The sequence below is a fragment of the Methylobacterium sp. 88A genome, from assembly GCF_000376345.1.
In the GTDB taxonomy this organism is placed as follows: Bacteria; Pseudomonadota; Alphaproteobacteria; order Rhizobiales; family Beijerinckiaceae; genus Methylobacterium; species Methylobacterium bullatum.
In genome coordinates this window covers 3431061-3487297 of record NZ_AQVT01000001.1, presented here as the reverse complement: position 1 = coordinate 3487297, position 56237 = coordinate 3431061, and the positions used below count along the sequence as shown (strand labels likewise).

The window sequence follows — 56237 nt, the reverse complement described above, 5'->3', positions numbered from 1 at the left end:
CGGGCGCAGAATGCCGCCGAGAACGCACGCCCTTATGCCGAGAAGATGTCCCAGGTGCTCGGCAACCTCGCCGCGAACCTCGTCGGTGGCGTCCAGGGTCCGAAGCTTCTGTCCGGCACGGGAGCCGACAAGGTTCACCTGCTGGTCGTCTGCACGGCTGACCGCGGCCTCTGCGGCGGCTTCAACTCGTCGATCGTGCGTTTGGCCCGCGAGCACATCCGCACGCTGACGGCCGAGGGCAAGACGGTGAAGATCGTCACGGTCGGCAAGAAAGGCTACGACCTCCTGCGTCGCCAGTACCGCGACCAGATCATCGAAAGCCGTGACCTGCGCGGCAACAAGCCGGTGGATTATGAGTTCGCCGCCGAGATCGCGCAGAGCATCATCTCGCGTTTCGACGACGGCGAGTTCGACGTGGCGACGCTGTTCTATTCGCGCTTTCGCTCCGTCATCGCCCAGGTGCCGACCGCCCAGAAGCTCATCCCGGCCGAGCTGCCCGCAGCCGGCGGTACCGCTCCGGATGCCGCTCTGGAGTTCGAGCCGAGCGAGGAAGCGATCCTCGACACGCTGCTGCCGCGCAACCTCACCGTCCAGGTGTTCCGCGCTCTCCTGGAGAACGCGGCCTCCGAGCAGGGCGCACGCACGGGCGCCATGGATTCCGCCACGCGCAACGCGGGCGAGATGATCAAGAAGCAGACGCAGATCTACAACCGTACGCGTCAGGCCATGATCACCAAGGAACTCATCGAAATCATCTCGGGTGCCGAAGCGCTCTAAGCGCTCCCCGTCGCCCTGACCGCAACATATTCGAAGGACCCGTAACATGGCGAACACCGCTCTCCCCGGCGCTGGCTCCAACAAGGTCGGCAAGATCACCCAGGTCATCGGCCCCGTGGTCGACGTTCACTTCGACGGCCACCTGCCGGAGATCCTCAACGCCCTCGAGACCAAGAACAACGGCAACCGCCTCGTTCTCGAAGTGGCCATGCAACTCGGTGAGAGCACCGTGCGCTGCGTCGCCATGGACACGTCGGAAGGCCTCGTTCGTGGCCAGGAAGTCACCGACACCGGCGAAGCCATCAAGGTACCGGTCGGCTTCAACACCCTCGGCCGAATCATGAACGTCATCGGCGAGCCGATCGACGAGGCCGGCCCGATCCAGTCGGACACCCTGCGCGCCATCCACCAGCCCGCGCCGTCCTACGCAGAGCAGTCCACTGAGTCGCAGATCCTCGTCACCGGCATCAAGGTGGTCGATCTCCTCGCCCCTTACGCCAAGGGCGGCAAGATCGGCCTGTTCGGCGGCGCCGGCGTCGGCAAGACCGTGCTGATCATGGAGCTCATCAACAACATCGCCAAGGTGCACTCGGGCTACTCGGTGTTCGCCGGCGTCGGTGAGCGCACCCGCGAGGGTAACGATCTCTACCACGAGATGATCGAGTCCAAGGTCAACATGGACCCGAAGGAGAACAACGGCTCGGCCGAAGGCTCCAAGTGCGCGCTCGTCTACGGCCAGATGAACGAGTCTCCCGGCGCCCGCTCGCGCGTGGCTCTCACCGGCCTCACCATCGCCGAGGATTTCCGCGACCAGGGCCAGGATGTGCTGTTCTTCGTGGACAACATCTTCCGCTTCACCCAGGCCGGCTCGGAAGTGTCGGCTCTCCTCGGCCGCATCCCCTCCGCCGTGGGTTACCAGCCGACGCTGGCCACCGACATGGGCGCCCTGCAGGAGCGCATCACCACCACCACCAAGGGCTCGATCACATCGGTGCAGGCCATCTACGTGCCAGCCGACGATCTGACCGATCCGGCGCCCGCCGCGTCGTTCGCCCACTTGGACGCCACCACCGTGCTCTCGCGGTCCATCGCCGAGAAGGGCATCTACCCGGCCGTGGATCCGCTGGACTCGACCTCGCGCATGCTCAACCCCGCCGTTCTCGGTGAGGAGCATTACGACGTCGCCCGCCGCGTCCAGCAGACCCTGCAGCGCTACAAGGCCCTGCAGGACATCATCGCGATCCTGGGCATGGATGAGCTCTCGGAAGAGGACAAGCTCACCGTTGCCCGCGCCCGCAAGATCGAGCGCTTCTTCTCGCAGCCCTTCTCGGTGGCCGAGATCTTCACCGGCTCGCCCGGCATCCAGGTCCCGCTGGCCGACACGATCAAGGGCTTCAAGGGCTTGGTGAACGGCGATTACGACGATCTGCCGGAGGCGGCGTTCTACATGGTCGGCACGATCGAGGACGCCAAGGAGAAGGCGAAGAAGATAGCGGCTGCGGCCTGAGCGCATGAACGCTAAGATTGGCCTTCTCCTCGTCGGACTCGTGGTCGGCGCCTTGGCCGGGTATCTTACCCGGCCTCAGGCTGCCGAGATCAGGATCGGCGACTTCAGCCTTGAGGTTCAGGGCGACAAACCGGCAGGTACCAGCGGCGGCTCATTGACCACCGGCCAGATGCAGCACATCGGCATCTTCGCCGTGATCGGTGCGGCCCTTGGCCTCGGGGTTGGCTTCGTCGCCGGTCGGGCACGCGCCTGAAACACATTATGGCGCAGGGCTCAGGCCGCTGCGCCATCGGTTCTAAATGACAACCCGAATCGGGACTCGCGACGTCATGGCCACTTTCCAGTTCGATTTCGTCGGCCCCGAGCGGACGGTCTATTCCGGTCAGATCGAGGCCGTGCAGCTTCCCGGCGTCGAGGGCGAGATGACCGTGCTGCCGGGTCATGCTCCGGTTCTCACCGCCCTCAAGGTCGGCGTCATCGTCATCAACGAGGCGGGGCATGCCGGCGAGCGCGTGCTGGTGCGCGGTGGCTTCGCCGATATCGGTCCGACGATGGTCACCGTGATCGCCGAGCGAGCCAATCCGTTCGAGGAAATCACGCCTGATTCCCTCGACAAGGATATCGCCGCCCTCGAATTACAGCGCGATGCCACCGAAGATTTCGCCAAGAAGGACGAGATCAGCGGTCAGATCGTCCAGCTTCAGGATGCCAAGGTCGCTCTCAACTTCTGATTTCTTCGCCGCGCTCAGGCTTTCGAGCGGGCGGTGGCGACGGCATGATCGAGGAGGAGGGTGCGCTCCTCCTTCCCGGAGGGACATCCCCGTTCGAGCCAGAAAGCATGGCTGGCTGCGAGTCCCTTCCCGATCGAACGGCCCGGTGGGACGCCCGCCGCGATGAGGTCGCCCCCGCTCAGGGGAAAGACGGGTACGGGTTGGGTGCCGTCGAGGAACCGCTCGAAGGCCAAGCGAGCCTCCACGCTCATCTCACTCATTCGCTGGTCGCCCATCACGGCGACGACAAGGGCCAAGCCGCCCAGATCCTGTGTCGCGACGAGGCGCCGTACATCTGCCGCCGCAATGACGGGCAGACGCTCTATCGCCCCCCTCGCCGCCGCATACGCCTGAAGGCAGGCCTGTTCCTCGTTCGATAGGCGCAGCGTTTGTCTCAGTCGCTCGGCATCGGTGCCGGAATCGACGGCCAGGGCGGCGAGCCGTGCGACAGCGCTCTGCGGCAAGCCATGATTCGCACTCATCGAAACGGCCCGTTCCAGGCGGTCGAGATGACCTTCGGTGCCGACAATGCGTGCTAGCAGCCCGGCTCCCCTCATTTCCGCGGCGGCTTGGACGGCGCCAGGCGCTTCCAGGAGCTTCAGGAGTTCCGAACGAACCCGCTCGCGCGACAGGCCGTCGAGGGCCTCCGCCGCGTCGGCCGCTGCCCGTAACCCCTCCTCGTCGGGTGCTCCGATGCCGTAGCGGGCATGGAAGCGGAAGAAGCGCAGGATGCGCAGAGCGTCTTCGCGGATTCGGGTCGCCGCATCCCCGATGAAGCGGACGCGGCCCGCGTGAAGATCCGCTTCGCCTCCCGTCGTGTCGTGCAAGGCGCCGTCCCCGCTCAGGGACAGGGCGTTGATCGTGAAGTCGCGGCGCTCGGCATCGCGGGCGAAATCGCGCCCGAACCTCACCACCGCATGCCGCCCGTCGGTCTCGACATCCTCTCGGAGGGTCGTCACCTCGAAGGCCCGGCCGTCGAACAGGATCGTCACCGTTCCATGCTCGATCCCGGTGGGGATTGCCTTCAAGGAGGCGGCCGTTGCCCGCCGCATCACATCCTCGGGCAGTAGAGTGGTGGCGAGATCGATGTCGGACCCGACCCGCCCGAGCAGGGCATCGCGGACGACCCCTCCGACGATCCGGGTTTCCTCTCCTGGCGCCTTCAGCACGGAAAGCACGTGCGAGATGGCCTGATCCGCAAGAAGGGCGTTCAGCCCGTCCCGCTGAAGATCGCGGCTCGTCACTGGAAATGGCCGGGCACGACCTGGCCGTTCTCGATGCTCGGCGGGACATAGCCGCCGCGATGCTTCTCGCCGGTCAACCCCACGACGACGAGAGACAGGATCACCAGAACGAGCCCTCCCATGGTCAGGCGGAACACCGACCCTTCCCAATGGGTGCCATGACGCGGGTTGCGGCCCCTGATCGCGAGATAGAGGCCGAACAGCACGAAGGGCAGCAGGAAGATGAGGGCTTCTTCGAAAAGGCGACGGATCATGTGGCTTTCACGGGGTGGTGGAAGCCCGTCATGTCACGGAAACAAGCGTTCGTGGAGATTGTTCACGATCCCTGCCGTCACACCCCAGATCATGCGGTCCCCGAAAGGGATCGCGTAGTAGCGGCGCGGGCGATCCTGCCAGACCCCGACGCCGAGCCGGCGGCGAACCGGGTCCATCAGGCGAGCGAGAGGGACTTCGAAGACGTCCGCCACCTCGGCCGGATCGAGATCGAGCGGTGTCCCTCCCGCGCAGAGCCCCACCACCGGCACCACGAGGAAGCCCGTGGCCGACAGATAGGGGTCGAGATAGCCGAGGATCCGGATGTCGTCGGGGCGAAGGCCGATCTCCTCCCGGGCTTCGCGAAGGGCGGCATCGGCCGGGCTCCTGTCGGAGGGTTCGATCTTGCCGCCGGGAAAGGCGATCTGGCCGGAATGGTCCCGCAGGTGCGAGGCCCTGACGGTGAAGAGCACGAAGAGCTCCGCGTCCCTGACGATGACGGGGACCAGCACCGCGGCTGGCCGATGCGGTCTGCCCGGAGGGATCGCGATACCGATGGGATCGAGGTCGTGGTCTCCGCGTGGGTTCGATATCGGGTCACCGGCCTTGGGCGGAGTTGGCAAGAGGCCCCGCCCGGCCCTGTCGAGCAGGTCGGACAGCGCGTCGAAGCTCATGCGCCTTCGCTGCGCGCGACGGTGTGAAAGCTGCCGCCGCCGGCGATGCCGAACCACGAGACGCCATCGATCAGGCGTTCCTCTCCCAGCGCCAGGAGGTCGTAGGTCGTGGCGCGGGTGAGGAGCGCCCAGAGGTCGCGGCGGACATGGACATAGGGGCGCAAGCCTCCGTCGCCGCCTTCCTCGAAGCGAAGGGCATGGTTGGCGTCGACGGTGACGAGATCGTCGACATTGGTGCGGAACGCGATGCGCCGGGCCTCGCCTTCCCCCTCCGCCGCCATCTCCACGGCAGCGAAGGGCGCATCGTCCACGACGATGCCCACGCTCTCCACCGGCGTCACCAGGACGATGCGGCCATCGGGCTCCCGCCGCAGGATGGAGGAGAACAGCTTGACGAGGGCCGGGCGGCGGATCGGCGAGCCGTTGTGGAACCAGGTTCCGTCCGCGGCGATCCGCATGTCGATCTCGCCGCAATAGGGCGGATGCCAGCGCTCCACCGGCGGAAACCCGCGTTGGGGTATCCCGTCGAGCGCCAGGCTCAGCCTGGCGAGAGCCGGGTCCGGTGTCTGCTGTTCCGCCTGAGTCATGGTCTCAGGAGATACCGCGTTTCCGAGATTTTGAAACTGCCCTCGATTTGGGAATCGATGCCGAAGCGAGTGTTGGCACTCAAAGTTTCGCTGCGTTGCATCCTGCTCCAGGCCCAATGCGAGCACATGCGAATACGAACGAGTTCAATCAAACGCTTAGCGATTTGTGCAATGCAAAAATATTCGCTGCGAAAATAGCTAGACAGCATTTGCTCTTGTCTCGGAAGTTTGGCACTCAGAGCAGGCATCCCAGGGAGGGAATGCCTAAAACGCATCAAGCGCCTCGTCCCACGGCCAGCCAGCCGAGCTTCGTCATCACGATAACAACGCAAGGACGGTAGAATGACCGCATTGTTGCTTATCATCCTGGGCGGGCTGTGCGCCGTCGCCTACGGTATCGTCACGATCAACGACGTGATGAAACGCGACGCCGGCACCCAGCGGATGCAGGAGATCGCCGGGGCGATCGCGGAAGGGGCACAGGCCTATCTGCGCCGGCAATACGCCACCATCGGCATCGTCGGCGTGGTCCTGTTCGTGGCGCTCGCCTATTTCCTGGGGCTCAAGGTCGCCATCGGCTTCCTCATCGGTGCCGTACTCTCGGGAGCCGCCGGCTTCATCGGGATGAACGTGTCGGTTCGCGCCAATGTCCGCACGGCGCAGGCGGCCTCCACCTCCCTCGGAGCGGGGCTCGACGTCGCGTTCAAGTCCGGCGCCGTCACCGGCATGTTCGTGGCCGGTCTCGCGCTCCTCGGAGTCGCTCTGTACTACACCTTCCTCACCCGCGTTTCGGGCCTCGCGCCGGCCAGCCGCGAAGTCATCGATTCCCTGGTGGCGCTCGGCTTCGGCGCATCCTTGATCTCGATCTTCGCCCGCCTCGGCGGCGGCATCTTCACCAAGGGCGCGGATGTCGGCGGCGATCTCGTCGGCAAGGTCGAGGCCGGGATTCCGGAAGACGATCCGCGCAACCCCGCCACCATCGCCGACAATGTGGGTGACAATGTCGGCGACTGCGCCGGCATGGCGGCCGATCTGTTCGAAACTTACGCGGTGACCGTCGTCGCCACCATGGTACTCGCGGCGATCTTCTTCGCCGGTCAGACCGATGTCGGCGGCCGCAACGTGCTGGAGGCGATGCTGCTCTATCCGCTGGCCATCGGCTCGGCCTGCATCCTCACCTCCATCGCCGGCACCTATGCCGTGCGGCTCGGGGCCAACCAGTCGATCATGGGAGCGCTCTACAAGGGCCTCGTCACTGCAGGCGCGCTCTCCATCGTCGCCATCGCGCTGGTCAATTTTGCGCTGTTCGGCGGTTTCGCCACCGAGTTCACGACCAATGCCGGAGTCACCTTCACCTCCGGCGGCCTGTTCGGCTGCGCCGTGATCGGCCTCGTCATCACCGCGCTCATCGTGGTGATCACCGAATACTATACCGGCACCAACTTCCGCCCGGTGAAGTCCATCGCCGACGCCTCCGTCACCGGCCACGGCACCAACGTGATCCAGGGCCTGGCGATCTCGCTGGAATCGACGGCCCTGCCGGCGCTCGTCATCGTGGCGGGCATCATTGCCACCTACTCGCTGGCGGGCCTGTTCGGCATCGCCATCGCCGTTTCCGCCATGCTGGCGCTCGCCGGCTTCATCGTCGCCCTCGACGCGTTCGGGCCCGTCACCGACAATGCCGGGGGTATCGCGGAGATGGCTGGTTTGCCACCGGAAGTCCGCAAGTCCACCGACGCGCTCGATGCCGTCGGCAACACCACCAAGGCCGTCACCAAGGGCTACGCCATCGGCTCGGCCGGTCTCGGTGCCCTGGTCCTGTTTGCCGCCTATACCAGCGATCTGGACTACTTCATCGCCAATGCAAGCCCGACCCAGTACCGCTTCTTCCAGGGCGTCACCGTCGATTTCTCCCTGTCGAACCCCTACGTCGTCGTTGGCCTGCTTCTCGGCGGTCTGATCCCGTTCCTGTTCGGCGGCATGGCGATGACGGCGGTGGGCCGTGCTGCCGGTGCCGTGGTGGAGGAGGTGCGGCGGCAGTTCCGCGAGAAGCCCGGTATCATGGCGGGCACCGACCGTCCGGATTACGGGCGGGCCGTCGATATGCTCACGCGCGCGGCGATCAAGGAAATGATCCTGCCTTCGCTCCTGCCGGTCCTGTCGCCCATCGTGCTGTTCTTCGCGATCCAGGCGATCGCCGGGAAGAACCAGGCCTTCGCCACGGTTGGCGCGTCCCTGCTCGGCGTGATCCTCACCGGCCTCTACGTGGCGATCTCGATGACGTCCGGCGGCGGGGCGTGGGACAATGCGAAGAAGTACATCGAAGACGGTCACCACGGCGGCAAGGGCTCCGACGCTCACAAGGCGGCGGTGACCGGTGACACCGTCGGCGACCCCTACAAGGATACGGCCGGCCCGGCCGTGAATCCCGCGATCAAGATCACCAACATCATCGCTCTGCTTCTGCTGGCGGTGCTCGCGCATCTCTGAAGCTCGGCTCCGATGGACGGTCGCAGAGATGAAGCCTCGGCAGGTGCCGGAAAGGTGATTGCAGGGGCGATGTTGTGGGTACGCTGGCGTGCGGCGGCGCACAGGTGGCGCCGCCCGGCCCAGCCGTCCCCCTGACGGTCTCTCGTTAGCGCCATACCTACGGTCTCAGCGGGCGCACCCGAAACGGTCGCGCTCCCTATGCTGTACTCTGACGAGAGATCTTCATGCCTTCACTGAACGACCCGATCCGCATCGGCGCGATCGATGCGAAGAACCGCATCTTCATGGCGCCTCTCACCCGTGGCCGCGCCACCAGGGAGCATGTGCCGACCCCGATCATGATCGAGTATTACACCCAGCGTGCCGGCGCGGGCGTGATCCTCACCGAGGCGACGGGCATCAGCCAGGAAGGGCTCGGCTGGCCCTATGCGCCGGGTATCTGGTCGGACGAGCAGGTCGAAGCCTGGAAGCCCGTGGTGAAGGCGGTCCATGAGTCCGGGGGCAGGATCGTCTGCCAGCTCTGGCATATGGGGCGCGTGGTGCATCCGAGCTTCAATGACGGCAAGGCACCGATCTCGTCCTCCGCCACCACGGCCCCCGATGAGGCCCATACCTACGAGGGCAAGCAGCCCTATGCCGAGGCACGCGCCCTGCCGGTCGACGAGATTCCGCGCCTCCTGGCGGATTACGACCGCGCCGCGCGCAATGCGATCGCCGCCGGATTCGACGGCGTGCAGATCCACGCCGCGAATGGCTATCTCATCGACCAGTTCCTGCGTGACAACACCAACCACCGCGACGACCGCTACGGCGGCTCCATCGAAAATCGCATCCGCCTGCTGACGGAGGTCACGCAGACCGTGGCCGACGCCATCGGGAAGGACCGCACCGGCGTGCGCCTGTCGCCGAACGGCCAGATTCAGGGCGTGGACGATTCGAACCCGGACGCCCTGTTTGGTGCCGCCGCCGCCGCTCTCTCGAAGATCGGCATCGCCTTTCTCGAACTGCGCGAACCCGGTCCGAACGGTACCTTCGGCAAGCCGAACCACCCGCCGGTGGCGCCCGTGATCAGACAGGCTTTCGACGGGCCGCTGATCCTCAATTCGGATTACGATCCCGCCGCTGCCGAGGCCGCCCTCGCCGATGGTAAGGCCGACGCCATCGCCTTCGGCCGGCCCTTCATCGCCAATCCCGATCTCGTCGAGCGGATCGCGACGCATGCTCCGCTGCAAAAGGACGTGCAGGCGACGTGGTATAGCCAGGGACCTGAGGGCTATATCGACTACCCGACGCTCACCGAGTCGCAAGCGGCCTGACTTCCCAAGACCGCTTCGTTTGCGAGACAATCGGCTCGGAGGAGATAACCCATCCTTCGGGCCTATGCCGTTCGTCGGTTCTTCCTCGATGGAGTGGAATGACCGCATGGATCAAGTGACCCATCGCCGGTTTCGGTGTCGAGGCCGTGGCGCGGGCGCATCGGCAATTCCGACTGCCGGTGGGGTGAGGCGGTGCCGGCATGGCGATCGCCGACTTCGTCTGCGGGCGTGGCCAGGGCAATGGCTGCTTTCGCACGAAATGCCTGCGTGATGGGCAAACCCTACGGACTCGTCGTCTTCGATTTCGACGGAACGCTCGCCGATACCTTCCCGTGGTTCTGCAGCGTCATCAACGGTGTCGCCCGTCGCTACCGTTTCCGACACATCGACCCTGCCGAGACGGAGGCGCTTCGCGGCCTTTCCGCCCGTGCCCTCATTCGCGAACTCGGCGTGCCTGCATGGAAGCTGCCTTTCATCACCCGGCACATGCACGGCCTCGCGGCCCGCGATATCGAGGCGATCTCGCTGTTTCCCGGCATTCGCGACATGCTTCGCGATCTCGATGAGGCCGGCATCATCCTCGCGATCGTCAGCTCGAACAGCGAGGCCAATATCCGGCACGTCCTGGGGCCCTGTGCCGCTCGTTTCCGCCACTATGCCTGCGGCGCATCGATGTTCGGCAAGGCCAAACGCCTGACGGCGGTCATGCGAAAGGCCGGAGCGCGCGGAAGCGTCATCTACATCGGCGACGAATTGCGCGACCACGATGCGGCCAAGGCGGCCGGTTGCGATTTCGGAGCCGTATCATGGGGATATACGCGAAGCGATGCTTTGGCTGCCGGGCGGCCAAATGTTCTCTTCGAGCATCCCGGCCATGTCGCGGAGGCGATCTGCTCGACGGAGCTTCAAGGATCTCACCCGGCGGCATCGATATTGTATGTTGGTCCGTCATGAACAGGGAGGTCGGGCTCGATGCAGTGCCCAGGACCGGCGCGACGCGCGAACCTCCGATACCGTCTACGGCAACGGGTATACGCGATGTCAGTTCAGTGCTCCTCCGGCGGCTCGGATGAAAATGGTCGCGGTGCGGCCAGCCACATTGCGGCGCGGCGTCGCTCACCCGGAAAACGGACGGTGGAGAGCCTGATCGGCGGGCTGCGGTCAGCCTATCCACTCGACGACCAAGCCACGACCTCGGAGGTTTTCGCCGAAATCATCGGTCGCCTTCGCCGGGGCGATGACCAACCGCAGTAAGAGATCCGACGCCATCGGAACGATAGTTCCGTTCGACCGTGGGCCGTTCAATCTTCCATCATACGGAGAACACGTTCGCCAAAGAGGCGGATCATGCACAGCACGAGCACCGGAACCAGCGCGATGACCCCGATATTGGGTCCGAGAAGAAACGAAAGACCGACTCCGAGGCCGGCGGTGAAAGCGGCTGGCACCATGGCGAACTCACATATCGTTATCGTTGGCTGGCGAAACATCGCGACGGTATCTGCTTTATATTGCCCAACCAAGCAGAAAAATTCTGATTTTAATATGGATCAATAAGTTCCTTCGCCTCATAGGGTTTATTTTGCCACACCCTCAAGGGGGTGAATCATCGGCGCAATGATAAGTGAAATTTGCTTCATTAGAACACGAGAAATATAATTTTTACTATAACAATTTGTAATATTGTAGATTTATAGATATATGGATTAATTTTACTTTGCCGATATTCTATTGAATCATATTTTTAAAAATAAACGATCTATTGTTATTGTAATCTGCCGTAAAATTGCATCTGTATTGAATTAGAAATTTAATATGGGAATTTACCAAGGTTGTTTGAGAACAACCAGACTCTTCGATCTGTTCGAATTCCAAAAGATCAGTCAGCGGGGATTGTCGCGGCTGATATTCCGCACACAAGTGACGACAGACAATCTTGTGCGCCCGGCGAGCCGGCCCGTTTGCGTGGATGGCTGGGGCGGGAGGATTCCCAGCACCCCTCGGCTAAGCCGTTGTCCCGCCTGCAAATCACTGATTTTGTTGCTCTTTCCGGCATAACTGTTACGACTGACTGTTACGGCGACCCGTCACGGGGCCGTTCAGGATCGACCATGTGTCTTGCCTCGAATATCGCTCGCCGGAGCGGATCAGCGGCCTACTACGCCCGCCTTGGCGTGCCGAAGGATTTGCAGACGATCCTCGGAAAGCGGGAGCTATGGGAGAGCCTACGGACGAAGGATGCGCGAGAGGCGAGGGGGCGCGTTGCCGCCGTGCTGGCCCGCTGGCATGCTGAGTTCGCGGACCTTCGCCGCCGCCGCGAAGCCACCGAGGCCGACCTTCAGGCCGTGACCTGGGGCCACTATCAGAGCGAGATCGAAGGGCACACTGCCGCACGCCGGCAACTCCCAACCGCTGACGAGATCGCCGCGGCGAAGCAGGCTGCTCGCGACGAGATCGAAGGTAGTGGCTTGACCGCCGCTGATGGACCTCTAGCTCCGCTCAGCGTCGCGGCCAATGTGATGGTCCTCTCGGGGCAAGGCGAGTTAGAGCGAGAGTTTCGATCCCGCCGGAAGGCCGAGTTGCAAAAGCACGTTGCTCAGAACGAAACGGCCCTCGTGAACGACGCGGCACGCGATGTCATCCGGCAGAACGGCTTCTCGATTGCGGAGGGATCGCCGGCTTTCCGAGACCTCGCACAGCGGCTGCTCCGGGCGGAGTTAGAGGGCCTACGAAGGGCCGAAGAGCATGACAGGGGCGACTACACCGGAAAGCCTGCCGACCCCGCTGTGAGCCAACCTCGCGGACTCAAGGCGCCAGTCGCGGCGCCGGGGGAGGGCGTGCTCGACCTCTACACGGTGTTCGCTGCCGAAAACCCAAGCGGCATCAAGGCCGAGACGCTAAAAATGAACAGCGAAATCATCGTGTGGTTCTCGCAGCACGTCGGCGCGACCTTCCCGGCGTCAGCGATCGACAAGCGGGCCGTGCGTGAGTGGAAGGCTGCGTTGCAGCGCTTCCCGATCAAGGCGGCGGAAGTGCGGGATTTCCGGGGCCTGCCGTTCAAAAAGATCATTGCCGAGAATGAGCGCTTGGGGCGTAAGACCCTCTCCGACCGCACCGTGAACAAATACCTCTCTGCCCTCGGCGCGTTCTGCCAATGGCTTATGCAAAATGGTCACTTGGAGAACAACCCTGTGGACGGGATGCACCTGGGGGAGGGGAAGGGGCAATCGAAGGTCCGCCCCTACACGCCCGAGCAACTGACGAGCATCTTCGGCTCGCCCATTTTCACCGGCTACCTCTCCGACGATCAGCCGCACCGTGTCGGCGCGATGCAGACGCGCGACCATCGGTTCTGGCTACCGCTTCTCTCGCTCTTCACGGGCGCGCGGATGGGCGAGCTGGCGCAGCTTCTCACCACGGACGTTCGACAGGATCGAGGACGGTGGATCATCCACGTCACCCAAGAGGGCGACCCGACGAAGGTCGTCAAAACGAAGGGCTCGCAACGGGTCATCCCGGTCCATCCCGAGCTTGAGCGCTTGGGCTTCATCGTCTTTCATGCGGCTCGCCAGTTGGCCGGTGATTCACGGCTGTTCCCCGAGATCGAACCTGATGCACGGGGCAATCTTGCCGGTAGCTACAGCCGGTTTTTCGGACGCTACGTCGCGAGGATCGGCGTGAAGGAAGACGCAAGCGTCAACTTCCACAGCTTCCGGCACGGCATGGCGGATGCCCTACGGCGCGCGGGCTGGCGGGATGAAGAGTTCGGTTTCCTGCTAGGGCACACCAAGGCGACCACGACAGGCCGCTATGGCATCCTCACCGAGGGCGACCTTGCACAGCGCTGCAAGCTGATCGATGCCGTCGCCTTTCCCGAGCTGAGCCTGTCGCACCTCTACCCCTTGGTGTCGGTCTCGCGCTCATAGGCGTCCACTGCAAGTTCGATCAACTCCGCGAGCGTAAAGCGCGGTTGTCCCGCCTCTCGCTCGCGCTTCACGATTTGCAGCATCTTCTGGTGCGTCTCGGGCTTGATCCGGGTCGCGAACTGATGCGTGCGGCCAGTCGCCTGTAGTGATCGACCGTCTAGTTTCTCGGGCGCACCCATACTGATCTTTCCGGATTCTGTCGCACGCAACCGCAAAAGCGATTCGCCTGCCAATATACCTGCTATAATGCAGCTAGATACTGGCAAGCGAATGGAAAATGACCGTCCCTGCGAAAATTGACGTGCGCCTATGGAAGGGCGGATCGGAAGGGTTCTTCCGCTGGCTCGATGACGTGCGCCCGATGGTCCCGTCATCGAAAGGCGGTTTCGAGCCCTACGTCCCCGGTCCCCTTGAGCGGATCGAGCTGACGACGGCGCTCGACGGCGGCTATCGGACGATCGTGCTGTGCTGGCCCCGGCGCCACGGCAAGACGCTCGCGGCCGCACTCATCATCGCATGGCGTTTCATGTCGCGCCGCACGCAGAACGTTGCGATGGTCGCGAACTCCGAGCGTCAGTCTGTGGACGTGGCCTTCAAGCTTGTGCGCGATATCCTACGGGAAACGCCCTACGCCGCCGCCATGGTGAAGGCGGACAAGATCACGATCGCCGCCGACAAGATCGAATATCCCGCCCTCGGCAACGTCATCCAAGGCTTCCCGTCCAACCCGGCGGCACTGTTTGGCAAAAAGCTCTCGATCGCACAGGTGAGCGAGCTTCATGCCGCCACGTCTGACGCTGCGTATCAGGCCCTCGCGAGCGCCACGATCGATTCCGACGACGGCCTGGTGCTGGTGGACAGCACGGTTGGGTCGCGATCCTCGCCGCTCTACGGCCTCTACGGCTTGCATGAACGCGCCACGGACCCGTCGCTCTTCTTCAGTCATATCGCTTACCGCGACCTTGAGGATGCCTGCGCACGGGCGCCCCGTTGGATCAGCGTCGCCGGCCTCCGTAGCCGCGCGGCGCAGATGCTGCCGGGCGAGTTCGCGCAACAGCACCTGAACCTTTGGGGAAGCTCCACCACTAGCCTCTTCCCGCCCGCCGTCCTCGATCAGTGCCGGGGCACCTACAAGCTCGATATCGCGAGCATCACCGGCGGTGCGGCGCACGTCGTCGGCGCCGGCCTCGATCGCGCCTACGGCTTCAGCCTTCACGGCGATGCCACCGTGGCATCATGCGTCGTGAAGGTGCTCGTAGGGGAAGACCCCCACTACTACGTGCTAGCGTCCGACAAGATCGCCTTTAGCGCTGCCACCGGCATCCGGCGGGCGTTCACGCGCTACCGCACCGAACATGGCATGAGCCGGGCCGCGATCGAATCCTACAACTCGCAGGACATTGCGGCATGGTGCGGCGACCAGACGTTTGACCATGAGGTAATCAGCCCGACGCTTGAGCGGCAGGGGAACGCCTTCACGGCGCTCTACGCTGCCGCCGCAGAGGGCCGCTTGCACGTCGCGCCCGGCTTCAGCACCTTGCTAGCCGAGATGGGGATGCTGGAATATCAGCTTGGCGCGTCGAGCGCGCCGCGTTTCGAGGCGGCGAAGGGCTATCATGACGATCACGTCTACGCCCTGGCTTGGGCGGTCTACGCGCTTCGGGACGTGGAGCTGAATCCGTATGAGCTGAAGGGCGTCCACTGCTACGGACCCGGTCCCTCACCGAGCCTCTGCATTCTCAACGGCGGCGAGCTGGTGCCGCCGTGTGCCGGGTCGTGCCGGTCAATGCTCGCCGCTCGCGACCTGTATCGAGGCTACCTTGGGCGTGGGCCGCTGGTGCCTGTCGACTTCCCTGAGTTCGTCGCCGGCAAGGTCGTAAACGTCGGGGCACATACTATGCCGAGATAGTATCATTTCGAGCAGAAATCGTTTTTAGCAGACGTTCATTTTGCCATAAATCTAATTCGAGTCCAATATACATGTTGTCGGCTATGACTAAAGCTTTGGCGTCAGAGTCAGACGTAAATCGCCGAATATATAGTAGCTCATGATCTTTCCCGAAATAAAGCAACCGATAATTGAAAATATCTTTAATACCATCCGATAGATGATGCGCGTCTATAATGTCGGGAAGCATTGCAACCTCGCGATAGTCGCTCCTTCAATAAAACGACGCTCATCCAAAATATCAAGATTGTAAAGCGTATTCGCACCTTAATTCCAATTTTCGTCGTTCAAAATATTCGAAATATTTGGCGAACACTGGCTTCTAACAGCATGAAATGAATGTTACAATCTGTTATGTAGCAGCTAGCTAGCGAGTAGATGTGTTCGGACGGTTTTCTAGCAACGACCCGGTGATGAACCTCATCCATGCGTCAAACCCGCGTAAGCAACGGGCTGACAAATGGATGCGCTTCTATGCCGATCAGCAGTCGGATGCGACGCTCGCGCTGATCGCTCAGAAATGGTCGCGCCCTGAGACGTTCCGCGTGTTTCAGGTCAACATCGTCAAGAAGATCGTCAACAAGCGCGCCAACCTCTACCGCCTTCAGCCGCGACGCACCTTCGATGGTCTCGATCAGGAAGCCGGCGACGCCCTATATCGGGCGATCAATGCCGACGTGATTCTGAAGCGCGCATCGCGCCTCACGAAGCTGCTTAAGACTTGCGCCCTTCAGGTTGGATGGAACGGCACCCGCGCGACGCTGGCCGTCGCTACGCCGAATGTTCTCGACGTGATGGCACCCGACCCGGAGAACCCCGAGCGGGTCGTCGTTACACATCGTGCCGCCCGCGCGGCAGACACCACCTATTCCGACTGGACCCGCACCAGCTTCTTCCGCCGCGACTACCGGGGCGTCCCAGTCTACGTCGAGGGCAACCCCGGCAGCGTGAACCCCTACGGCATCGTGCCGTTCGTGCCGCTGTTCGATCGCTACCCGGACGATGCCTTTTGGCTCCCCGGCGGTGATGACCTGATCGAGGCACAGGAGGCGGTCAACGTCGCTCTGTCCAACCTCTGGCGTAGCGTTGAGATGCAGGCGCACGGTCAGCCTTGGGCGTCGGGTCTCGGCTCTACGGATGACATGCGCGTCGGCCCCGAACGCGTCATCGCTCTTCCCGAGAACGGCAAGTTTGGCTTCGCGGCCCCTAACTCCCCGATCGCGGACATCCTCGCCGCAATCGAATTCCTCATGCGCCAGACGGCCGGTGCCAACGACGTGTCGGCCGACGTGTTCGACCTCGATCGCTCATCTGAGAGCGGCGCGGCCAAGCATGTGGAACAGATCGACCTCAAGGAAGCGCGCCTAGACGACGTGGCACTCTGGCGCTCCTACGAGGCGCGGCTTTGGGACGTGCTCAAGGTGGTCGTGAACACCAACGCCCCCGGCACCATCCCGGCACACGCCACCATGAGCGTCGACTTTGCCGAGCTTCAAGACCCGATCAGCGAGACCGAACGCCTGACGAATGCCCGTGCCCGCGTGGACATGGGCGTGTGGTCGCCGGCCGACGTGCTGCGCTCTGAAAATCCCGATGGCTTCCCGACCCGCGAGGACGCGATGCGCGAACTGCGCAGCCGGAAGGCCGAGACCGCCGAACTCCTCCAGACCGTCTAGGACCCAACATGACCACGCCCACCGACCCGGCACCCGAGCCGACCCCTGTCGCAGCCGAGCCCACCCCGGCACCCGTAACGCCGCCGACCGCTGCCGACCCGATCGCCGCGATGGTGGCCGAGCTGGCGATCCTCCGCGCGGAATTCGCCGCGCTTAAGGCTACCGCGCCGGTCGCTCCGGTCGTTGTCCCGCCGACTGATCAGGGCAAGCCGACCATCACCCCCATCACCATCGACCCGTCATCTCTCTCGCCGCTCGCCCGCATGGCAGCCGGCTACCGCAAGTAAAGGACCACCATCATGCTTACGATCACCGAATGGGCCAAGCTCAACCCGACGCCTCTGGCGTCCGGCGTCGTCCAGATTTTCGCCGAGAACAATCCCGTCCTCGCGCTTCTGCCGTTCATGAACATCGCCGGCAATGCCTACACCTACAACCGCGAGGCAGCGCTTCCCGGCATCGCCTTCCGTGGCTTCAACGAAGGCTATGCCGAGTCCACGGGCATCGTGAACCCGCTCACCGAGAAGCTGACCATCATCGGCGGTGACAGCGACTATGACGTGGCGCAGATCGCCATGGGGACCGGCAACAACGATACCCGCGCCGTCCACGACAGCATGAAGGCCAAGGCCCTCACGCTCGAATGGCTCAAGACGTTCTTCCACGGCAACACTAACGACAACGCCAAGGCGTTCGATGGCCTCGATGTGCGCGTTACCGGCGATCAGGTCATCTCTGCCGGTGCCAACGGCGGCGTCCTCACGTTCGCCATGCTGGACGAACTGACGGACGCCGTGTCTGGCCCCACGTCGGCAATTTTCATGAACAAGCGCCTCATCCGTAGCTACCGCACCATGCTCCGCACGGCCGGCGGCAACACGGCTGAGACCATCATGGTCGAGAACTTCGGACGCCCGGCGATCACGCATAACGGGGTGCCGCTCCTCCCGATCGAGGAAGGCGCGGACGGCAACGATATCCTGCCCTTCACCGAGACGCAGGGCACCGCGTCCAACACCAGCTCACTCTATGCCGTCCGGTTCGGACCCGATGCCCTCCAGGGTATTCAGACGGCCCCCGTGAGCGTCCGTGACCTGGGCGAGATCGAGGCCAAGCCCGCCTATCGGACCCGCGTTGAGTGGTATTCTGGCCTCGCGATCAAGCACCCGCGCGCCGTCGCCCGCCTCAAGGGCGTGAAGGCAGCTTAAGCGCGATGAAGTCCTTTCCCGCCGGCCTCACGGTCAAGCTGACGCTGCCGTTCACCGACCAGAACGGCGACCCCGTGAGCCCGGCGGGGCTCTCCTACATCGTGTCGGACCTCGACGGCTTGCCGGTCGTGGCCCGCACGGTTCTGCCGGTCGCACCGACCGACACCGATACGGACATCACGATTCCCTCGCGCTCCAATATCCTCGCACCCGGCGAGATCAGCGGTGGCCGGGTCGTGACGCTCTCCATGGAGACGGCGAACGGTATCTATCAGCAGCGCGAGACCTACGTGCTCCGCGCCTATGAGCGCCTTGTGCCGCCCCGAAATTCCTTCATGACCGATGCTGCCGCCCAAGCTCTTGCCTTGGATATCCCCGGTCTGACGGGCCTTGCCGGTGCCAACGCCACGGATCGCGAAGCGGCGCTGATCGAGGCGCACACCCGCATCGCTCGCGTTCCAGTCACTCCTGTCCTCACGATCTACTACCGTCGAGCCAAGGTCTACGATCGCCACTCGTGGCCCGACGTGACGGCCGACGATTTCCGCACGATCCACCAGGGGCTCAAGCGTGCGCTCATGCGTGCGCAGCTACGGGAAGCGAACGACATCCTCGCGAGTGACCCGGTGCGTGATCGCCGGCGCGCCGGCATCCTCTCGCAGAGGACTGGGGAATCCTCGGTAATCCTGAGCCCGATCACGACCACCGAAACCCCGGCATCACCGGAAGCCATGATCGAGCTTGCCGGCTTCATCGTGCCCGGCTCGATCAATCCGCACTCCGTTGGCATCATTTTATGAGCGATCCTGTCCAAGACTTCTCCGATGAGATCGAGCCGGAGCTTTGCGCCGCCTTCCTCGATGCGATCGAGGCCATTCGCGAGAACGTAGACGTGGATTCCCTCATCGCTGCCGTAGAACGCGGTGATGAGGATACGGTCGTCGGCTACGTTGGCGACCATCTAAGGCCCTTCCGCGCGATCCTCGATGCCGGCTTTGCGCGCTCCGGCACGATCGCCGCCGGTCGCCTTGGCCTCACGTTCGACCCGGTGGAGCCTACCGCCATCGGTGCCCGCGCAGCCGCGCTGACGGGCTTCCTCCGCTCGATCATAGCCGACACGGCAAAGGCGATGATGCAGGCCGGGTTTCGCAGCACGTTGCTGCCGGCCGTCGCCGCCGGCATGGTGCTCTCCACGGCACCGCTGCCGGCAGGCGCTACCACCGACAAGGCAATCCTCATCCGCGAGGCTATCGGCCTTACGCCCCCGCAGGGCGCATCCTTAGCGGTGTTCCGTGCCGCGCTTGAGCGAGCGCTTGCACGTCAGAGCGTGACCAGCCCGCCCATCGGTTTCCGCCGCGAGCTGCCGCCCATTCCAGAGCTGCCGCCGCACGTCCTCCGGCACCTCAACGTCACGCAGCGCCGGGTGATCGAGAAGGCCACGACCCTCACCCTCGATCGCGAGAAGGTCGAGGCTCTGGTGGATCACCAGCGCGGCACGATGCTCAACGTTCGCGCCAACGCGATCGCCGCCACGGGTGCCACCACCATCACCAACGCGGGCGAGAACGCCTCGTGGCGGCAGGCCGTGGACCGCCGCGACCTCGGCCCGGAATGGCGTCGATACTGGATCGATCGAGACGATGAGCGTGTGCGCCACGACCATGCGCAGGTGAAGCATCTCAACGCTACGGGCGTCGGAATCGATGAGCCGTTCGAGACGCCGCTTGGCCCGTGCCTGCACCCTCCGCTCGAGATCAATTGCCGGTGCCGGGTCGAGCTAAGGCAGGCAGCATGACCAACGACCGCCAAGCCTACATCACCCTCTGGCGCGCCAAGATCATCCAGATGCTGACGGACGCCACCAGCCTCACCATCGCAGGTGAGGCCCCCTCAAGGTGGCTTGCCATCCGATCGCGCGGGCAACGCTGGTTCACCGATGCCGGCGCAGAATTCTACGCAACGTGCGCAAGCGCCGACCTCGATCCGTCTCAGGTCCGCGCCTACGCATTGTCCGCGATCCAAGCCTTCAACGCCAAAGTCGCTGACGGCACCGCCGGCCTGGACGAACGTCGAGGCCGCAACCGCCTTCCCACCCCGCAGCAGGCCGCATGACCGAACTTGAACGCCGTCGCCTCGTAGTCCTTACGTTCGTCACGTCCGCCCTCGAGGATGACGTGCCGGCATTTGTGTCCAACCTCGCCGGCATCGACTGGCCCGGCGCATGGTTGGAAATCTTCACCGAGCTTGCCCCGTTCCCGCGTGAGCTTGTCAGCGATCGCATCCGCCATGCATTTTTTTGGTCGTGGCGCGGCACCGACGGTTTGTCTGCGAATGATGCATTGAAAGGACAGAACTGGGAATTGAGCAAAGACCTAGAGGATCGTGTCGATCTTCAAGTTTCATTCATGAAGACATTTGCACCTGCGTATGAAGAATTGGAATTGACTTATGTTTTGTATCGAGGGCAATGGCTTTCAAAGCATAACGCTAAGTTGTATGGCATGTGGTGGACGATTGACCCCGTGTATGCCAGCTATTTCGCCACGAATCACTTTGAGAAATATTCTGGGCAAGGCGCTGTTCTGGCAACTGTGATCCCTAGTGGCGCAATCATCTCAAAGCTTAACGAGCTAGAATTTCTTATCGACCCGAGTTTGCTTGGCGAGGTTCACTGTATCGATGTTCCTCCCCGATACTCCATAGAGGAATGCAGTCTCACGTCGGATCAAAAAGACGATCGTTCTCGGATGATTGGCATCCCGAATGGATACGACCGCGCATCCCTCAAAGTGTGGATCGATCAGGGGATGAAGCGTGAGGGGCTAGATTGGTGCCGAGACTATCGATTGCGTCACCTGAGACCGGAGATCGCTGCGTAGAGCGCATAAGCCGGAGCCAAGCCAAAGACGGCGGGAAAAGGACTACGCGCCGCAATCTTTCTCGCTCCCATCAATGTGATGTTATAACGTTACAATTTTCCCATCCGGGACAAGGACTTAGGCTGAAATCGATGTGGTATTATGGCAACTAAAAACCGGATCTCGAAAAAGGATATCGCTGAGATCGTCGGCGCTTCTGACCTTGTCCTAGACGGTGAGCGCGTGGATCAACGCAGCATCACGGCGCGGCGCTGGCGATCAAATCTGGCTGACCTCGCGATGCAGCTTGGCGATCACGTCACCCCGTCCGAGGCAATGCTTCTCCGGCGCGCCGCGACCCTGGCGTTCCTCTGTGAGCGTGACGAAGCACGGGTGATGCAGGGCGATGATATCGAGGAGGAGGGTTATCGCCGGAATGGTGCCGCCCTCGGTGCGATGCTCATTAAGCTAGGTCTCGCCGCCAAGTCGCGCGACGTGACGAAGCGCGACGCACGGATGATTGACGCGCACGCTGCATCCGTCCTCGCGAACTACGAGTGAGCACTTTACAATTCTAAACGGTCGTATAGGATTGTCTTTGTGGCGCAGGTGCCGCCGCGAGGGCTAGGACAATGGTCTCATACGTCGAATATCGCCGGGTCTCGACGGGTGAGCAGGGCAAGTCAGGCTTGGGGCTCGACGCTCAAGCCACCACGATCCGCGCCTTCGTCCAGGCGCAGGGCGGCGAGGTCATCGCCACCTACACGGATGTGCTCTCCGGCGGTGACGACACCAGACAGGAGCTAGCCAAGGCGCAGGCGTTCGCGCGCAAGCATGGTGCGTGGATCGTCGTCTCCAAGCTCGATCGCCTGTCGCGGCGCGTCGAGTTCATTTCTGCGCTGATGAACCGGAAGGGTGCGCGCTTCGTCGTGGCAGAGCTTGGACACGACGTGGACCCGTTCATGCTCCACATTTATGCCGCCGTCGCTGAGAAGGAACGTGCGCTGATCGCCTCGCGCACTAAGGCTGCGCTGGCAGAGCGCAGGGCGCAGGGTGTGAAGCTCGGCAATCGCACCAACCTCCGCGAGGCGCAGAGCGCAGGCAACGCGGCGTGGAGTGCGGCAGCGCAGGTGCGCCGCGCCAACGTCCTGCCTATCATTGAGCAGGTGCGAGCTGCCGGGGTGACGACGCTGGCGGGGATCGCGAGCGCCTTGAACGCACGCGGCGTGACGACGGCGCGCGGTGGAGCATGGAGCGCGACGCAGGTTGGGAGGGTGACAGCCGCCATGGATTGAACGACAAGAAACGCGCCAACTGGCGGCTGACTAGCTACAATCTCGCCGCTATTGCGGATGGGTGACACTTCACCCCCTCGTGGCGTTTCGGGCGCGGCCGGCGGGGAGACCCTTCGGAAAATTTGACGCCGCTCCCTTAAGGGCACCGCTACGGGGCTGCAGGCTTCAGCGGAGTAGCCAAACCCCTACGAGCGAAAGAGTCGCCGAATAGACCGGATGGTGATCCTCGTCGCTCACGACCACGGTGTAGGCCTGCCGGTCGCCATCATGAAGAGCTTTGTCTCGCGCAATGTCAGGGAGCAGTCGTATCGCTTGCTTGCGCACCTCGTTCAAGGTGGCGAACTCGCTGCCTTGGTCATCGAACTGATGCACGCCGCCGTCGTGAACGTCGAAAAAGTAGCGGGCCATAGGTGCACTCCAAGTGCCAGGCGGGAGCAAACGCATTTCTCGGGCACTGGCTGTCAAGGAATCGAAGCCAGCGATCGCTCACCGTGCGCCTTTCATTGACAGTGCGCAAATACAGAAGCGACCCGGGGACTAAAAGTCTCACTTTTCCCAATGGAGCACCAAGGCGATCAATCCTCGCGTGGTCGCGATCCTAGAGGCTTGATGTCGGGTCCAGGGGTCGTGTGCGGCTTGAGATGCAGGAACGTCCGGTCCCCCGTCGCGACCTCCACCACCTCATCGATCGCGTCCATCAGCTCCGAGACCTTGACGTATATGCCGCTTCCGATAGGTGCCCCGGCTAGGGTCGAGATACATAGGCGCCGGGTTGCTGTGAGGCCCTGAATGAGCTGCGCCTCGGTCAGAGCGTCGAACGTGCGAGCATGCCGACGCGTCATGTTTGTTCCTGTTTTGTTCGGGCGGCTTCACCATGACACCGCCGCCGGACGGCGGCAAGGCACGAGAGGCGCAAGCCTTCGCCAAAATATTGAGGGGTGCGACCGCCTGCCGCACGCGCTGCCTCTCCCAAATCGCTATAATACAAATCGAGAAGTGCTTGCTATAGGGGCGGCACTTCTTGTCCACTCGACGGTGACTTAACATCGAGTGCCGGCAGTTCCTCTCCGGGAACGTGGCCGGCATTTTCATTTTTACTGTGCCGACCTGGAAACTATAGGCGCACACTCGCCGCTTCTGTGTTATAATGGCTATAGCCTTAACGCAGGAAGCTCACTGATGACCTCGAAACGTCCCCCTCGGCCCGCTGGCACGATCATGCTGCCGGCAGCGCGCCTCGCCCAGCTTCACAACCTCGCCGCCCTTCGTGACCCGCCCATCTCAACGACGGAGCTCATCGAAGAGCTCATCGGCCGTGAGGTCGAAGCGGGCGCGATCCGCGATGAGCTTCCGGGCTTCTCCATCTGCGTGGTCGACCACGGGAAGGGTTACGTCCCGAGCTTCATCATCGACGATGATCTCGATTTCGGGTTCGAGCGGATGCGTCCGGCCGATGCCCTCGCGATTGCAGATGTGCTCGACGCCGTGAGCCGCCCCGGCCCCGCCGCCGGCAAGTCGATCGGCGTCGCGCCCCGCCTGCTCAAGATCGCCCGTGTCGGGCGTGGCGTCGTTCTAGCCGGCTCTCTGCCCGGCCAGCGCCGCACCGTGACGTCTCGGATGGCGCGCGACCTTGCCCGCCAGCTCCGCGCTGCCGTGGAGCGTGCCAAGATGCTGACGACTGCATTGTCGTGAAGCACATCGCGATCGAGGACAGCGACGACCCTGGAAATGAAAAAAGCCACCGGGACAATGATCCCAGTGGCCTTCCTATCGTGTGCTCGCCAAAGCAAAGCTTATGTGGTGATGACGCCCTCGTTCCGCCAGAGGACGGGGTAAGCGTTCCCGCGAATATTTCACCAGATGCCGTGAGTGCCTCTGCGAAATTCGCAGCACGGCAGGCGAAGGCGAGGCTGAGTATCAAGGCGCAAGATGCGGAGAACGATGCTGCCCGCTACGCCGCGAAGACCGGGGGGCTTCCCTGGGTTCATGGTGGCCGTGAGTTTTGCGCCGAGATACGGCGGCAGGCGCGCTTGCCGGCATCGAGGCCCCGCAATCTCATAGCGGCGCGGGAATACCGCGCGAGGCAGCGCGCCCTAAAGCGTGACATCGCGATCGCCGCCGCAACGATGATGGCTGATCTCGAAATGCCCGACGCAGAGTTGAGCGCGGCCGAGCTTGCGGCCGTTGAAGCCAGCCTGGATGCATGGCTTGCGCTGAAGGGGCCGAGGCAGCGTCAGCTTTCTCAATTTCGAGAGAGCCTAATCGCCAGTCGTGTCTTGCTGCTCGCGATGCGCGCGGAACGGGGAGCCGGGTTCGACATTGGCCCGACCGAGTTCGCTGCCCGCCTCACCGCGAAGGGAATGCCTTTCAACCGATACCGCGCGCACACCCGACTGAAGCTGTTAGCGTCGCTTGAGGCACCCGCCGGCCCCTGGTGCGACAAAGGGCAGGGGTAGAGGCCCACACATCGCCGCGTCATCGATTTTGCGAGGGGCACACATCACCGCGTCATCGTTGACGGTGATGTGTGCCCCTCTCTCGTTTCGGACCCAAACTGTGAGGCGGACGCGCCTCCATTCCGAGAGGGGCACACAAAACCGCGTCATCGATTCCATGTAAGAGAAGAGAAGTAAAAAAGGAAAAGTAAGAAAATAAGATACGGAAAATCGATGACGCGGTTCTGTGTGCCCCTCTCAGATCGAACGCACCGGAAACCCGCCGGAGGCCTCGCCTCTCAAAATACCCGCTCCGGGGAAACCCGTGGTCGCTGTTTGTGCTGATACCCTCCGGGGTTCCGTATGGCCTCGCCTCTATCCGGCCCAACCTTCCTGCCTAGCTGTGCCCTCTAAATCGCCTCAGAGGCACCGCCAGAGGCCGCGACGCCCTTCGACCTAGATCGTCACTCCGAAGCCTGTCGCGGCCGCTGGCGGTGCCTCTGAGTCCAACTCAGTTTGCGTTGCGGCGTTCAAGCTTAGATAAGTAAATCAATATTGATTTATCTTTTGTTCATAAATATATCATTGACTATATCGAAAATCTGCTTCAGTTTTGAGGTGCGGCCAGGAACTAAGCAAGGCTGCAAAGGTCAAGACTATGCACATCATCAAAACGACGACGTTCCGCGCTGCCGCTGAAGCCATCGCCTGCCTTCAGCCGGACCCGATCACCGGGACGGTCACGGTCGATCAAATTAAGATCGCGATCGGCGAGCATTTGGACGTGTGGCCCGCCTCGATCTTCGATGACGTGGCAGGTGATGATGAGGACGGCGAGCAGTGAACGCTAGGGGAACGCATGGTTTCACCATGGGGAACCCAAAAATTTCCTTCGAAATTCCTTGGATCATGTTTTTGGCTTCTGCCATCTGATTGCGGGCAAACCTCATAAGGGACCGCCCGTCATGACCTTCTACCACTACACCGCCTCGAGACACCTTCGACCCATAGCCCAGCATGGACTGACGATCGGGGATGTCCCGACTGATCTCCGCCGGGACAAGGGCCGAGTTGGCGTCTGGCTTACAACCTCTCCCGAGAACACCGGACACGGCCTCGCGGTCCAAGGCCCCGAGCAGAAACGCTACCGCCTCACGCTCGACCTGGAACCGAATGCTCAGGTCGTGCGCTGGAGCGATTGGGCGCCGCGCAACTCCACCATCGAGACGATCAACAACCTCAAGATATGCGCCGGCCGAGATGGCGCATCTCAATGGAGGACTTGGTTCCTTTGCTTCGGGATCATCCCGCCGTCCGCGATTGCCGTCTGCCACGATATGCACACCGGAGAGGAAGTGCCGGATTGGCAAGACGCCTTCCCGGTTCGCGACGACTTTCCCGGCATCGCCATGCACCGTCGAGCGGAATGGCACTGGCAGGTGCTGAGAGACTTCAAGGCAGCGAAGCGGCGCGACGAGGCCAACGGGCACGTGTTCGCCTACTAGGTCGCCGGCTTGGTCAGCGTCGCACCGTGACACCCCGTATGGCCCGCGACCTAGCTCATCAGCTCCGCTTCGCAATTGAGCGGGCTGAGATGCTGACGCGACAGCCAGCATCGAATATGACCCACAACCCTGGCGATGCCTCGGAGGCCGAATTAGCTCACCCTCTTCTGGCTGTCCGCTTGGGCTTTGCCCTGGCTTCCTCAGCCGCAGTCAAACGCGCGTCGGCTTCGGACATTTCGATATACAGATAGCCACGTTCGGCCATACATCCCTTGGCTACTTCCTTGAGAGCTTCGCCGCGCTGGTTCTCAACGATCGCTGCGCCGATAGCACCACCTAATCCGCGATAATAGATTGGAGCCATACCAACAGCGGACTTAGATGTTTCGCCAATACATACTTGCTTGTCGAGCGCGACCTGGGTTTCGAGTTCGGGATTGCCAGTAATCCTTCTCAGATCAGCGCGCATCCAACCAAATACTGGTTGGTTTTGAGCAGTAGTCTGGCATCCGGCCATCAGCGAAGTAAGCGCGATTACGCTGGCGATTTTCTTGATCATTTATCTGCCCCCAAGCCGTCGATGACGATTGGCAATAAAATGCGACAAACGCAAACGAGCAGGGCCAAATTTTCCTAAGCAATTGAGGGTTGTGTTATTTTTGCAACTACACGGTGGCGGCGATTCTTCTCAGAAGTCGATCCGGTCGCCGTCAGCAAATTCGTCTCAAGCTCAAGCTGGGCGAATCCTCGCGGAGGCTTATCCATGTCCAGCCGTAGCACCCGACAGACTGTTACGACTGGGGCCAATTCCGATACGTTGAAATCGGGCTAAGTGCTTGCAATCATTGCCCGTTTGCGTGGATGGCTGGGGCGGGAGGATTCGAACCTCCGAATGGCGGTACCAAAAACCGCTGCCTTACCACTTGGCGACGCCCCATCGACGCAAGGCCGCGCGTTGTCTAGACGCCGCGTCGGCCCGTTGCAACAGCCTGTTCGCTCCGGCCGGCCAGGAAATGGAAAGCGCGCATGTCGAAGCGGATCGCGATCGTCACCGGGGCGGGGTCCGGGATCGGCCGGGCGGTGTCGCTCGGGCTCGCGCGAGCTGGTTTCGATCTGGCTCTGGCCGGGCGTCGACGGGGGCCGCTCGATGAGGTCGCGGATGCCGTGCGTGCGATCGGGGTCGAGGCCTTGCCGGTGGAGACCGATGTCGGCGATGCCGCCTCTGTCGAGCATCTCTTCGCGGAGGTGAAGGCCCGGTTCGGTCGCCTCGACCTCCTTTTCAATAATGCCGGCCTGTTCGCCCCGTCCGTGCCCATCGACGAACTCACCCTGGCGCAATGGCAGGCCGTGGTGGATGCCAACCTCACCGGCGCGTTCCTGTGCACGCAGGGCGCCTTCCGGATGATGAAGGCGCAGAGCCCGCGCGGCGGCCGTATCATCAACAACGGGTCGATCTCGGCCCAGGTACCGCGTCCGAATTCGGCGCCCTATACGGCGACGAAACACGCGATCACCGGCCTGACCCGGTCGACCTCCCTCGACGGACGCGATCACGACATCGCCTGCGGGCAGATCGATATCGGCAATGCCGAGACCGACATGACCAAGCCGATGGCGGCCGGCATCCGCCAGCCGGACGGATCGCTGAAGGTCGAGCCGGTGATGGATGCCCGTCACGTGGCGGATGCGGTGGTCTACATGGCCGGATTGCCCCTCGACGCCAACGTGCAGTTCATGACCGTGATGGCGACGAAGATGCCCTATATCGGGAGGGGCTGAGGCCCCGCGCTTTCGCCCGGTCCCCGTTCGCACTACAGACGGGGCACGCACCCGACCTTGTACAGACAAAGCCCGCCCCGGCGGACGAGAGAAGCAACCGCCCGCGATGTTGATGCAGACAGAACCCAAGGACGCGACCGGCAAGGATGCCGACAGGGCCAAGGATCCCGTCGCCCGCCGCCGCACCTTCGCGATCATCTCCCACCCGGATGCGGGCAAGACCACGCTCACCGAGAAGCTGCTCCTGTTCGGCGGCGCGATCCAGCTCGCCGGCGAGGTCAAGGCCAAGCGCAACCGCGTCTCGACCCGGTCCGATTGGATGGGCATCGAGAAGGAGCGCGGCATCTCGGTCGTCACCTCCGTGATGACTTTCGAGTACGGCGACTGCGTCTTCAATCTCCTCGACACTCCGGGCCACGAGGACTTCTCGGAGGATACCTACCGCACCCTGACGGCCGTCGATTCTGCGGTCATGGTGATCGACGCCGCCAAGGGCATCGAGGCGCGGACGCGCAAGCTGTTCGAAGTCTGCCGCCTGCGCGACATTCCCATCGTCACCTTCATCAACAAGCTCGACCGTGAGGCGCGCGACCCGTTCGAACTGCTCGACGAGATCGAGAAGACCCTGGCGCTGGATGTGGCGCCGGTCACCTGGCCTATCGGCCGGGGGCGGAGTTTTGCCGGCACTTACGATCTCGGCAATGGTCGTGTGCGCCGGCTCGATGCGGCGGACGACGCCGGCACCGTAGCGGTGTCCGGTGTGGACGATCCGCTCTTCGACCAGTTGCTCACCGAGGAGGGCGAGGTGGCCACGTGGCGGGAGGAGGCGGAGCTCGCCGAATCCGGCCTGAAGCGGTTCGATCTCGAGGCGTTTCGCGAGGGGCATCTCACGCCGGTCTTCTTCGGCTCGGCCCTGCGCAATTTCGGCGTGCGCGATCTCATCGACGGGCTCGCCCGTTTCGCACCGCCCCCGCGCGGGCAGGATTGCGACAAGCGCCTGGTGGAGCCCACCGAGCCGAAGATGACGGGCTTCGTGTTCAAGATCCAGGCGAACATGGATCCCAACCACCGCGACCGCATCGCCTTCATGCGGGTCTGCTCGGGCAGGCTCAGCCGCGGGATGAAGGCGAAGCTCGTGCGCACCGGCAAGCCGATGTCGCTCTCCGCGCCGCAATTCTTCTTCGCGCAGGACCGCGCCATCGCCGACGAGGCCTTTGCCGGCGACGTGGTCGGCATCCCCAACCACGGCACCCTGCGCATCGGCGACACGCTCACCGAGGGCGAGGAGATCGTGTTCCGCGGCGTGCCGAGCTTTGCCCCGGAAATCCTGCGCCGCATCAAGCTCACCGACGCGATGAAGGCCAAGAAGCTGCGGGAAGCGCTCCAGCAGATGGGCGAGGAGGGCGTCGTCCAGGTGTTCCGCCCGCATGACGGCTCGCAGGCGATCGTCGGTGTCGTCGGCGCGCTGCAGCTCGACGTGCTGAAGGAACGGCTCCAGGCCGAGTATGGCCTGCCCATCGATTACGAGCCGACGCGCTTCTCGATCTGCCGCTGGATCGAATCGGATGTGGAAACCGACCTCGATTCCTTCATCGGCACCCATGGCTCGGCCATGGCGAGCGATCTCGACGGCGCGCCCGTCTTCATGGCGACCACCGCCTTCTCCCTCCGCTACGAGGAGGAGCGCGCGCCGAAGGTACGGTTCACCGACATCAAGGATTACCAGAAGCGCGCCGTCTGAATCTCGGCGGTGCCTGAATGGAAAAGGGCCGCGCGGTTTGCACCGCGCGGCCATTTCCTGGTTTCAACCGATGCCGTTGAGGCGGTCAGCGGCCCTGCTGGATCGCCGAGAGGATCCAGCGCCCGCCGCGCTCGCGCACGAAGGTCCAGAGCTCCAGTGCCTCCGGCTCGCCGGTCTCGACGGTCTGGTTGGTCCGAAGGTCGATCGTCACGTCGGTGATGGCGTAGCGCATCGCCACCGTGGCGTATTCCATCCGGCCTTCGCTCCAGGCTTCCGACAGGTCGCCCTGCAGCAGCTTCACGTTCGAGATCCGGTTGACGACCCCACGGGATTCGTTGCCGCGGAGTTCTTCGGCGAAGTAGCCCGCCATTTCGGGCGTCGCGAGGTTGCGCAGAGCGGCGACGTCGCCACGGCCATAAGCCGCCTGCACGTCGTTGAGGGCGATCTCGAAGCTCTGGAAATCGCCGGGGCCGATATCGATCTTGCCCACGGTCGGCTGAGGCGCGCCGCGCGGGGTCGCCCCCATCGCCGGCCCAGGACCGGTGGCCGAGCCCGGAGCGGAGCGGTAGTTGCCCGGGGTGGAGTCGCCCTGGAGAGCGGACCGGGACATGCCGGCGGGAGCCGGATTGCCCTGGCGACGGCGAAACCAGCGCACGGCGAAGGCGACGACCATCACGATGAGGCCGACCTGCAGGAGGAGGCCGATCATCGAGGCGATGCCGCCGAGTCCACCGAAGAAGCCGCCGCCGAGGAGCGCGCCGAGCAGGCCCGCACCGAGCAGGCCTGCCATGAAGCCGCCGCCGAAGCGGGGACGCTGCGTGGCGGCGCTGGTCATGCCGGGATTGCCCATGGTCGAGCCGGGCTGCGTCTGCGAACGCTGGATCGGCGCCGCGCCCGGTGCCGTGGCCGTGGAGGAGGGGGCGTTGTACGTCTTCGAGCCGCGCGAGCCCATGCCGCCGCCGCCGCCCGGACGGGCCTCGGCAACGGGCGCTGCGACGGCCAGCACCGCGGCGAGCGCGAAGATGGTCGCGGCGCGGGTGCGACGCGTGGAGGAGATGAACATGAATACGCCTCTGAACGAAGTCTGAGAGAGTCCCGGCGGGAATGCCGGACCTTATATGGTGACGTCCGGCGACAAGTTTTAGTCCGTCTTCGGCGCCGCTTTTGTTCCGTGGACGACGATGGGAAGAGCCGTGACGCCTCAGCCGGCGGCGGGGAAGATCATCCGCACCGTCGTTCCCTCGCCGGGCTTGCTGTCGAGGGAGACGGTGCCGTTCTGGCGCTTCACCAGGCCGTGGACGATGGCGAGCCCGGTGCCGCGCCCGGCCTCGCGCGTGGTGATGAAGGGAGCCAGCGCTCTCGCTGCCATCTCCGGCGACATCCCATGCCCGGTATCCCGCACCGAGATGCCGATGGCGCCGTCTCCCTGCCGGCGGATCGCCGGGTCGCTCGACGGCACCAGGAAGCTCGTGATTTCGATACTGCCGCCGGCCGGCATCGCCTCGCAGGCATTGGCGACGATGTGAAAGAGGGCGAGATCCACCTGGGTCGGGTTGGTGAGGCCGTTGGGTAGATCCGGCGCGGTGTGGACCGTCAATGTCACTCCGGGCGGAAGCGTCCCGCGCATGCGCGTGCCGAAAGCGGTGATGAGGGCGTTCATGTCGACGGGGCGGACATCCGGCGCGATCCGGCGCGAGAAAGTCAGCAAATGCCGCGTCAGAATCGTGGCTCGCTCCACGGCATCGGTGGACCGGGTCACGGCCCGCTGGATGAAGGGTTCTTCCCGGTCGCCGAGACGCCGCTTCAGCCCGTCGATATAGCCGATGAGGATCTGCAGGAAGTTGTTGAACTCGTGGGCGACGCTGTTGGTGAGCAACCCGAGGGCCTCGCGTTGCCGGGACAAGGCAAGCGCCCCTTCCGCGTCCCTGCGCCGGGTCACGTCGACCAGTTGCGCGAGGAGAAGACCGGTATCCGGCAGGGGCACAGCGAAGATCTCGGCCCAGAAGGTCGAGCCGTTTCGGCGCCAGGCCAGTACCTCGATCCCTTCCGGCCGCGTACCCGCCAAGGCCGCGGCGAAAGCGCTTCGGGCGTCCTTATCGGTATTGGCGCCCAGTAGGAGATGGACGTCGCGTCCGGCGAGATCGCCGGTCTCATGGCCGGTGAGTTGCGCGAAGGCGGGATTGGCCGAGACGATCCTCGCCGTCGCCGGGTCGATCAACAGGGCCGGTACGGCGCTGGCCTCGAGGCCCGAGCGAAAATCGATGCGCGAGTCCGGAGGATCGCCTGGTTCGCCGTCCTGATCATGCAACGCCATGCTCTATCCAGGCCTGTCGGAGCGAAACGGGCTCCAGTGTGAGTCGCATCGGGTGCGGGTGCCAGAATCGATCGGCACGGCGGCTCCCGGCGATGGCTATTGCCGCACCCACATCACCCGGGCGATCCAGGCGATCTCGGCCACCTGGACGATGCGTTCGGGGTGGTTCGGGTTGAGAGAGAGCAGCTCGATGGTCCGGGCGGTCTTGCGGCGCAGTTCCTTGGCCAGCACTTCGCCGCTCGCCAGACGCACCACCACGCGGTCGCCCTTGCGGACACTGGCGGTGGGAGAGACGATCAGCACGTCACCGTCGCGATAGAGCGGCTCCATGGAATCGCCCTGCACTTCGAGGGCGAAGGCGCGATCCTCGCCGAGATCGGGAAACTCGATCTCCTCCCAGCCCGGGCCGCCCGTGGGCATGCCTTCCTCGGTGAAGAGCCGGCCGGCGCCGGCCTGCGTCATGCCGATCAGCGGCACCATGGCGCGCGGCATGCCTTCCCGTGGCTCGATGAGGCGAAGGAAATCGTCGAGCGTCGCGTTGGTCGCCGCGAGCACCTTCGACACGGATTCGGTGGAGGGCCAGCGCTTGCGCCCATCCGGCCCGATCCGCTTCGAGCGATTGAAGCTCGTGGCGTCGAGGCCCGCACGGCGTGCGAGACCGGAGGCCGAGAAGCCGTGGCGTTCCGCGAGGAGGTCGATCGCGGTCCAGATCTGCTCGTGGGACAGCATGGCGAGACTCGATCAGAATGGCTAAGACATCCAGCCTAGCTTTAGGAAAGTAGAACTAAACTACGCCGGAAGCAACGGCACGCCGCCATTATCCAGAAGGTGTAGGAACTCGGAAAGGACGACTTGAGGTGGCGACCGATCGTGGTTGCGACGGATGCCGACCCGTTCTATCGCGTGGACCGTCGAACCGGAAGGCAACGCGCGATGCCCGTGATCTACAAGATTTGCCCGCGCGCCCTCTGGCGCGAGGCGGAGGAAGCGGGGCGGTTCGCGGGTGCGCCTGTCGACAAGGCCGACGGGTTCATCCATTTCTCCACCGCCGACCAGGTGGCTGAAACGGCCGCCCGGCACTTCGCGGGTGTCCCCGATCTCCTCCTCATCGGCATCGAGGCCGAGGCGCTGGGCGAGGCCCTACGCTACGAGCCCTCCCGTGGCGGGGCGCTGTTCCCCCATCTCTACGGCGATCTGCCCCTCGACGCCGTCATATCCGTGACCGAGCTTCCGATCGGGCCGGACGGACGGCATGTGTTTCAAGCCGATCTTATCTCGTCCGCCAGCCCCGCAACCGGAGCATCGGTATGATCGGCGCTCTCTTTCCCCTCGCAAAGCCGATCCTGCACGGTCTAGACGCCGAGACGGCGCACAACCTCACCTTGCGCGGGCTGGGGCTTCTGCCTCCGCGAAAGCCCACCCCGGATGATCCGAAGCTCGCGGTCACCGCCTTCGGCCGCCGGTTCCCCAATCCGGTCGGCCTGGCGGCGGGGTTCGACAAGGGCGCGCAGGTGCCCGATGCCCTGCTCGGCCTGGGCTTCGGCTTCGTGGAAGTCGGCGGCGTGGTGCCGAAGCCGCAGGGCGGTAATCCTCGCCCGCGCGTGTTCCGCCTGAGCGCCGACGGTGCCGTCATCAACCGCTTCGGTCTCAACAGCGAAGGGCTCGACGTCGTGCGTGGCCGCCTCGCGGCCAGAAGTGGCCGGACCGGTCTGGTGGGCATCAACATCGGGGCCAACAAGGATTCCACCGACAGGATCGCCGATTACGTGGCCTGCACCACGGCGCTGGCGCCCCATGTCGCCTTCGTCACGGTCAATGTTTCTTCGCCGAACACCCCCGGACTGCGCGACCTCCAGGGCGAAGCCTTCCTCGACGATCTGTTGGGACGCGTGGTCGAGGCCCGCGACAAGGCCTCGCCCGAGACCGCGATCCTGCTCAAGATCGCCCCCGACATCTCGCTCGAAGCCCTCGATTCCATCGTCGCCACCGCCTTGCGCCGCAAGGTGCAGGGCCTCGTCGTCTCCAACACCACCATCGCGCGGCCGACCAGTCTCACCGAAGCCTCCCTGGCGACGGAGACCGGGGGCCTGTCCGGCCGCCCGCTTTTCGAACCGGCGACCCGCCTTCTGGCGGAGGCCTACCTGCGTGTCGGCGGTACCATCCCGCTCATCGGCGTCGGCGGGATCGACTCCGCCGAGGCGGCTTGGACCAAGATCCGTGCCGGAGCGAGCCTGCTGCAGCTCTACTCGGCCCTGGTCTATGCCGGCCCCGGCCTCGTGAGCACGATCAAATCCGGCCTGCTGCGCAAGCTCGGCACCGAGGGTGCGCGCGACCTGTCCGCCATCGTCGGCCGCGATGCCGCGGCTCTGTCCAGGCTCGGCCTCGACGCCAGGTAAGCGAGGGGCGGGCCGAGGGACATGGCGTGACCTGCTCCCGCATCGCGGTGGAAGTCTCGGCAAGGCCGGTTTCGGATCGGGCCGGCAGGTCCGATCCCGGCGCCATTCGCATGCGTCTTCTGCGCTGGGATCGGGGGTGAGTTTAGAACTCCGTAAGACTGCTCGGTTTCATGCCATGACATGTCCACAGGCGCATGACTGGCCCGCGTTTGCCCCTGATTGAGTGACCCTTGTGCGGTGCGATATCGCTGGTGGAATCGACGGTGGCCTCGCCCTGCGACGGCACTGTCCCATCCCTCATTTGCCGAACCAGGATCGTTCATGGATCACCCGGTCGCGTCCCCCAAGCGTTCCTCCGCCGCCGGCGGGTGGGGCGCGCTGAAGAGCTGCGGCAAGCACCTGCTGAGCAGCCGCGCCCCGCTCTCCGGGGCCCGCGCCATGCTCAAGGCCAACCAGCCCGACGGGTTCGATTGTCCCGGCTGCGCCTGGGGTGATCCGGCGCACGGCTCGTCGTTCGAGTTCTGCGAGAATGGCGTGAAGGCCGTCTCCTGGGAGGCGACCGACAAGCGCACGCCGCCGAAGTTCTTCGCCAAGCATACCGTGTCGGAGCTGCGTGGCTGGACCGACTACGCGCTGGAAGGCGAGGGACGCCTGACGCACCCCATGCGCTACGACGCAGGCAGCGACCGCTACCTGCCCGTCAGCTGGGACGACGCCTTCGCCGAGATCGGCGCCACCCTGCGCGGCCTCGACAGCCCGGACCGTGCCGAGTTCTACACCTCCGGTCGCGCCTCCAACGAGGCGGCTTACATCTACCAGCTGTTCGCCCGGCTCTACGGCACCAACAACTTCCCCGACTGCTCCAACATGTGCCACGAGGCCAGCGGCATCGCCCTCCAGGCGGCCATCGGCATCGGCAAGGGCACCGTGCTGCTCGAGGATTTCGAGAAGGCGGACGCGATCTTCGTGGTTGGCCAGAACCCCGGCACCAACCATCCCCGCATGCTCGGCGATCTGCGCAAGGCGGCGACCCGCGGCGCCCGCGTTGTGGTGTTCAACCCCGTGCGCGAGCGCGGGCTCGAACGCTTCGCCGACCCGCAGAACACGGTGGAGATGCTGCGCGGTGCCAGCGCCCCGGTGGCGAGCCACTATTACCAGCCCCGTCCGGGCGGCGACATGGCGGCGTTCCGCGGCATCGCCAAGGCGGTCTTCGCGGCGGACGACGCGGCTCGCGCCGCCGGCCGTCCATCCGTCCTGGATCGCGCCTTCCTCAGCCACCACGCCGAGGGCCACGAGGCCTATCGCGCCGTCGTGGAGGCGACGAGCTGGGAGGCGATCGAGGACCAGTCCGGCCTCTCTCGCGCCGATATCGAGGTGGCTGCCGACGTCTATCTCGGCGCCGACAAGGTGATCTGCACCTGGGCCATGGGCGTCACCCAGCACAAGCACTCGGTGGCCACCATCCGCGAGATGACGAACGTCATGCTCCTGCGCGGCAATATCGGCCGTCCCGGTGCCGGCCTCTGCCCCGTGCGCGGCCATTCCAACGTGCAGGGCGACCGTACGGTGGGCATCAACGAGAAGCCGCCCGCCGCGCTGCTCGACGCCCTCGAGCGCGAGATCGGCTTCGTCGCCCCGCGCAAACACGGTCACAACGTCATCGGCGCCATCGGCGCCATGCTCGACGGTTCGTCGAAGGCCTTCATCGGGCTCGGCGGCAACTTCGCCCGCGCCACGCCCGATACCGCGCTGGTGGCCAAGGCGCTCGCCTCCTGCGAACTCACCGTCCACATCGCGACGAAGCTCAATCACTCGCATCTCGTGCCCGGCCGCGTCGCCTACCTGCTGCCCTGTATCGGCCGCACCGAGATCGACCGGAATTCGAAGGGCAAGATCCAGATCGTCACGGTCGAGGACTCCATGAGCATGGTCCACGGCTCGGGCGGCATCAACAAGCCCGCCTCGCCGGAGCTGCGCTCCGAGATCGCGATCATCGCCGGCATGGCGGCTGCCACCGTCGGCTCGGACAAGGTCGATTGGGCGGCCCTCGCCGACGATTACGACGGCATCCGTGCGTTGATCGAGCGGACCATTCCGGGGTTCGCCGGTTACAACGCCCGCGTCCGCCGTCCGCGCGGCTTCATGCTGCGCAACCTCGCCGCCGAGCGCAACTTCGAGACGGTGAACGGAAAAGCGAACTTCTCCGCCGATGCCCTGCCAGAGGCGACCGAGCATCAGCAGGCGAGGGCGATGGGCGACACCTTCGTGCTCCAGACCTTCCGCAGCCACGATCAGTACAACACCACCGTATACGGCCTCGACGACCGCTATCGCGGTGTCTACGGCGAGCGTCAGGTGTTGTTCGCCCATCCCGACGACCTGGCCGAAATCCGTGCCGTCGCCGGCGACCGGGTCGACATCGTCGGCACCCACGACGACGGCGTGGTGCGGGTGGCCGAAGGCTTCCGCCTCGTGCCCTTCGACATGCCGCGCGGCAGTCTCGCCGGTTACTACCCGGAGCTCAACGTCCTCGTTCCCCTGTCGTCCTTCGGCAAGGAGAGCGACACGCCGACCTCGAAATCGGTGATGGTCTCGATCCGCCGCCCGGCTGAAGCCGCGTGAGCGAGCCGCCCGCCGACGCCGAGACCTTCCTCGCCGTCACCGATTCCATCGCCGACCTCCAGCCCGGCCTCTCCACCTTGGAGGCCGGGCTGCTGGCGGGGCTGCACCTGAAGCTCGCCGCCGACAGCCGAAGCTTCGCGCGTGTCTTCGGCGTCGAGCATGCCCTCGTCCTGCGCGCCGTGGAGACCCTGTCGGGGGAAGCGGAGCTTCTGGCGATCACCGAGCGCAACCAGCGCACCCAGCGGACCCGCTACGAGGCGACGCCGGCGGGGCTCGCCATCCTGGACCACCTGCACGGCTGATCCCGCATTCAGCTTCCGTAGCTCTGGATCAGCGAGCCCGCGACCAGGGTCCAGCCGTCCACCAGCACGAAGAAGATCAGCTTGAACGGCAGTGCCACCGTCGCCGGCGGCACCATCATCATGCCCACCGCCATCAGGATCGAGGCGACGACGAGGTCGATGATGAGGAAGGGGATGAAGAGGAGGAAGCCGATCTCGAAGGCCCGCCTGAGTTCCGAGATCATGAAGGCCGGCGTGACGATCTCGAGGCCGATGGCTTCCGGCCCGGCAGGGGCGGGGGCCTTCGCCATGTCGAGAAACAGCTTCAGATCCTTCTCGCGCACGTTGCGCAGCATGAAGGTCTTGAACGGGGCCGAGGCCCGCTCGAACGCCACGCCCTGCGTGATCTGCCCGGCGATCAGCGGTTCGATGCCGGTCCGGTAAGCCTCCCGCGCCGTCGGCGCCATGACGAAGGCGGTGAGGAACAGGGCGAGGCTGGTGATCACGGCATTCGGGGGCGCGCTCTGCGTGCCGAGGGCCGAGCGCAGGATCGAGAGGACCACCACGATCCGCGTGAACGAAGTCGCCATCACGAGCACGGACGGCGCCAGCGCGAGGACGGTGATGAGGGCGACGAGTTGGAGCGCCCGCTCCGTCACCCCGCCCTGGCCGAGATCGACCGAGAGGCTCTGAGCCATGGCCGAACCGATGCCGGCGGCCAGGAAACCGCTCGCCGCCAGGACGAGGCGGGCGGTGCGGATCGGGACGGGGACGGATCGGAGGGAGGGTGTCATGGCGGCGGCAACCTGCGTCGAGCCGTGCGCGGGCGCAAGCGATGATGTCCCGCAGATGCCGTCCACAGGCGCACGCATGTCACCGCAAAACCACGCGGGGGCTTTGCGCTCGTTCCCTCCGATGGCTACGTTCCGGCCGAGCCAGCGGCGCACGATTTCGAAGGACGACCATGACGAGCACCACCATCCGGGACATCGGACCGTTCGCTGAGCCTGTATGGGACACGCCGTTCGGCCTGCCGCCCTTCGACAGGATCCGGCCGGAGCATTTCCTGCCCGCCTTCGAGACGGCCCTGGATTCGCACGATGCCGAGATCGCGGCCATCGCCGAGTCTTCGGAGCCGGCGACCTTCGCCAACACGGTGGAGGCGATGGAGCGCGCGGGCCTCGATCTCGACCGCGTCGCTTCCGTCTTCTTCAACCTGAGCGGCAGCAACACCAGCCCGGACCTCCAGGCCGTCGAGCGGGCGATCACGCCGCGTCTCGCCCGCCACGGCAGCGCCATCTACCTCAATCCCCGGCTCTGGGCGCGCATCGCCGCCGTCAACGCGGATGCGGAGACGCTCGGCTCGGAAGAGCGGCGCGTCCTCGACCGCTACCGCACACGCTTTCGCCGCGCCGGTGCCGATCTCGCTCCCGAGGCGAAGACGCGGATGGCCGAGATCGCCGGGCGGATGGCCGAGCTCGGGACGACGTTCAGCCAGAACCTGCTGGCCGATGAGAGCGCCTTCATCCTCCCCCTCGAGGGTGAGGCGGACCTCGCCGGCCTGCCCGAGTTCCTGAGGGCGGCCGCCGCCAGCGCGGCCAAGGACCGGGGCGGCGAGCACGGTCACGTCATCACCCTGTCGCGCTCGCTGATCGAGCCGTTCCTGGTCTTCTCCGCCCGGCGTGACCTGCGCGAGAAGGCCTACGAGGCCTGGACCCGCCGTGGCGAGAGCGGGGGCGCCACGGACAACAAGGGGATCATCGCCGAGATCGTCGCCCTCCGCGCGGAGCGGGCCCGGCTCCTCGGCTTCGACAGCTTCGCTCATTTCAAGCTCTCCGACACCATGGCCGGCTCGCCGGACGCGGCGATGGAACTCCTGCGCAACGTCTGGACACCGGCCCATGCCCGTGCGGGCGCGGAACGCGACCGGCTCCAGGCGCTGGCGACGTCGGAAGGGGCCGACTTCGCCATCCGCGCCCACGATTGGCGCCACTATGCGGAGAAGCTCCGGCGGTCCGAGCACGATCTCGACGAGGGCGAGATCAAGCCCTACCTGCCCCTGGACGGCGTCATCGCGGCCTCCTTCGACACGGCCTCGCGCCTGTTCCACCTGCGCTTCGAGGAACTCACCGACTTCCCCCGCTACCATCCCGACGTGCGGGCCTGGACGGTACGCAATGCCGACGGATCGGAGATCGGGATCTTCCTCGGCGATTACTTCGCCCGGTCGTCGAAGCGCAGCGGCGCCTGGATGAGTGCCTTCCGCTCACAGGAGCGGCTCAACGGCCCGATCACGCCGATCATCGTCAACGTGATGAACTTCGCCAAGGCGCCGGCGGGCGAGACGCCGCTTCTGTCCTTCGACGACGCGCGCACCCTGTTTCACGAGTTCGGCCATGCCCTGCACGGCCTCCTCTCCGACGTGACCTACCCGCTTCTCGCGGGCACGGCGGTGGCGGGCGATTTCGTCGAACTGCCCTCACAGCTCTACGAGCACTGGCTCGAACAGCCGGAAGTGCTGCGCGCCCATGCACGCCATTACCGCACCGGCGAGCCGATGCCGGAAGACCTGCTCACCCGCATGCTCGCGGCGCGTGCCTTCAATCAGGGCTTCGCCACCATCGAGTACACCGCCTCGGCGATCGTCGACATGACGCTGCATCTATCGAGCGGCGGCGAGGACGGGCTCGACGTCCTGGCCTTCGAGGCCGACGCCCTGCAGCGCATCGGCATGCCGGCGGAGATCTCCATGCGGCACCGCTCGCCGCATTTCGCGCATATCTTCTCCGGCGATAGCTATGCGGCCGGCTATTACAGCTACCTCTGGTCCGAGGTGCTGGATGCCGATGCGTTCGACGCGTTCCGCGAGGCCGGCGACATCTTCCACCCCGAGACGGCCGCGCGCCTGCGCAAATTCGTCTACGGGGCCGGAAACCTGCGCGACCCCGGCGAGGCCTACACCGCCTTCCGCGGCCGCCTGCCGAGCATCGATCCGCTGCTGCGCCAGCGCGGCCTGGCGGCGGCCTGATTCAGGAGAGGTAGTTCGTCAGCGTCAGCTTCGAGAGCATCGAGGTCACCTGGTAGCTCGCCTGAAGCTGGTTCTGGAGCGCCAGGAGCTTCGCTGTCACTTCCTCGAGGGAGACCGTATCGACGCCGTCGAGACTGTCCTGAAGCGTGGCCCTGGCGGCGCGGTTGTCGGCCTTCGTCTCCGTCATGGTCTTGGCCGCGAGGCCGAGATCGCTGGCGATGGCCTGTAATCCCTCGCGCCCGTTGGTGGAGGTGAGAACCGAGCGTGAGCGTTCCGCGACGGCGAGGTAGCGTGCGGCCTCCGACGTTCCGGTCTGCGTGGTGGTGAAACTCTGCACCGCGACCTGCGCGATCCCGGCGAGGACCGCGCGGATCGGCGCCTCGTTGGCCTGGGCTCCGATGCCGATCTTTCGGTCCGAGCCGATCTGCACCGATGCCGTCGCCCGTGGATCGGTGGAGGTATCGTCGCCGGTGTACCAGATGACGGTCGTGGCGCTGGCCCCTTCCGCGTAGCCGTTCCCGTCCGCCGATACGCGGCGCGGCGCAAGACCCTCGGTCTTCGACCCGGCGAAGAAATCCTGGGTGGCGCGCGACGCCGAACTCGCCGAGAGGGTCGTCCCCGCCGTCTCCTTCAGCGCGTTCGACAGGGCGGTGGAGATGTTGGCGGCGACGTCACCGGTCAGCGAGAACTCGGTGGTGGACTTCGCATCCGCATTCGCCTTCGCGGTCAGCGTGATCGTCTGCGTGGTGCCGTCGCGAAGCGCGAGCTTGAAGGTCAGCGTGTCCCCCGCCGCCGGAGGGGTCTTCACGTTGAGCTCCACCGAAGCCGGCGTGCCGGCGCCGAAATTCGCCGCGAGCCCGAGGGAGGCCTTGCCCTGGATGCTGGCAACGGGCTGGCCCTGGAACTTCTTGGTGAGGGCGGCGGCGGTCTCGGCGGCCGTACCGAGCGGGATCGTGTTGGTGGAATCCGCCGGAGGATTGGCGGTGACGATCAGGTCGGTGAAACTCTGGGTTCCGTCGGGCTGATTGATCGCCACGCGGATGCGGTCGCCTTCCGCCGGCGCATTGGCCACGGAGAAGGTGACGTCCGGGTTCGTGCGCGCCGTCATCGGCCCCGCCGTGATGGCCGCCGGGTTCGAACTCGCCGCAGAGACGAGGCTGAAGCCGAAATTCGCACGCGCCTCCGTGCCTCCGGCTCCGGTACCCTCTTCGCTGACCGTCACGGTGGAGCCCGACACGCTCGTGGCGATGCGGCCATTGCCGTTCGGGCCGAGATCGGCGGCGATCTGCTCGCTCACCACGGTCTTGAGGCCGTCGAGGTTGCGGCTGGGCACGCCGTTGAGGATCGCATCCGACGAGGCGACGGGCGGGGCGTCGGAATCGCGACCGCCGAAGATGTAATTACCGGCGACGTCCTGGTTCAAGGCGTCCACGGCGGCGTCCAGGCTGTTCCTGGCTACCTGCACGGCGTTCGAACCGGACGCGATCGACCCGCTATTCAACGAACCCTGGACGATGCCGCTGAGGTTGGAGAGCTGTGTCACCGCCGAACTGGCGACCGTCACCCGCGTGGTGTTTGCGTTGATCGCGGCATCGTAGCCATCGAGCGCGCTGAGCGAGGCGTGGGCAGAGAGGCTGGTGGTTCGCGCAGAGCCGATGCCGCCATACGTCTCCGCATTGCGTCCGGTGCTGAGCTGGGTCGTCAACGCATCGAGGCGCGCCTTTTGGCTGACCAGATTCGCTGTGTTGCGATCCTGAAAATAGGTGCCTGCCGTGAAGGCGCTGATCGTCATCGTGACCTCGGCGAAAGGGTCTTCACGGGTTTGACCGTTGGAAGACGCCTGAGAAATGGCCCGAACTGTGGAGCCCACGTTTCGGAAGAACGAAATGCGGAAAGAAGACCTGGAGCAACCTCACGGACAGGAAGTCCGTGAGGAATCTCTAGATCCGGAGAAGCGTGTCCAGCATGTCGCGCGCGGCCGTCAGGACGCGGGCATTGGCGGTATAAGCCGTCTGCAACCCGACGAGCTTCGACATCTCCTCGTCGATCTTGACGCCGGATGTGTCCGCGAACCGACTCTGCGCCGTCGCCAGAGCGATGCTCTGCCCTTCGTCGAGAAACTGTGCGGTCGCGGTGGCGGCGCCCTGGGCGTCGATGATCTTCTGGGTGAAGTCCTGAACCGAGGTCGTGAAAGGGGCGCTGATGCCGCCGATTCCGCTCGCCGCCGAGAAGGTCCGGTTGGCGGTCGTGAGGGCGTTGTGGAGGTATTGCGGCCGCGATACGTCGTTGGCCGGAGTGGATGACGACATCTTCACCAGCGATTCGGTCTTCGCCGCCACCGCCGGGTTCACGGCGATGCGTTGAGCAAAGCCCGTCAGCTGCGAGCCGCCATCGAACGAGCCGGTGAAGAGACGGGCCTGGCCGCCGCCATCGACGAAGAGCGGGATCTGCGGCTTGCCGTTCGTCACGTCGTCGGCCGTTTTCGACTGGGTGACGCTGGCGCTGATCCCTTGGATCGTCGTGGTCCCGTTCGCCGGGGTCAGGATTCTGACCGCGCCTTCTTTGCCGACAGTGCCGTTGGACGTCACGGTGAATGACGAGCCGAGGGCAGCGGCGATCGAGGCGCCGAGCTTGGCCGGGTCGCTCTCCAGCGTGAACGGCACGATGGTCGCCAGCGGGTCGGCGACATCGGTCCGGTTCACGGCGGCGGGCGGATTCAGTTTGGACGGAACCAGGATCAGGTTGCGCTGGGCGCCCTTGTCATCCTTGAGGCTGATCGTGATGGCGTTGCCGGCGCTCAGGCCAGTGAGGTCGATGTCGAAACCCGCGCCCGCCGCTGTGGACGCGGGCGTGCCCACCGCCGAGCTATCGGACAGCGACCGCGACAGGCCCGCCGCGAGATCGTCGAGCTGGCGCTGGGCCTGGGGCAGAACCGTGTCGCGCAGCTCGATTCCGGCGGCCAGCGAGCCCGAGCGGATCGCGTTCGAGGCCACCAGATCGATCGTTCCGCCGCCCGGCGTGGTCGCCGTGATGGTTCCGACGCCGCGCTGGGCCGGGTCCGCGGAGTAGCTGTCCTCTGGACCGAGCGTGCCGCGGCCGTCGAAGCTCAAACTCGCCGCGCTGGCCCGGTCCACCAGGGTCATGCCGGAATTGGTCATGACCGTGACGGTCCCGTCTCGCTGCACCGAGGCCTGCACGTCGAGATAGCCGGAGAGGGAATTGAGGGCCTGGTCGCGCTGGTCGAGCAGGGCGACCTTGGACCCATCGTCGCTGGTGGCCGCGATCTTGACGTTGAGTTGGGCGATGGACGAGAGCAGGCCGCTCGCCGCCGACGTATCGTTGGCGAGCTGGCTCTCGGTCGCGGTGCGCAGGGATTGGACCCCCTCCGCGATGCTTCCGATCTTCGTCGCGAGGTTCGATGCCGCCGCGACCACGGCGGAGCGGGCGGGCGCGGAGTCCGGAGCAGCGCCGAGGGTCTGGAGCGCCAGGGTGAAGCTGTTCATCACCCCGTCGAGGGCGCTCGTCGTGCCGGGCGTGCCGTAGAGCTTGTCGAGCTGGGTCCGGACGTCCGCCATCATGCCCGTATAGGACGCGCCGGACGTCTCCAGCCGCAGCTGCTTCAACGAATTCTCGTCGAAGACCCGGTCGATCGTGCCGAGGGCAACGCCGGAATTGCCGGGCCCCTGCGCGACGGTGTCGAGCGAGCGCTTGACATAGCCTGTGGTGCCGACATTCGCGATGTTCTGCGAGACGATGCCGATGGCGGCCTGAGTGGTCTTCAGGCCGGCCATGGCCGTGTTCAGGGCTGATAACGACACGCTTGCCCTCCCTTTACGTCACCGGAAACCTCGGAACTCAGCGGATGATATTGATCAACGAGGACATCATGTCCTGCGCGGTCGAGATGACCTTCGTGTTCGCAGAATAGGCCTGTTGGGTTACGATCATCTTAGAAAATTCGCTCGCAATGTCCGTATTCGACTGCTCGATGTTCTGGCCTTCGATCGTCGTGCCATTGAGGCCCGTGACTGGGACTCCGGAATCAAGCGTCTGACGATAATTGCCTGACGAATCCGCCTTCAGTCCATCGGGGTTTGTGAATTGCACCACCTTGATATTTGCAACGGTAATAGTATTGCCATTACTATAACTGGCAACAACCTCACCACTCTCGGTAATGTAGCTGTCTTTGAATGTACCTGATGTAAATCCATCCTGTTTTAGCTCTGACATTGCTATGTTTTTGTCGCCGAAGGATGACAAACCTTTTCCATAACTGATAGCAATAGATTCGAGCTTCACACCATCAATCGTCGGCTCTGCGAGCGTAATGGAACCCGTATCTGGCTCAACAAGCGTACCACCCGCATCGAATTCGAACGCTGTTCCTGCATTCGTCCATGACGACTTTCCTCTGTCAACTGTAGTGTCGTTGGCATAGAATAGATTCCAGACGGCATTCTTAGCAGGAAATTCAGTCTTAGTGCCATCGGCGTTAGTAGTCGTTTTCGCTGGAACTGCGTCTTGTACTTTCGACCATACTGTATTGAGTTGTACAGGTGCCCCACTGGCTGAATATATCTGCAATATTGGTCCTGTGATGCTGCCATTCATGAGATTATTTGCATCCGTGCCCGCAGGAACAGTTCCATTCCCGGTGCCAGTCAGGATAATCGGGCTAGCTGTGCCAGAAAATGTTGTTCCAACCAAAGTGTTGGCGGGATTTTTTGGAAGATCCGCTGCATAGCTGATCATGCCCGTTGCCTTGCCAGGGATTGGCCGTTGCGAAATCTGGATAGGGCCTTCGCTCCCGGCGTTGCCTGTGATGGGATCGATATTGCTTCCGGTCAGATAAGCTCCTCCGCCATTGCGCAGATAGCCTTCCGAGTCTGTCTTGAAATCGCCTCGGCGCGTATAGAGATTTTCCGGCGAGAACGAAGTCTGACCATTGACGTCGCTGGCCTTCGTTTGCACGGCGAAGAATCCCGGCCCGTTCAGGGCCATGTTGGTCGGTGTCTCGGTCGCGATGATGTTGCCCTGGATCGAGTTGGTGAGGACGGAATTCGCCCTGACGCTGCCGGAGACCTGACGGCTGGGCGCCTGCTCGGCGACGAGGTCGACGAAGCTGGTATCGACCCGCTTGAAGCCGGTGGTCTGCGAGTTGGCGATGTTGCCGGAGATGTTCTCGAGGGAGAAGCCCTGGGCCTTCATGCCCGAGACCGCCGTCTGTAACGCGGAAAACACATCCATGACCGGCAACCTTTGTTGAAAATGATGTGGACCGAAATCGGTTCAAGCCATCATCCGCAAGCGAGATGCCAAATCTAACTCATTGAAAATACAAGATTAGTTCTTTAGATGGTCGGCAAGAACCGACATTTGCCTGGAATGCCCCGGCAGCTTTTGCCGGTTTCGTGATAGAGTGCCGGCGTCGTTTACCCAGCGTTATGCCCAGGTCGGTTATCGTCGGGCCGTTGGCGCAACGGAGAGGGATCATGAAGAGCAAGCGGACGACCCTCGTCCATCTCATCTATTTCTCGCGCCTCAATCTCGCCGCCGATGCGGCGGGCCGGACTCGCCAACTCGGCGAGATCACGCGGCAGGCGCAGAAGAAGAACGAATTCTCCGTCATCACGAGCTTCCTGCTGGTGGAGCAGAATTTCGCCGCGCAGATCATCGAGGGCGAGCGCACCTCCGTGAACGACACGTTCGGACGGATCAGCAACGATACCCGGCATCGCGACGTGCAGATCGTCGAGTGGCGCGAGATCGTGAAGCGGGAATTCGTCAATTCGTTCGTGACCGTCATCCGCAACCCCGCGAACGACGCGATCTTCCAGAAGGCCGGCCTGCTGCCGATGTTTCAGCGCGGCACTCCGAAAGGCGGGGTGATCCATTCCCTCGCCGTTGCCCTGCAGGCCGAATCGCTGGCCAAACAGGGCATCGACCATCTCTTCGTCTGATGCTTCGTCCCAGCCTTCCTGATGTCGGATATCCGACTTTGAGCTTCGAAAGCCCATGAGTGAGACCCCACCGATCCTGATCGTCGACGATCAGGAGAAACTGCTGAAGCTGGTCATCCTGCTGATGACGCGGATCGGTTTCCCCGATGTCGACGGCGTGACCAGCGGTCCCGAAGCGCTGGAGCGTTTGCGCGAGCGCAAATACGCCCTCGTGATCTCGGACCTGATGATGGAGCCGATGGACGGACTGACGCTCCTGCGCGAGATCCGCGGCGACGACGCGCTCATGAACACGCCCTTCATCCTCACCGAGGCGTCGTTCGATTTCGAGGACATCAACCTCGCGCACCAGGCCGGTGCCGATGCCTTCATCCTGAAGCCGTTCGACATGTCCGTGCTGAAATCGAAGCTGAAACAGGTGATCAACCGCAAGCCACGCCGCCGCGAGGCGCCGCTGGCCGCCGAATCCGCCCTCAGCGTCGATTTCCCGATGCTCGGCAAGTTCTGAACGATTCCGGCCGTCGACCCTGCGGCGGCCCCGCCTGGATACCCACACGGCGTCGTCGTCCGGGCGGGATTCAGTCCAGCGCCCGTGCCATCGCGACGAAGCCCGAGACCGGCACCTCTTCCGCCCTGGCCGTCTCGGGGATCCCCGCCGCGTCGAGCAGGCGCGCCGGGTCGGGCGTTGCCGCTTTCAGGCTCTGGCGCAACATTTTGCGGCGCTGGCCGAACGCTGCCCGCGTCACCCGTTCGAGTGCCGTCACCGAACAGGGCAGGGGGGCAAGCCTCGGCCGCAGGTGGACGACGCTCGATGTCACCTTGGGTGGCGGCACGAAAGCCGAGGGCGCCACGTCGAACAGGATGTTCGCCTCGGTGCGCCAGCCGCACAGGACGCCCAAGCGCCCGTAATTCGCCCGGTCGGATTCGTCCGCGACGATCCGCTCGGCGACCTCGCGCTGGAACATCAGCGTGAGGGAGTCCCACCATGGCGGCCAGGCCGATTCGGTGAGCCACCCCGTCAGCAGCGGTGTTCCGACATTGTAGGGAAGGTTGGCGACGATCCGCACCTTTCCGTCACCGACGAGGGGGCGCGGATCGAATTTCAGCGCGTCGGCATCGACCACGTCGAGGCGGCCCGGATAATGCGCGGCGATCTCGGCCAGCGCCGGCAGGGCGCGGGGGTCGCGCTCGATGGCGACCACGCGTGCGGCGCCGGCAGAGAGGAGGGCGCGGGTCAGGCCGCCGGGGCCCGGCCCCACCTCAACCACGGTGACCCCTTCCAGCGGGCCGGCGGCGCGGGCGATCCGCCCGGTGAGATTGAGGTCGAACAGGAAGTTCTGCCCCAGCGCCTTCTTCGGCGCGAGATCGTGCTTCAGCACGACCTCGCGCAGGGGGGGAAGCCCGTCCTCGCTCACGCGTGTTGCCCCGCAAGTCTAGCGGCGAGCCGCAGGGCGCCCATCAGACTGTCCGGCCGCGCCACGCCCTTGCCCGCGATGTCGAAGGCAGTGCCGTGATCGGGCGAGGTCCGGATGAAGGGCAGACCCAGCGTGACGTTGACGCCATCGTCGAAGGCGATGGTCTTGATCGGGATCAGGGCCTGGTCGTGGGTCGGCGTCAGCGCGACGTCGTAGGCCGCCCTTGCGCGGGGATGGAACAGCGTATCCGCCGGAAGCGGGCCTCTGATGTCGATCCCTTCGTCCTGGAGCTGCGCCACGGCCGGTTCCAGAACGTCGCGGTCTTCCGTCCCCATCGTGCCGGCCTCGCCCGCATGGGGGTTCAGCCCCGACAGGACGAGGCGGGGATGGGGGATGCCGAAGCGTTCCGTCAGGTCCCGCGCCACGATGCGTGCCGTCCGGACCACGAGGTCCTGCGTCAACAGATCGGGCACGCGGCGCAGGGCGACGTGGATCGTCACCGGCACCACGGCCAGGGTCTCGCTCCACAGCATCATCACCGGGAGCGGCGCGGCCTTGCCGGGCTCTGCGGCCAGGGCCGCGAGGAACTCGGTATGGCCCGGATAGGCGAAGCCGACGCTGGTCAGGACGTATTTCGCGATCGGATTGGTGACGAGGGCGATCGCCTCGCCCGAGCGGACCAGACCGACCGCCGTCATGATCGATTCGAGGGTCGCGCCGGCATTGGCCGCGCTCGGCCGTCCCGCCACGGCGCCGACACGCGTACCGCTCGGCAGCGGCATGACCGGGAGCGCGCGGGGAAAGACCTCGACCGCGAGATCGGGTCCGACCTCCGCCACCGGCACCTGAAAGCCGAGGCTGCTCGCCCGCGCCTCGATGAAATCGGGATCGCCGATGAGGAAGAACGGTGGAAGCCCGGCCCCTTCGTCCCGGGACAGCCAGGCCATGAGGGCGATCTCCGGCCCGATACCGGCGGGATCGCCCATCGTGAGCGCAATGGGTCTGTGCACCGTCATGGCCTGCTGTCGTCGCCGGAAGAAGGCGAGGCCGGGTTCTCGCCCGATCTCACCGGGTCGCCGCGATGCCGTCGGCCGTGCTCGCGATGTTGACGTTCTGGCGCAGGTCGACTTCGCCGAGGGTCTTCAATTCGACGCGCAGCAGCACGGTGCGGTTGCGCTCCGTGACGCCGAGGGCCGCGGCCGTCGGTGAGACGATGTAGTTGAGCGAGAAGGTGGTGCACTCGTCCTGATAACCGCCGCCAATGCTCAATCCGGCGAGGTTGGCGCGGCCGGGATTGGTATAGACCGGCGCCGCGCCTACGGGATTGGCGAGATAGGAGGTGTAGGCGTTGGCGAAATTATCGCGCACGTCGAGATAGTGCGTGAGATCGACGAGGGCCGAGCCGGTGACGAACCAGTTCGGGGTGATGTGGTAGGTCGCCGAGGCGGTCAGGCCCTCTCTGCGGTTGTTGAAGCCGAGCATGGGCTGGGCGGCGTAGTAGGAATAGAACATCGACAGGTCGATGGGCGCGAAGGGGTTGAGGCGCGCGATGACGCCCGTCTCCAGGCGGTTGACGGTGAAGTCCCGCTGCTCGAACCGCGCACGTGTGACGAAGCTGATATTCTGGTTGGGCGAGAGCTGGAAGCGTCCGACATAATCGGATTCCCGACGCTCCAGGCCGGAATCGAGGCCGACATTGGCGAGATCGCCCCGACGGAACGAGTTGACCCCGGCGACCTGGATGGATTCGCCGAACATCACGTTCGCGTACCAGCCCGACGGCGTCACCACCGAGTATTGCGCGCCGAGATTGGTGCGGACGCCGCCTTCGACACGGTCGTAGCCGGAGAACTTGTCCCACTCGAACAGCGACGTGTCGTCGAAGACCAAGCTCTGCGCGTCCTCGTTGGGCAGGCGGCCGATATGCGTTTCGCTCGGACGGATCACGACCTGAGCGATGGGTTCGAGGGTGTGGACGCCGAGGGGGCCGAAATTGCTCACGAAGGGATAGCGGTAATCGAGACCCACCGCCGGCATCACCCGCCCTGAGAAATCCGAATCCGTGGTGCTGATCGTCTGCGCGAGGGCGTTCTGATAGCCGGAATTGCGCGGATCGACGAAGAAGGCGTCCGTGCGCAGATAGGCGAAGGGAGTGAAGACCTGGCCGGCATCGTCGATGAAGGTCCGGCGCCATGACAGCTGCGCGGATGCTCGGGTGTTGCTCCCCGACAGGCCGCGGATGATGCAGGTGCTGCGCGTGAAGGTGGTGCAGGTCTCGTAGAGCGAGTAGGTCGTCCCGTTGACCGTGGGATTGAAGTAGTAGGAGCCCGTGCGCGGAATCGCCTGGAAATCCGTGGCTTCACGGTCGAGGTGGGTGATGTTGGCCTCGAAACGCACTTCGCCGCCGAGGAAGCCCGGACCGTTGATGCGCTTGTCGTAATCGATCACCGGCGCGACGACCGGCTGCTCCTTCTGCCAATCGTAGCTCGACAGACCCTTGAAATAGTAGGCGCGCGCCTCGAACCAGGAGCGGTCGCCCTGGCCGATCAGGTAGGCCGTCGAGACCGCCTCACGGAAGTAATCCGTGGTGATGCTCGAATTGCGGACGCGGTAATTGTCGAGGAACCACTTGTCGGTGACGCCGACCACGTCCCAGCCCGTGCGCCACCGGTCGTTGATGTAGAACTGGCCCGTGGTCTCGATCGAACCACGGAAGTCGCGGTCTCCCGCGCCGAGCGGGCCGGGGAGGAAGGCGCTGGGCGTCGTCTGGAAGATGCCGCTGGCGCGGATGGTATAGGTTCCGGTGTCGAGCCGGTGACGCAGCTCACCCTGGCCGAGGATACCCTGCTCGCTCAGGAAGGACGGCGTCAGGGTGATGTCGAAATTCGGCGCGACGTTGATGAAGAACGGCGTCGAGATGCCACTGCCGAGGGCGGTGGAGGTGATGAAGCGCGGCGTGAGGAAGCCGGTCTTGCGCTTCACCGTCGGGTCCGGCGCCTCGAAATAGGGCAGGTAACCGACGGGGATACCGGCGATCTCAAGGGTCGATTCCTCGAACCCGATCGTGTGGGTCTCGTTGTTGTGGATGATCTTGGCGGCGCGCACCTGCCACAGGGGCGGCGTCTCCGGATTGTTCTTGCACGGCTCGCAGGCGGTGTAGGTGCCGGATTCGAAGGTCGTCTGTTCGCCGTCCACCCGCTCGCCGCGCGGCGCGGAGAAGCGCGTGCGGACCGGCTGGCCCCGCATTTCCACGGTTTGCTGGATGCGCAGGGCGTCGACGAACCCGTTCCGGAAATCGTCCGTCAGTTCCATCGTGTCGCCGGTCACGACGGCGCCGGTCTCGTCGGTGAGACGGACGTTGCCCTCGGCGAAGACGCGGCTGCTGGCCCTGTCATAACGCACGCGGTCGGCCTGCAGGGTGCGCGGGCCGTAATGCAGCTCGGCATTGCCGCGCGCCGTGACGGTGTTGTTGTCGTTGTCGTAGATCAGCTCGGCGGCCTCGACGAGGAGCCGCTCGGCCGGCTTGCCCGCGGGGGCAGGAGCGGGCTGCGCGGCGGCCTTGGGTGCCACAGCGGATTTGGGCGCCGCAGCCTTGCGGGCCTGGCCCCTGTCACTCTGGCCGGCAGCCTGCGCGCTCGCACCATCGGAGCCGAGCGTGAGCGCGGCGCCGGAGACGAACGCCAGCAACCCGGCGAGCTTCGCGATGTCGGAGACTGTACGCAACCCGTGTCCCAACCTCTGCCTCGGCCTCGTTTCGCGTCCCGTCACCGACAACGGCATCAGCCGTCCTCCTGATAGAGAAGCGTGAGCGTACCGAGAAGACTCCCTACCACGGCCGGGAACCATGCCGCCACCGGGGGCGACACGATGCCTGATGCGCCGAGGCCTTCCATGACCTGCCGCGCGACGTAGAGGAAGAACCCCGCCGCCACACCGCCGAGCACAAGCTTGCCCACTCCACCAAAGCGGAAGAACCTTAAGGAAACGCTGGCTGCCACGAGCACCATGGCAACGAAGAGAACGGGCCTCGCCATGAGGACATCATACTGGAGTCGGTAGCGCGTCGCATCCAACCCAGCCCTCTCCGTGCGTGCGATGGTCTCGTTCAGTTGCCAGAAAGGCACAGATTCCGGGGGTGTGAAGCGCTGTTTCACCTGTCCGGCATCGAGGTTCGAGGCGAGAATGTAGGTGTCGTAACTCTCGGGAGGCTGGCCCTTGGTGAGGAGCCGCGCGTCCTGGAGGGTCCAGTATCCGTCATGCAGTGTCGCGCGCGCGGCCTCGATCTGCGACACGAAGACCCCGGCCTCGTCGAACGTATAGACCGACACGCCGGCCAGGGTGGTCGTGCCCTCGATCGCCGTCCCGGCACGCAGGATCGCCTGGCCGTCGAGGCTGTTCTGGCGAATCCACAGGTCCTTGCCGGAATTCGCCTTCGTGGATTTCGCGAAGATCCTCGCCTCGATTTCGGTGGATCGCTGCTTCATCGCGGCGGAGACCGGATTGTAGATCCCCACCGTGAAGGCGCCGATGGCCAGCGCCACCAGGATGCCGGGCTGGAGGAACTGCCAGGCCGAGATGCCCGCGGCCCGCGCCACCACGAGTTCGAGCTTGCGCGACAGCTGGAGCAGCGCCGCCATGGAGCCGAACAGGATCGCGAAAGGCAGGACGCCCTCGGCCACCGCCGGGGTGCGATAGAGCGAGAGCTGCGCCATCAAACTTGTGGACGCGCCCTCCGTGTCGCCCGCCCGGCGCAGCAATTCGACGAAATCCAGCGTGTAGACCAGGGCGAAGACGGTGATGAACACGCCGAGCACCGTGCGCAGGAAGCGCAGGGCGAAGTAGCGTCCGAGGGTGAAGCCGATCATCATGGCGGCGGCCTCACCCGTCGCCGAGGCGCGGTCGACGCATCACGGCGCGGCCGAGATTCGAGAGGGTCCTGGAGACGCGCGCGTTCCAGTCCCGCACCGCGGCACCGTTGAAGACGATCAGGCAGGACATCGCCAGCGCCAGGGCGGGGGCGGCGTAGATCGCGACGACGGCGCCCTGGCTTCGCACCGCCGCGCTGCTGGCCGCGAAGCCCGCGATGCGCAGGACGATGACGGCGACGACGGCGCCCGCCATGGCGAGGCCGCGCCCCTGGCGCGTGGTGCGCGGGTCGCCGAGTGCCGCGAAAGCGATGAGGGTCAGGGCGAGCGGGTAGAGCCAGGCCGAGAGCCGGTCGTGCACTTCCGCGCGGAAGCGGCCCTTCTGAGACTGGTAATAGGTCTCGGTCGTATCGGGGAAGAGAAGCTGCGCCGTCGACCGTTCGCGCGGCTTGTAGACGGTCTCGCCGTCCGGGGGGGTGAAGGCCGCGAGGTCCACCGTGTAGCGCTCGAAGGTGATGATCGAGGAATCCCGAGAATCCTTCTGCTGCCGGTGGATGCTGCCCTTCTCAAGGGCGAGGTAGCTCTGGCCCTCGTAATCCACGGCCTGACCCTGCTCGGCGAGATAGACCACCGTCTTTCCGGCCTCGCGCTTGTCCTGGATGAAGATGCCCTGCAGCGTTCCGCCCGGGCCGCGCTCGCGGAAATGGAAGGTGATGCCGCTGTCGAGCTCGGTGAACTGGCCCTCCTTCACCACGTTCGCGATGAAGTCGCCGCGCACGCGCGTGAGCACGTCGCGCAGTTCCTGGAACGAGGACGGCATCACCTGGATCGTCAGGAAGGCGACGCCGGCGCTCACGATGAGCCCCAGGGTGAGGAACGGGCGAAGGATGCGCCGCGGCTGCATGCCGGCCGCCGACATGACGATGAGCTCGGAATCGCCGTTCAGCCGGTTCAGGGCGTAGACCACGGCGATGAACAGGGCCACGGGCGCGATCACGGTGATCAGCGTCGGCACCGACAATCCGGTGATCAGGAAGAAGACGATGAGGGTCTGGCCCTTGGCCGTGATCAGGTCGAGTTCGCGCAGGGCCTGTGTCACCCAGATCGTGCCCGTGAGGCCGATCAGGCAAGCGAGGAAGGCCCCGGCCGCGATCCTGAATATGTAGCGCTCGATCTGCGTCATCGGATCTCGTGGCGGGCCTTACGCGCGGCTTGCGTGGGACGCGTCCCACGGGCCTTCCTCATGCCCCCCGGCATCGCACCCGTCCACCGATGTCGATCGTCTTGGGGCGCTTCAAATCAGGCGCTTTCGCGGCGGCCGGATCGCGTTGCGTTCTTCGCATCAACGGGTACACAAGGAGCGTCGCGGCGCCGTGTGTCGGGCCGCACGAACCAATTCAGACCTTCGGAAAGCGTGACTTATGGCGGACGGTATCACGATCGCATTCGGGCCGCTCGGCCCGGTCGGCCACGGCGACATCGTTCTTTTCGTCGGCGATGATCTGGCGCTTTCGCCCACGGTCGCGCAGGCCCTTGGCCGCGGCGCGGCCGACCTGCTGGCGCGCGCCGCTGCGAGCGAGCGGTTCAAGGGCAAGTCGCTGACGTCCCTGGCACTCCCGGCCCCCGCCGGGATCGATGCCGACCGGCTCCTCGTCATCGGCCTCGGTTCGGAGAAGGACCGCGCCAAGATCGATTGGCCGGCTCTGGGCGGCTATGCGGCCAGCAAGGTGAGCGGCCGCCAGGCCCATGTCGCCCTCGATTGGCCAGGCTCCTCGGTGAGCCCCGCGAACGCCGCCGATTTCGCCCTCGGCGCGCGTCTGCGCGTCTACAGCTTCGACCGCTACAAGACGAAGAAGAAGCCGGAGGGCGAGGAAGCTCGCGTCACCGCGCTCACCCTCATGGTGGCCGATCCCTCGGCGGCGGAGGCGGCTTCCAAGGTTTCGGAGGCCGTGGCCGGCGGCGTCCTCCTGGCGCGTGAACTCATCAACGAGCCGCCGAACGTTCTCTATCCCGAGGAATTCGCGCGGCGCGCCGAGGAACTGACCAAGCTCGGCGTCGAGGTCGAGGTTCTCGGTCCCGGCAAGCTCGAGGCCCTCGGCATGGGAGCGCTCCTCGCCGTCGCGCAGGGCTCGACGCGTGAGGCCCGCGTGGTCGTCATGCGCTGGAACGGCGGCGACGATGCGTCGGAAGCGCCGATCGCCTTCATCGGCAAGGGCGTCTGCTTCGATTCCGGCGGCATCTCGATCAAGTCCGCCGGCGGCATGGAAGACATGAAGGGCGATATGGGGGGCGCCGCCTGCGTCGTGGGTACGATGTTCGCGCTCGCCTCGCGCAAGGCGAAGGTCAACGCCATCGGCGCTATCGGCATCGTCGAGAACATGCCGGACGGCAACGCCATGCGCCCGGCCGACATCGTCACCTCCATGTCCGGCCAGACCATCGAGATCATCAACACCGACGCCGAGGGGCGCCTCGTCCTCGCCGACGTGATCTGGCACGTGCAGAGTGCCTACAAGCCGAAATTCATGATCGATCTGGCGACCCTCACCGGGGCGATCATCGTCGCCCTCGGCCAGGACATCGCCGGTATGTTCTCCAACGACGATGCGCTGGCCGCCAAGATCGCCGCCGCCAGCGAGGCCACCGGCGAGGCGGTGTGGCGGATGCCGCTGATCCCGGCCTACGACAAGGCCATCGACTCGAAATTCGCCGACATGAAGAACACCGGCGGGCGCCATGGCGGCGCGGCCACCGCCGCGTCCTTCATCAAGCGCTACGTCAACGACGTGCCGTGGGCGCATCTCGACATCGCCGGCGTCGCGATGTCGTCGAGCCCCAGCGAGATCAACCGGAGCTGGGGCGCCGGCTGGGGCGTGCGTCTCCTCGACCGGCTCGTGCGCGACAATTACGAGGCGTGATGGCATCCGGCGGCGCGTCCGCGGTGCTTGTCCCGGCCGCCGCCTCTCCTCCCGCAGCCGCGGCACTGTCTGTCATGGCTGCGGCACTTCCGGTCATCGCTGCGGTGCTCGCGGTCTGCGCCACGGCCCTCGCCGGCCTGAGCCAGGCCTCGGCGCTGCCGCCCGATCTGGCGGCGCGCTTCTACGGGTTCTTCCTGCTGCAATACCCGCTCTTCACCTTCGCGCTGATCTACGCTCTCGCGCGGATCGCCGTGATGGCGGCGAGGAGCACGGCGTCCCTGCCCAGGCGCATCGCCGGGGCCTCGGCGGGGGCCGCGCTGCTCCTCGCCCTCGGCCTCTATCCGACCTTCGGCGGTCTCGTTCTCCGGGCGGGCTTCGCCACCGGCGGCATGACCTTCCTCACCTACCAGCCCATGAATGCCGCCTTTGCCATCGGCGCCGCGGCGT

General features: G+C 64.7%; 53 protein-coding genes and 1 tRNA gene (2 of these 54 cut by a window edge). 34 read left to right on the top strand and 20 right to left on the bottom strand.

What is annotated here, in order from left to right:
• The 4 genes from A3OM_RS0116710 to atpC all read left to right on the top strand — a co-directional run.
• Window positions 1–777, top strand: partial view of a F0F1 ATP synthase subunit gamma gene (locus A3OM_RS0116710; protein ID WP_018044915.1) — the 3' portion only. Its footprint begins 99 nt before the window's first position; 777 of the gene's 876 nt are visible here — the last part of the coding sequence; its start codon lies off the left edge, out of view; its stop codon occupies window positions 775–777.
• A 46-nt stretch (window positions 778–823) separates the two neighbouring features.
• The gene (gene atpD / locus A3OM_RS0116705; RefSeq protein WP_018044914.1) at window positions 824–2284 is read left to right on the top strand and encodes a F0F1 ATP synthase subunit beta; all 1461 of its coding nucleotides are present in this window, start codon (window positions 824–826) and stop codon (window positions 2282–2284) included.
• 4 nt (window positions 2285–2288) lie between these two features.
• Window positions 2289–2537 carry a hypothetical protein gene (locus tag A3OM_RS0116700; protein ID WP_018044913.1) on the top strand — a complete coding sequence of 83 codons (249 nt, stop codon included), beginning with the start codon at window positions 2289–2291 and terminating at the stop codon, window positions 2535–2537.
• A gap of 76 nt (window positions 2538–2613) precedes the next feature.
• Complete coding sequence (atpC, locus tag A3OM_RS0116695) at window positions 2614–3015, top strand: ATP synthase F1 subunit epsilon (protein ID WP_018044912.1); 402 nt, start codon at window positions 2614–2616, stop codon at window positions 3013–3015.
• 14 nt (window positions 3016–3029) lie between these two features.
• On the opposite strand, the gene A3OM_RS0116690 is transcribed toward atpC, so the two are convergent.
• Genes A3OM_RS0116690 through A3OM_RS0116675 form a run of 4 tightly spaced genes read right to left on the bottom strand, consistent with a single transcriptional unit; the run spans window position 3030 to window position 5811 of the window.
• Window positions 3030–4298, bottom strand: coding sequence for a CCA tRNA nucleotidyltransferase (locus A3OM_RS0116690; RefSeq protein WP_018044911.1), 1269 nt, complete (start codon window positions 4296–4298; stop codon window positions 3030–3032).
• Complete coding sequence (locus A3OM_RS0116685) at window positions 4295–4552, bottom strand: DUF6111 family protein (RefSeq protein WP_018044910.1); 258 nt, start codon at window positions 4550–4552, stop codon at window positions 4295–4297. Before A3OM_RS0116685 ends, A3OM_RS0116690 begins: the two co-directional genes overlap by 4 nt.
• A 33-nt stretch (window positions 4553–4585) precedes the next feature.
• A complete protein-coding gene (locus A3OM_RS0116680) occupies window positions 4586–5224 on the bottom strand; it encodes a CoA pyrophosphatase (RefSeq protein WP_018044909.1) in 639 nt (212 codons plus the stop codon).
• Window positions 5221–5811 carry a DUF1285 domain-containing protein gene (locus A3OM_RS0116675; RefSeq protein WP_018044908.1) on the bottom strand — a complete coding sequence of 197 codons (591 nt, stop codon included), beginning with the start codon at window positions 5809–5811 and terminating at the stop codon, window positions 5221–5223. The genes A3OM_RS0116680 and A3OM_RS0116675 overlap by 4 nt, the downstream gene beginning before the upstream one ends.
• Window positions 5812–6153: 342 nt before the next feature.
• On the opposite strand from A3OM_RS0116675, the gene A3OM_RS0116670 reads away from it, so the two are divergent.
• The 5 genes from A3OM_RS0116670 (at window position 6154) to A3OM_RS0116645 (ending at window position 13543) form a co-directional block, all read left to right on the top strand.
• Window positions 6154–8301, top strand: coding sequence for a sodium-translocating pyrophosphatase (locus tag A3OM_RS0116670; RefSeq protein WP_018044907.1), 2148 nt, complete (start codon window positions 6154–6156; stop codon window positions 8299–8301).
• 224 nt (window positions 8302–8525) lie between these two features.
• Complete coding sequence (locus A3OM_RS0116665; RefSeq protein WP_018044906.1) at window positions 8526–9617, top strand: alkene reductase; 1092 nt, start codon at window positions 8526–8528, stop codon at window positions 9615–9617.
• A gap of 270 nt (window positions 9618–9887) precedes the next feature.
• A complete protein-coding gene (locus tag A3OM_RS0116660; protein ID WP_018044905.1) occupies window positions 9888–10571 on the top strand; it encodes an HAD-IA family hydrolase in 684 nt (227 codons plus the stop codon).
• 338 nt (window positions 10572–10909) lie between these two features.
• On the top strand, window positions 10910–11155 hold the full coding sequence (locus A3OM_RS25915) for a hypothetical protein (protein WP_157196498.1): 246 nt from the start codon (window positions 10910–10912) through the stop codon (window positions 11153–11155).
• 573 nt (window positions 11156–11728) lie between these two features.
• Window positions 11729–13543: a site-specific integrase gene (locus A3OM_RS0116645; RefSeq protein ID WP_018044902.1), complete on the top strand. Its 1815-nt coding sequence runs from the start codon at window positions 11729–11731 to the stop codon at window positions 13541–13543.
• Here A3OM_RS0116645 and A3OM_RS24235 read toward each other — a convergent pair.
• Entirely contained in the window at window positions 13513–13722 is a 210-nt protein-coding gene (locus A3OM_RS24235) for a hypothetical protein (RefSeq protein ID WP_018044901.1), read from the bottom strand. The two genes, A3OM_RS0116645 and A3OM_RS24235, sit on opposite strands and share 31 nt — an antisense overlap.
• Before the next feature lie 98 nt (window positions 13723–13820).
• Here A3OM_RS24235 and A3OM_RS0116635 point away from each other — a divergent pair, with 98 nt between their 5' ends.
• The 10 genes from A3OM_RS0116635 to A3OM_RS0116590 all read left to right on the top strand — a co-directional run bounded on the left by A3OM_RS0116635 (window position 13821) and on the right by A3OM_RS0116590 (window position 22528).
• Window positions 13821–15452, top strand: a complete 1632-nt coding sequence (locus A3OM_RS0116635) for a terminase large subunit (protein ID WP_018044900.1) — start codon at window positions 13821–13823, stop codon at window positions 15450–15452.
• Between the two features lie 503 nt (window positions 15453–15955).
• Window positions 15956–17167: a hypothetical protein gene (locus tag A3OM_RS0116630; protein ID WP_018044899.1), complete on the top strand. Its 1212-nt coding sequence runs from the start codon at window positions 15956–15958 to the stop codon at window positions 17165–17167.
• Window positions 17168–17175: 8 nt separating this feature from the next.
• Window positions 17176–17454 carry a hypothetical protein gene (locus tag A3OM_RS25910; protein WP_018044898.1) on the top strand — a complete coding sequence of 93 codons (279 nt, stop codon included), beginning with the start codon at window positions 17176–17178 and terminating at the stop codon, window positions 17452–17454.
• A gap of 12 nt (window positions 17455–17466) precedes the next feature.
• Window positions 17467–18375 (top strand): major capsid protein, encoded by a 909-nt coding sequence (locus A3OM_RS0116620; protein ID WP_018044897.1) that lies wholly within the window; start codon window positions 17467–17469, stop codon window positions 18373–18375.
• 5 nt (window positions 18376–18380) lie between these two features.
• Window positions 18381–19175 carry a hypothetical protein gene (locus tag A3OM_RS0116615; RefSeq protein ID WP_018044896.1) on the top strand — a complete coding sequence of 265 codons (795 nt, stop codon included), beginning with the start codon at window positions 18381–18383 and terminating at the stop codon, window positions 19173–19175.
• Window positions 19172–20170, top strand: coding sequence for a phage minor head protein (locus A3OM_RS0116610; protein WP_018044895.1), 999 nt, complete (start codon window positions 19172–19174; stop codon window positions 20168–20170). The genes A3OM_RS0116615 and A3OM_RS0116610 overlap by 4 nt, the downstream gene beginning before the upstream one ends.
• Complete coding sequence (locus A3OM_RS0116605) at window positions 20167–20487, top strand: hypothetical protein (protein WP_018044894.1); 321 nt, start codon at window positions 20167–20169, stop codon at window positions 20485–20487. The genes A3OM_RS0116610 and A3OM_RS0116605 overlap by 4 nt, the downstream gene beginning before the upstream one ends.
• On the top strand, window positions 20484–21254 hold the full coding sequence (locus tag A3OM_RS0116600) for a hypothetical protein (RefSeq protein ID WP_018044893.1): 771 nt from the start codon (window positions 20484–20486) through the stop codon (window positions 21252–21254). Before A3OM_RS0116605 ends, A3OM_RS0116600 begins: the two co-directional genes overlap by 4 nt.
• 141 nt (window positions 21255–21395) lie before the next feature.
• Window positions 21396–21794, top strand: coding sequence for a hypothetical protein (locus tag A3OM_RS0116595; RefSeq protein WP_018044892.1), 399 nt, complete (start codon window positions 21396–21398; stop codon window positions 21792–21794).
• Window positions 21795–21865: 71 nt separating this feature from the next.
• Window positions 21866–22528 carry a recombinase family protein gene (locus A3OM_RS0116590; RefSeq protein WP_018044891.1) on the top strand — a complete coding sequence of 221 codons (663 nt, stop codon included), beginning with the start codon at window positions 21866–21868 and terminating at the stop codon, window positions 22526–22528.
• A 165-nt stretch (window positions 22529–22693) separates the two neighbouring features.
• On the opposite strand, the gene A3OM_RS0116585 is transcribed toward A3OM_RS0116590, so the two are convergent.
• The gene (locus A3OM_RS0116585; RefSeq protein ID WP_018044890.1) at window positions 22694–22936 is read right to left on the bottom strand and encodes a hypothetical protein; all 243 of its coding nucleotides are present in this window, start codon (window positions 22934–22936) and stop codon (window positions 22694–22696) included.
• Window positions 22937–23707: 771 nt separating this feature from the next.
• Here A3OM_RS0116585 and A3OM_RS0116575 point away from each other — a divergent pair.
• The 4 genes from A3OM_RS0116575 to A3OM_RS0116560 all read left to right on the top strand — a co-directional run bounded on the left by A3OM_RS0116575 (window position 23708) and on the right by A3OM_RS0116560 (window position 26468).
• The gene (locus A3OM_RS0116575) at window positions 23708–24220 is read left to right on the top strand and encodes a hypothetical protein (RefSeq protein WP_157196497.1); all 513 of its coding nucleotides are present in this window, start codon (window positions 23708–23710) and stop codon (window positions 24218–24220) included.
• Window positions 24217–24984, top strand: coding sequence for a hypothetical protein (locus tag A3OM_RS0116570; protein WP_157196496.1), 768 nt, complete (start codon window positions 24217–24219; stop codon window positions 24982–24984). The genes A3OM_RS0116575 and A3OM_RS0116570 overlap by 4 nt, the downstream gene beginning before the upstream one ends.
• Before the next feature lie 637 nt (window positions 24985–25621).
• Window positions 25622–25807 carry a hypothetical protein gene (locus A3OM_RS0116565; RefSeq protein WP_157196495.1) on the top strand — a complete coding sequence of 62 codons (186 nt, stop codon included), beginning with the start codon at window positions 25622–25624 and terminating at the stop codon, window positions 25805–25807.
• Window positions 25808–25928: 121 nt separating this feature from the next.
• Window positions 25929–26468: a hypothetical protein gene (locus A3OM_RS0116560; protein ID WP_018044885.1), complete on the top strand. Its 540-nt coding sequence runs from the start codon at window positions 25929–25931 to the stop codon at window positions 26466–26468.
• A 157-nt stretch (window positions 26469–26625) separates the two neighbouring features.
• On the opposite strand, the gene A3OM_RS25905 is transcribed toward A3OM_RS0116560, so the two are convergent.
• Both A3OM_RS25905 and A3OM_RS0116555 read right to left on the bottom strand, forming a co-directional pair.
• Window positions 26626–27027 carry a hypothetical protein gene (locus A3OM_RS25905; RefSeq protein ID WP_157196494.1) on the bottom strand — a complete coding sequence of 134 codons (402 nt, stop codon included), beginning with the start codon at window positions 27025–27027 and terminating at the stop codon, window positions 26626–26628.
• A gap of 303 nt (window positions 27028–27330) precedes the next feature.
• Window positions 27331–27405, bottom strand: a tRNA-Gln gene (locus tag A3OM_RS0116555).
• Between the two features lie 89 nt (window positions 27406–27494).
• On the opposite strand from A3OM_RS0116555, the gene A3OM_RS0116550 reads away from it, so the two are divergent.
• The gene (locus A3OM_RS0116550) at window positions 27495–28247 is read left to right on the top strand and encodes an SDR family oxidoreductase (protein WP_018044884.1); all 753 of its coding nucleotides are present in this window, start codon (window positions 27495–27497) and stop codon (window positions 28245–28247) included.
• A gap of 106 nt (window positions 28248–28353) precedes the next feature.
• Window positions 28354–29988 (top strand): peptide chain release factor 3, encoded by a 1635-nt coding sequence (locus A3OM_RS0116545; RefSeq protein WP_018044883.1) that lies wholly within the window; start codon window positions 28354–28356, stop codon window positions 29986–29988.
• An 85-nt stretch (window positions 29989–30073) separates the two neighbouring features.
• Here the strand turns inward: A3OM_RS0116545 and A3OM_RS0116540 are convergent, their stop codons facing one another.
• From A3OM_RS0116540 to A3OM_RS0116530, 3 genes are all read right to left on the bottom strand, one after another.
• Window positions 30074–31051 carry a TIM44-like domain-containing protein gene (locus tag A3OM_RS0116540; protein ID WP_018044882.1) on the bottom strand — a complete coding sequence of 326 codons (978 nt, stop codon included), beginning with the start codon at window positions 31049–31051 and terminating at the stop codon, window positions 30074–30076.
• Window positions 31052–31189: 138 nt separating this feature from the next.
• Window positions 31190–32302, bottom strand: coding sequence for an ATP-binding protein (locus A3OM_RS0116535; RefSeq protein WP_018044881.1), 1113 nt, complete (start codon window positions 32300–32302; stop codon window positions 31190–31192).
• Between the two features lie 96 nt (window positions 32303–32398).
• Window positions 32399–33031: a helix-turn-helix transcriptional regulator gene (locus tag A3OM_RS0116530; protein WP_018044880.1), complete on the bottom strand. Its 633-nt coding sequence runs from the start codon at window positions 33029–33031 to the stop codon at window positions 32399–32401.
• A gap of 204 nt (window positions 33032–33235) precedes the next feature.
• Here A3OM_RS0116530 and A3OM_RS0116525 point away from each other — a divergent pair, with 204 nt between their 5' ends.
• The 4 genes from A3OM_RS0116525 to A3OM_RS0116510 all read left to right on the top strand — a co-directional run bounded on the left by A3OM_RS0116525 (window position 33236) and on the right by A3OM_RS0116510 (window position 37622).
• Complete coding sequence (locus A3OM_RS0116525) at window positions 33236–33613, top strand: DUF952 domain-containing protein (RefSeq protein WP_018044879.1); 378 nt, start codon at window positions 33236–33238, stop codon at window positions 33611–33613.
• Window positions 33610–34698, top strand: a complete 1089-nt coding sequence (locus A3OM_RS0116520; RefSeq protein ID WP_018044878.1) for a quinone-dependent dihydroorotate dehydrogenase — start codon at window positions 33610–33612, stop codon at window positions 34696–34698. The genes A3OM_RS0116525 and A3OM_RS0116520 overlap by 4 nt, the downstream gene beginning before the upstream one ends.
• A gap of 321 nt (window positions 34699–35019) precedes the next feature.
• Entirely contained in the window at window positions 35020–37320 is a 2301-nt protein-coding gene (locus tag A3OM_RS0116515) for an FdhF/YdeP family oxidoreductase (RefSeq protein ID WP_018044877.1), read from the top strand.
• Entirely contained in the window at window positions 37317–37622 is a 306-nt protein-coding gene (locus tag A3OM_RS0116510) for a hypothetical protein (RefSeq protein WP_018044876.1), read from the top strand. Before A3OM_RS0116515 ends, A3OM_RS0116510 begins: the two co-directional genes overlap by 4 nt.
• Window positions 37623–37630: 8 nt before the next feature.
• On the opposite strand, the gene fliP is transcribed toward A3OM_RS0116510, so the two are convergent.
• The gene (gene fliP / locus A3OM_RS0116505; RefSeq protein ID WP_018044875.1) at window positions 37631–38395 is read right to left on the bottom strand and encodes a flagellar type III secretion system pore protein FliP; all 765 of its coding nucleotides are present in this window, start codon (window positions 38393–38395) and stop codon (window positions 37631–37633) included.
• Between the two features lie 170 nt (window positions 38396–38565).
• On the opposite strand from fliP, the gene A3OM_RS0116500 reads away from it, so the two are divergent.
• Window positions 38566–40629 carry a M3 family metallopeptidase gene (locus tag A3OM_RS0116500; protein WP_018044874.1) on the top strand — a complete coding sequence of 688 codons (2064 nt, stop codon included), beginning with the start codon at window positions 38566–38568 and terminating at the stop codon, window positions 40627–40629.
• Window position 40630: 1 nt separating this feature from the next.
• Here the strand turns inward: A3OM_RS0116500 and A3OM_RS0116495 are convergent, their stop codons facing one another.
• From A3OM_RS0116495 to A3OM_RS24225, 3 genes are all read right to left on the bottom strand, one after another.
• The gene (locus tag A3OM_RS0116495) at window positions 40631–42421 is read right to left on the bottom strand and encodes a hypothetical protein (RefSeq protein ID WP_018044873.1); all 1791 of its coding nucleotides are present in this window, start codon (window positions 42419–42421) and stop codon (window positions 40631–40633) included.
• A 148-nt stretch (window positions 42422–42569) separates the two neighbouring features.
• Window positions 42570–44447 (bottom strand): flagellar hook-associated protein FlgK, encoded by a 1878-nt coding sequence (gene flgK, locus A3OM_RS0116490; RefSeq protein WP_026176126.1) that lies wholly within the window; start codon window positions 44445–44447, stop codon window positions 42570–42572.
• 37 nt (window positions 44448–44484) lie between these two features.
• Window positions 44485–45879 (bottom strand): flagellar hook-basal body complex protein, encoded by a 1395-nt coding sequence (locus tag A3OM_RS24225; protein ID WP_043764356.1) that lies wholly within the window; start codon window positions 45877–45879, stop codon window positions 44485–44487.
• A 245-nt stretch (window positions 45880–46124) separates the two neighbouring features.
• Here A3OM_RS24225 and A3OM_RS0116470 point away from each other — a divergent pair, with 245 nt between their 5' ends.
• Both A3OM_RS0116470 and A3OM_RS0116465 read left to right on the top strand, forming a co-directional pair.
• Window positions 46125–46592 (top strand): BLUF domain-containing protein, encoded by a 468-nt coding sequence (locus tag A3OM_RS0116470; protein WP_018044868.1) that lies wholly within the window; start codon window positions 46125–46127, stop codon window positions 46590–46592.
• A gap of 55 nt (window positions 46593–46647) precedes the next feature.
• Complete coding sequence (locus tag A3OM_RS0116465) at window positions 46648–47100, top strand: response regulator (RefSeq protein ID WP_018044867.1); 453 nt, start codon at window positions 46648–46650, stop codon at window positions 47098–47100.
• A gap of 70 nt (window positions 47101–47170) precedes the next feature.
• On the opposite strand, the gene rsmA is transcribed toward A3OM_RS0116465, so the two are convergent.
• The 5 genes from rsmA to lptF are packed head-to-tail and all read right to left on the bottom strand — an operon-like array spanning window position 47171 to window position 54055.
• Window positions 47171–48007, bottom strand: a complete 837-nt coding sequence (gene rsmA / locus A3OM_RS0116460) for a 16S rRNA (adenine(1518)-N(6)/adenine(1519)-N(6))-dimethyltransferase RsmA (protein WP_018044866.1) — start codon at window positions 48005–48007, stop codon at window positions 47171–47173.
• On the bottom strand, window positions 48004–49023 hold the full coding sequence (pdxA, locus tag A3OM_RS0116455; protein ID WP_018044865.1) for a 4-hydroxythreonine-4-phosphate dehydrogenase PdxA: 1020 nt from the start codon (window positions 49021–49023) through the stop codon (window positions 48004–48006). The genes rsmA and pdxA overlap by 4 nt, the downstream gene beginning before the upstream one ends.
• Before the next feature lie 49 nt (window positions 49024–49072).
• Window positions 49073–51730: an LPS-assembly protein LptD gene (locus A3OM_RS0116450; protein ID WP_018044864.1), complete on the bottom strand. Its 2658-nt coding sequence runs from the start codon at window positions 51728–51730 to the stop codon at window positions 49073–49075.
• A gap of 56 nt (window positions 51731–51786) precedes the next feature.
• Window positions 51787–52875, bottom strand: coding sequence for an LPS export ABC transporter permease LptG (gene lptG, locus A3OM_RS0116445; RefSeq protein ID WP_018044863.1), 1089 nt, complete (start codon window positions 52873–52875; stop codon window positions 51787–51789).
• 10 nt (window positions 52876–52885) lie between these two features.
• The gene (gene lptF / locus A3OM_RS0116440) at window positions 52886–54055 is read right to left on the bottom strand and encodes an LPS export ABC transporter permease LptF (protein ID WP_018044862.1); all 1170 of its coding nucleotides are present in this window, start codon (window positions 54053–54055) and stop codon (window positions 52886–52888) included.
• 238 nt (window positions 54056–54293) lie between these two features.
• Here lptF and A3OM_RS0116435 point away from each other — a divergent pair, with 238 nt between their 5' ends.
• Entirely contained in the window at window positions 54294–55790 is a 1497-nt protein-coding gene (locus tag A3OM_RS0116435; protein WP_018044861.1) for a leucyl aminopeptidase, read from the top strand.
• Between the two features lie 74 nt (window positions 55791–55864).
• On the top strand, window positions 55865–56237 hold the 5' portion of the coding sequence (locus A3OM_RS0116430; RefSeq protein ID WP_043764820.1) for a hypothetical protein. 329 nt of this gene lie beyond the right edge of the window; the window shows 373 of its 702 coding nt (coding positions 1–373); the start codon lies at window positions 55865–55867; its stop codon lies beyond the right edge, outside the window.

Excerpts from the sequence above, each read along its gene's own strand:
- A3OM_RS0116675 (WP_018044908.1), bottom strand. The coding sequence starts at position 5,811 with ATGACTCAGGCGGAACAGCAGACACCGGACCCGGCTCTCGCCAGGCTG.
- A3OM_RS0116645 (WP_018044902.1), top strand. The coding sequence starts at position 11,729 with ATGTGTCTTGCCTCGAATATCGCTCGCCGGAGCGGATCAGCGGCCTAC.
- A3OM_RS0116495 (WP_018044873.1), bottom strand. The coding sequence starts at position 42,421 with ATGACGATCAGCGCCTTCACGGCAGGCACCTATTTTCAGGATCGCAAC.
- A3OM_RS0116540 (WP_018044882.1), bottom strand. The coding sequence starts at position 31,051 with ATGTTCATCTCCTCCACGCGTCGCACCCGCGCCGCGACCATCTTCGCG.
- lptG (WP_018044863.1), bottom strand. The coding sequence starts at position 52,875 with ATGATGATCGGCTTCACCCTCGGACGCTACTTCGCCCTGCGCTTCCTG.
- lptF (WP_018044862.1), bottom strand. The coding sequence starts at position 54,055 with ATGACGCAGATCGAGCGCTACATATTCAGGATCGCGGCCGGGGCCTTC.
- A3OM_RS0116585 (WP_018044890.1), bottom strand. The coding sequence starts at position 22,936 with ATGGCCCGCTACTTTTTCGACGTTCACGACGGCGGCGTGCATCAGTTC.
- A3OM_RS0116530 (WP_018044880.1), bottom strand. The coding sequence starts at position 33,031 with ATGCTGTCCCACGAGCAGATCTGGACCGCGATCGACCTCCTCGCGGAA.
- A3OM_RS0116660 (WP_018044905.1), top strand. The coding sequence starts at position 9,888 with ATGGGCAAACCCTACGGACTCGTCGTCTTCGATTTCGACGGAACGCTC.
- pdxA (WP_018044865.1), bottom strand. The coding sequence starts at position 49,023 with ATGACGGTGCACAGACCCATTGCGCTCACGATGGGCGATCCCGCCGGT.
- A3OM_RS0116700 (WP_018044913.1), top strand. The coding sequence starts at position 2,289 with ATGAACGCTAAGATTGGCCTTCTCCTCGTCGGACTCGTGGTCGGCGCC.
- A3OM_RS0116670 (WP_018044907.1), top strand. The coding sequence starts at position 6,154 with ATGACCGCATTGTTGCTTATCATCCTGGGCGGGCTGTGCGCCGTCGCC.
- A3OM_RS0116630 (WP_018044899.1), top strand. The coding sequence starts at position 15,956 with ATGCGCTTCTATGCCGATCAGCAGTCGGATGCGACGCTCGCGCTGATC.
- A3OM_RS0116610 (WP_018044895.1), top strand. The coding sequence starts at position 19,172 with ATGAGCGATCCTGTCCAAGACTTCTCCGATGAGATCGAGCCGGAGCTT.
- A3OM_RS0116590 (WP_018044891.1), top strand. The coding sequence starts at position 21,866 with ATGGTCTCATACGTCGAATATCGCCGGGTCTCGACGGGTGAGCAGGGC.
- A3OM_RS0116500 (WP_018044874.1), top strand. The coding sequence starts at position 38,566 with ATGACGAGCACCACCATCCGGGACATCGGACCGTTCGCTGAGCCTGTA.
- A3OM_RS24225 (WP_043764356.1), bottom strand. The coding sequence starts at position 45,879 with ATGGATGTGTTTTCCGCGTTACAGACGGCGGTCTCGGGCATGAAGGCC.
- A3OM_RS0116605 (WP_018044894.1), top strand. The coding sequence starts at position 20,167 with ATGACCAACGACCGCCAAGCCTACATCACCCTCTGGCGCGCCAAGATC.
- A3OM_RS0116545 (WP_018044883.1), top strand. The coding sequence starts at position 28,354 with ATGTTGATGCAGACAGAACCCAAGGACGCGACCGGCAAGGATGCCGAC.
- A3OM_RS0116435 (WP_018044861.1), top strand. The coding sequence starts at position 54,294 with ATGGCGGACGGTATCACGATCGCATTCGGGCCGCTCGGCCCGGTCGGC.
- A3OM_RS0116600 (WP_018044893.1), top strand. The coding sequence starts at position 20,484 with ATGACCGAACTTGAACGCCGTCGCCTCGTAGTCCTTACGTTCGTCACG.
- atpD (WP_018044914.1), top strand. The coding sequence starts at position 824 with ATGGCGAACACCGCTCTCCCCGGCGCTGGCTCCAACAAGGTCGGCAAG.
- A3OM_RS0116665 (WP_018044906.1), top strand. The coding sequence starts at position 8,526 with ATGCCTTCACTGAACGACCCGATCCGCATCGGCGCGATCGATGCGAAG.
- A3OM_RS0116560 (WP_018044885.1), top strand. The coding sequence starts at position 25,929 with ATGACCTTCTACCACTACACCGCCTCGAGACACCTTCGACCCATAGCC.
- A3OM_RS0116535 (WP_018044881.1), bottom strand. The coding sequence starts at position 32,302 with ATGGCGTTGCATGATCAGGACGGCGAACCAGGCGATCCTCCGGACTCG.
- A3OM_RS0116620 (WP_018044897.1), top strand. The coding sequence starts at position 17,467 with ATGCTTACGATCACCGAATGGGCCAAGCTCAACCCGACGCCTCTGGCG.
- A3OM_RS0116635 (WP_018044900.1), top strand. The coding sequence starts at position 13,821 with ATGACCGTCCCTGCGAAAATTGACGTGCGCCTATGGAAGGGCGGATCG.
- A3OM_RS0116520 (WP_018044878.1), top strand. The coding sequence starts at position 33,610 with ATGATCGGCGCTCTCTTTCCCCTCGCAAAGCCGATCCTGCACGGTCTA.
- atpC (WP_018044912.1), top strand. The coding sequence starts at position 2,614 with ATGGCCACTTTCCAGTTCGATTTCGTCGGCCCCGAGCGGACGGTCTAT.
- A3OM_RS0116525 (WP_018044879.1), top strand. The coding sequence starts at position 33,236 with ATGCCCGTGATCTACAAGATTTGCCCGCGCGCCCTCTGGCGCGAGGCG.
- A3OM_RS24235 (WP_018044901.1), bottom strand. The coding sequence starts at position 13,722 with ATGGGTGCGCCCGAGAAACTAGACGGTCGATCACTACAGGCGACTGGC.
- A3OM_RS25905 (WP_157196494.1), bottom strand. The coding sequence starts at position 27,027 with ATGATCAAGAAAATCGCCAGCGTAATCGCGCTTACTTCGCTGATGGCC.
- A3OM_RS0116615 (WP_018044896.1), top strand. The coding sequence starts at position 18,381 with ATGAAGTCCTTTCCCGCCGGCCTCACGGTCAAGCTGACGCTGCCGTTC.
- A3OM_RS0116565 (WP_157196495.1), top strand. The coding sequence starts at position 25,622 with ATGCACATCATCAAAACGACGACGTTCCGCGCTGCCGCTGAAGCCATC.
- A3OM_RS0116515 (WP_018044877.1), top strand. The coding sequence starts at position 35,020 with ATGGATCACCCGGTCGCGTCCCCCAAGCGTTCCTCCGCCGCCGGCGGG.
- A3OM_RS0116465 (WP_018044867.1), top strand. The coding sequence starts at position 46,648 with ATGAGTGAGACCCCACCGATCCTGATCGTCGACGATCAGGAGAAACTG.
- A3OM_RS0116470 (WP_018044868.1), top strand. The coding sequence starts at position 46,125 with ATGAAGAGCAAGCGGACGACCCTCGTCCATCTCATCTATTTCTCGCGC.
- A3OM_RS0116595 (WP_018044892.1), top strand. The coding sequence starts at position 21,396 with ATGGCAACTAAAAACCGGATCTCGAAAAAGGATATCGCTGAGATCGTC.
- fliP (WP_018044875.1), bottom strand. The coding sequence starts at position 38,395 with ATGACACCCTCCCTCCGATCCGTCCCCGTCCCGATCCGCACCGCCCGC.
- A3OM_RS0116550 (WP_018044884.1), top strand. The coding sequence starts at position 27,495 with ATGTCGAAGCGGATCGCGATCGTCACCGGGGCGGGGTCCGGGATCGGC.
- A3OM_RS25910 (WP_018044898.1), top strand. The coding sequence starts at position 17,176 with ATGACCACGCCCACCGACCCGGCACCCGAGCCGACCCCTGTCGCAGCC.
- A3OM_RS0116685 (WP_018044910.1), bottom strand. The coding sequence starts at position 4,552 with ATGATCCGTCGCCTTTTCGAAGAAGCCCTCATCTTCCTGCTGCCCTTC.
- A3OM_RS0116680 (WP_018044909.1), bottom strand. The coding sequence starts at position 5,224 with ATGAGCTTCGACGCGCTGTCCGACCTGCTCGACAGGGCCGGGCGGGGC.
- A3OM_RS0116575 (WP_157196497.1), top strand. The coding sequence starts at position 23,708 with ATGACCTCGAAACGTCCCCCTCGGCCCGCTGGCACGATCATGCTGCCG.